Source organism: Nonomuraea sp. NPDC052116, assembly GCF_040680035.1.
Lineage (GTDB): Bacteria > Actinomycetota > Actinomycetes > Streptosporangiales > Streptosporangiaceae > Nonomuraea > Nonomuraea angiospora_A.
On sequence record NZ_JBFAWA010000016.1, the window covers coordinates 169,147 to 225,864 of the forward strand.

The following is a 56,718-nucleotide window of genomic DNA, read 5'->3' on the forward strand; positions in this document are numbered from 1 at the left end:
GCGCGGTCCCCGAGCCGACGGCGGTGCTCATGCGCGACAGGCTCGACGACATCGCGCCGCGCATGCCCGAGGCCCTCGCCGACCCCGCGAACTTCGGCATGGCCAAGAGCCTCTTCAGCTCCATCGGCCCCGAGTCGCTCGAGCAGGCGATCGCCATCCCCTCCGGCGAGGTGCCCGACCTGGGCGAGGCGCCCTGCGACTGTCCCGGGTGCACGCCGCTGCCCGCGGCCCGGCTGGCCGCGCGGGAGGACCTCGTCGCGGCGCTGGAGAGCGTGCCCCTGCTGGCCGAGGACCCGCTGCCCGACACCGGCGACCCGCTGGAGGGCTGGGCGGCGCGCGTCGCCGACCTGGTCGAGCGGCACGAGGGCCATTACGACCTCTTCGACATGCTCTACAGGCTCCAGGTGCGGGTGCCCGTCACCGTGATCGGCGACTACCTCGACGAGATCGCCGACGACGGCGAGGCCGACCTGGCCGGCACGCTCGACCGGCTGTCGTGGTGCGGCATGATCCAGGTCACGGACGACACCGCGGAGCTCACCCCGCTGGCCGTCTGGGGGCTGCGCGAGCACTACCTGTCGCTCGACCTCGACGCGCCCGAGGCCCCCGACCTGGCCGAGGCCGACGCGCTCGGGCTCATCGAAGGGCTGCTCGACGGCGTGCCCGCCGAGCTCGCCGAGCAGGACATCAGCCGCTGGCTGAGCGGCCGGGCCTCCGGCGAGGCCGCCGCCGAGCTGCTGACCGCCGCCTCCGGCGCGCCCGCCGTGGCCCGCGGCATCGCGATCACCATCGTCGACCGGCTGGGCGCCGAGGCCGAGAGCCAGGTCCGCGACCACCTCGACGACCAGGAGCTGCGCCCGCACGCCATCCACTGGCTGGCCGCCAGAGGGCTGCCCGCGCCCCAGCTCACCCAGGAGGAGCTGCTCTGGGTCAGCGTCGACATGCTGGCGCTCGCGATGCCCGCGGCCGAGGAGGATCCCGAGATCTTCGCCGAGAACATGGCCGCCTCGGGCCCGCCGGCCCATATGATCGAGGAGATGTGGCGGGTCGACCACCCCGACGTCGTCGAGGTCCTGGAGCTGCTGGGACGCTCCATCCCCGACGGCACGGTCGCGAAGGCGGCACGCAAGGCCGCCTTCAAAGCCCGGTCCCGCGCCATCCGTTGAGTACGCCCATGTGACTCCTGTGCAGTAAGTTTCGTGGGTGGCAAACAACGTCTTCGACCTCGCCGAGCTGCGCAAGCTGATCGATGAGCAGGCCGCCGTGCCCCCACGGCCTCCTGAGGAGACTCCCGTGGAGCACGAAGCGCTGACGTTCCCGCCGGTCCTGCTCGCGCCCGACGCCGAGCTGGCCGCGGCGGTGCCCGGGGTGCCGATCGTCGCCGACGCCATCAGGCTCACCACGTGGACGGGCACCCGCCAGGTCACCCCGCAGGGGCACCTGAGCGAGTCGGACGCCGAGGCCGCCGCCCGGGAGCTCGGCCTGCCCGCCGCCCGGCTGCGCCTGATCTGGATCGTCGCCGTCAACACGGGGCTGCTGCAGATCCTCGGCGGCCGCGTATCGCGAGGGCCGCTGTCGATGCAGCTCACGGTGGAGGCCATCCTGGAGTTCTGGGACGGCGTGGTCATGGACGTGCTCGACCGCGCCGACGAGGGCCTGACGGGCTCCGCCGTGGTCGACGGCCACCTGGCCGAGATGCTCGCCACGATCTACTCCGTGCGCTCCGGCGTCGCGACCGCCAACCTCGCCAGGGGCATCCTCCAGTCCCACGAGGTCGCCTGCGCGCCCGGCCCGGTCGAGATGCGCCGGCTGGCCGCCGCGCTGCCCGCCGAGCTGCTGGAGGCGCTGTCGCTGCTGACGTACTGCGGGCTCGTCGAGCAGACCGCGGCCGGGCGCACCGCGCTCACCCCGCTCGGCGTCTGGGCCATCCGCCGCGACCTGCTGCGCGAGGGCCACGACGCGCCGACGGCGGCCGAGGTGGAGGTGTTCGCCGACCTGTCGGCGGCCGAGCTGGTGGCGGAGCTGGTCAAGGGTTCGGCCACGCAGAGCGCCGTCGCCGGGTGGCTGGAGCGCCGCGAGCCGGAGTCCGCGGCCCGCGACCTGATCGAGATCGCCGCGTCCGGCACCGCCGGGCAGCGCGGCGCGGTCGGCGCCATCCTCGAGGAGCTGGGCCCGGAGGCCGAGGGGCCCGTCAGGCAGGCGCTCGGAGATCCGCTGATGCGCCGCTACGCCGCCTCCTGGCTGCACATCCGCGACCTCGAGGCGCCCACGCTCAGCCCCGAGGACCACACCTGGATCGCGGTCGACTCCCTGGCCGCCCTCATGCACCTGTCGGGCCCGGCCGCGGGCCGGCTCGACACGCCCGAGCCGGGTGAGGACCTGATCAAGCTGGTCGGCGAGATGACCGCGGTGGACCACCCCGACACGATCGCCGTGCTCGACATGCTGGCCTCCGCCCACGACGACCAGGCCGTGGTCAAGGCGGCGCGCAAGGCGGCGATGAAGGCGCGCTCCCTGGAGAGCACTAAACTGGGTTGATCCACAGACGAGAAACGGAGTAACCCCCTTGGCGATCCAGTCGATCCGGCTGTTCGGAGACCCGGTGCTGCGCACCCCGGCGGCCCCGGTCGTCGACTTCGACAAGGAGCTCCGCAAGCTGGTCAAAGACCTCACCGACACGATGATGGACGCGCCGGGCGCCGGCCTGGCGGCCCCGCAGATCGGGGTCGGGCTGCGGGTGTTCACCTACTACGTGGACGAGCAGCTCGGCCACGTGATCAACCCCGACCTCGACCTGTCCTCGGAGCTGGACGAGGAGGGCGAGGAGGGCTGCCTGTCCTTCCCCGGCCTGTCCTACCCGACGCCGCGCGCCATCCGCGCCGTCGCCAAGGGCTTCAACATGCACGGCGAGCCCGTCACGCTGGAGGGCACCGACCTGATGGCCCGCTGCTTCCAGCACGAGACCGATCACCTCGACGGCATCCTGTTCATCGACCGCATGGACCCCAAGCAGCGCAAGCTGGCCATGAAGGCCGTGCGCGAGGCCGAGTGGAGCGGCCTGTCCGCCCCTGTGATCAAGGTCTCGCCGCACGCCACCGGCGGAAGGGCGCTCTGAGAGCATGCGTCTCGTCTTCGCGGGCACGCCGGAGACGGCGCTGCCGTCGCTGCGCGCCCTGATCGACTCGCCGCGCCACGAGGTCGTCGCGGTCGTCACCCGCCCCGACGCCCAGTCCGGGCGCGGGCGCAAGGTCCACCCCTCGCCGGTGGCCGAGCTCGCGGAGGAGGCGGGCATCGAGGTGCTCCGCCCGGCCAAGGCCGGCGACCCGGAGTTCCTCGACCGGCTGCGCGCGCTGGAGCCCGACTGCTGCCCGGTGGTCGCGTACGGGGCCCTGCTGCCGCAGTCGGCGCTGGACATCCCCCGCCAAGGGTGGATCAACCTGCACTTCTCGATCCTGCCCGCCTGGCGCGGGGCCGCCCCCGTGCAGCACTCGATCCTGCACGGCGACGAGATCGGCGGGGCCACGACGTTCCAGATCGTCAAGGAGCTGGACGCCGGGCCCGTCTACGGCGTGGTGACCGAGGAGATCCGCCCGGACGACACCAGCGGGTCGCTGCTGGAGCGGCTGTCGGTGTCGGGGGCGGGGCTGCTGGCCGCCACCCTCGACGGCGTCGAGGACGGCACCCTGGAGGCCCGGCCGCAGCCCGCCGAAGGCGTGACCATCGCCCCCAAGATCACTGTGGTCGACGCCCGGATCGACTGGAGCAAGCCCGCCATGCACGTCGACCGCCGGATCCGGGCCTGCAGCCCGGCGCCCGGGGCGTGGAGCGAGTTCCGGGGGCAGCGGGTGAAGCTGGGGCCCGTGCGGATGGTGCCCGGCGAGCGGCTGCCCGAGGGCGAGATCGCCGCCTCCAAGGCGAGGGTGCTGGTCGGGACGGCCACCGACGCGGTGGAGCTGGGTGAGGTGCAGCCGCAGGGCAAGCGGCTCATGGGGGCCGTGGAGTGGGCCCGCGGGGTTCGCCCGGAGAGTAAAGAGATCTTCAAGTGATCCGGCTGGCCGGCGCACGAGGCGTGAGGGAAGTCTGAGGGGATGAGGACGAGGGGGGACCAGGGCGCCGGAGGCAGGGGCGGCGGGACGCGCAGGCCGCCGAGGCCGGCGCGCGACCACGCCCGCAACGCGGCCTTCGACGTCGTACGCGCGGTCGACGAGCGCGACGCGTACGCCAACCTGCTGCTGCCACGGCTCCTTCGCGATCGTGGCATCAGGGGGCGCGACGCCGCGCTGGCGACCGAGCTCGCCTACGGGACGCTGCGCGGGCTCGGCACCTACGACGCAGTCATCGAGATGTGCAGCGACCGCGTGCCCGACCCGGACGTGCGCGACGCGCTGCGGCTGGGCGCGCACCAGCTGCTGCGCATGCGCGTCCCGCCGCACGCGGCCGTCGGCACCACCGTCGATCTCGTACGCCTGCGCATCGGCGCCGGGGCGGCCAAGTTCGTCAACGCGGTGCTCCGCAAGATCGGCTCCAGGACGCTCGAGGAGTGGGTGCCCATCGTCGCGCCGGACCCGGCCGACGACCCGGTCGGCCATCTGGCGATCGCCTACGGTCACCCCCGCTGGATCGTCTCCGCCTTCCGCGACGCGCTCGGCGGGCCCGACGAGATGCCCGACCTGCTCGACGCCGACAACGCCCGCCCCCTGGTGACGCTGGTGGCGCGGCCGGGGCGCAGCTCGGTGGAGGAGCTCGAGGCCGTGGGCGCCCTCCCCGCCCGCTATTCGCCGTACGCGGCCTATCTGCGCGAGGGTGATCCCGGCCAGATCGAGGCCGTGGCCGAGACCCGCGCCGCCGTCCAGGACGAGGCCAGCCAGCTGGTGGCGCTCGCCCTGACCCGCGTCCCCCTGGAGGGGGACGGCGACGAGCTGTGGCTCGACATGTGCGCGGGCCCCGGCGGCAAGGCGGGCCTGCTCGACGCCATCGCCACCCATGGGGACCTCGCGGGGCTGAGCAAGGAGGCCAGGGACCGCGCCCACGCCCCGGCCGCCGGCACCGGCCCGACGGCCTTCCCCGGGGGCGCCCGGCTGGTGGCTGCCGACCTGCAGCAGCACCGGGCGCGGCTGGTCTGGCAGACGACCAGGGACGCGACCGTGCTCACGGCGGACGGCACCGAGCCAGCGTGGCGGCCCGGGGTGTTCGACCGCGTGATGCTCGACGCCCCCTGCACCGGTCTGGGGGCGCTGCGGCGGCGGCCGGAGGCGCGCTGGCGGCGGGATCCGCACGGGATCGCCGAGCTGGGCAAGCTGCAGCGGCGGCTGCTCGGCACCGCGCTGGACGCCGTCCGCCCCGGCGGTGTCGTCGCGTACGTCACGTGCTCCCCGCACCTGGCCGAGACCCGGGTCGTGGTCGGGGACGTGGTGGCGCGCCGGGACGACGTCGAACAGCTCGACGCCCGCGCCTACCTGCCCGAGGCCGACGACCTGGGAGACGGCCCGCACGTCCAGTTCTGGCCGCACCGGCACGGCACCGACGCCATGTTCCTGGCCCTGCTCCGCAGGCGTCCCCAGGCGTGATCCGATCGGCCCGCCGGACTGATGGGAGCAGGGCGCGGGCCGTTCACTAGAATTGCCGAATCATGGCCGTACAGATCTCGCCCAGCATCCTCGCCGCCGACTTCGCCAGGCTCGCCGACGAGGCCGCCGCCGTGCCCAATGCCGACTGGCTGCACGTCGACGTCATGGACTACCACTTCGTGCCCAACCTCACCATCGGGTTGCCCGTGGTCGAGGCGTTGCGCAAGGCGACCCCGACGCCGCTCGACTGCCACCTCATGATCGACGACCCCGACCGCTGGGCGCCGCAGTACGCGGAGGCCGGGGCGGGCAGCGTGACCATCCACGCCGAGGCGGCCAAGGGGCCGATCAGGACGCTGCGCGAGATCCGCTCGCTCGGCGCCAGGGCCGGTCTCGCGCTCAACCCGGCCACGCCCGTCGAGCCGTACGAAGACCTGCTGGCCGAGGTCGACATGCTGCTGCTGATGACCGTGGAGCCGGGGTTCGGCGGGCAGAAGTTCCTCGACGGGGTGCTGTCCAAGGTCCGGCGGGCGCGGCAGCTGATCGAGCGGCACGGCGGGCGGGTCTGGCTGCAGGTCGACGGGGGAGTCGACGCGGGCACGATCGAGCGGTGCGCGGACGCGGGCGCCGACGTGTTCGTGGCGGGCAGCGCCGTCTACGGCGCCTCCGACCCGAGCGCCGCCGTTGACGCTCTCAGGGCCGCCGCCACCCTCAAAAGCGCATAAATCACCCATCGCCTGGGTAACCATTCACTTATGGGCGACCATGGGATCTTCGGGCCCCGCTCGGTGACGTGGCGGGTGATGGGAGAGCCGATCCTGCTGGTGGGCGGCATCCGGGCGCTGCTGATGCAGGGCCTGCATCCGCGGGCGATGCGCGGGGTGCTGCAGAACTCCGCGCTCATGGATCCCCATGAGGCCTGGTCGCGGTTCGTGCGGACCACCGAGTTCGTACGCGTGCGTACGTACGGGACCGATGCCGAGGTCGAACGGGCGGGGCGGCGCGTCCGCAAGATCCACACCAACCTGACCGCCTACGACCCCGACACCGGCATCACCTTCCACCTGGACGAGCCGGACGCCCTGCGCTGGGTCCACGTCGGCGAGGTCGACTCCTACCTGTCGGTCGCGCGGCGGGCCGGGGTGCGGCTGACGGACGCCGAGGCCGACGCGTTCGTGGCCGAGTGGCGGCGGGCGGCCGAGGTGGTGGGGCTGAAGGCGGAGGACGTTCCGGGGTCGGTGGCCGAGTTGCGCGACTACATCGACGCCGCGCGGCCGGGGCTGCGGTTCGTCCCCGAGGCGGCCCACCCGCTGCGCCTGTCGCTGAACGCCCCGCTCCCGCGCATGCTGACCCCGCTCAAGCCCGCGCTGCCCGCGCTGACGCTGCTGTCGTTCGCCACGCTGCCGCGATGGGCGAGACGGCTGTACGGGCTGCCCGCCACCCCGGTCGGCGACCTGTGGGCCACGGCGACCCTGCGCACCCTGCACACCGGGATCGGCCTGGTCCCGGGGGACGTCCTCTACAGCCCCGCCGCCCGGCGGGCGCGCCGGCTCATGGCCGCTTGACCTAGCGCTTGGTCAAATATGCCGGGGCGGTCGCGCACGGCAATTCGGGCATGGCACACTGGTAGCCAAGAGAGCTAGCGTGCTCCGGGGTCGGTGTAATTCCGAACCGGCGGTTATAGTCCGCGACCCGGCCGATGCCATCGGCCGGTTGACCTGGTGAAATTCCGGGACCGACGGTTAAAGTCCGGATGGGAGGAAGCGCGCGAGGTGTCCGGTGTCCCAGCCGGGCGCCTGCCCTGACGCACAGCAGGATCAGGGCCGAAATCCCCCGGGGCCCGCCGTGGCTTGGAGCTACTGGCGAGTAGGAGTACCCCGGGTGGAGATACCCGCGCAGGACGCCGCGCACATGGCGCGCGCCGTCGAACTGGCCGGGCACGGACACGGCACCACCAGCCCCAACCCCGTCGTGGGCTGCGTCGTGCTCGACGCCGGCGGCCAGGTGGCGGGCGAGGGCTTCCACGCGTACGCGGGCGGGCCGCACGCCGAGGTCGTGGCGCTGGCGCAGGCGGGGGAGCGGGCGCGGGGCGGCACCGCGTACGTGACCCTTGAGCCCTGCGACCACACCGGCCGGACGGGGCCGTGCAGCCTGGCGCTGCTGGCGGCGGGGGTCGCGCGGGTGGTGATCGCGGTGCCGGACCCCAACCCCAAGGCGGCCGGCGGCGCTGCCCGGCTGCGGGCGCATGGGATCTCGGTGACGTCCGGGGTGCTTGGCGCCGAGGCGGAGCGGGGCAACGAGGAGTGGCTGACGTACGCGCGGCTCGGGCGCTCGCACGTGACCTGGAAGTTCGCGGCCACGCTCGACGGGCGGTCGGCGGCCGAGGACGGGACCAGCCAGTGGATCACCTCGCCGGAGGCCAGGGAGGACGTGCACCGGCTGCGGGCCGCCGCGGACGCGATCGTCGCCGGGATCGGCACCGTCCTCGCCGACGACCCCCACCTCACGGCCCGCCCCGGCCCCCTGAACGGTCCCGCGTCGGCCGGTCGCGGTTCGGAGACGCGTGTCGGCTGGGTGGCCCCCGTATCGGAGACGCGTCCCCGCGGCGGGGCGGGAGGCGGGGAAGCGGGTGGACGGCGGCCGTTGCGGGTCGTGGTCGACACCCGGGGCAGGACGCCGCAGGACGCCCGGGTACTCGACGACAGCGCCCCCACGCTCGTCGCCGTGGCCGAGGACGCCGGCACCGGGCTCAAGGCCGACCTCCTCCGCCTGCCCCGCGACGGCCGCGGTCTCGACCTCGAAGCCCTCCTCAAGGAGCTGGCCGCGCGCGAGGTCGTCAGCGTGTTCCTGGAGGGCGGCCCCACGCTCGCCGGGGAGTTCCTGCGGCGGGGCCTGGTGGATCGCGTGGTCGCGTACCTGGCCCCCGCGTTGCTCGGCTCTGGGCGGGCCGCGCTCGGTGCGGCCGGGGTGGGGACGATCGGCGAGATGCACCGCCTGACTTTTGACGAAATTTCCCCCATAGGGCCGGATGTGCGGTTGATCGCCCGGCCTGCCACCCAACCAGGCAGGGAGCAGTGATGTTCACCGGAATCATTGAGGAAAAGGGCGAAGTGGTGGCCATCGATCAGGAGGGCGGCGGGGCCGTGCTGTCGGTGCGCGGCCCGGTCGTCACCTCCGACGCCAAGCACGGCGACTCGATCGCGGTCAACGGCGTGTGCCTCACCGTCGTCGAGGTCGAGGACGGCGTGTTCACCGTGGACGTGATGAGGGAGTCGCTCGACCGCAGCTCCCTGGGCGGGCTGAAGCAGGGCTCCTCCGTGAACCTGGAGCGCGCCGTACGCGCCGACCAGCGCCTCGGCGGCCACATCGTGCAGGGCCACGTGGACGGCACCGCCGTGCTGCTGTCCAGGGAACCCGGCGAGAGCTGGGACGACGTGCGGTTCTCGCTCCCCGGGGCGCTGAGCCCGTACGTGGCGGAGAAGGGCTCGATCGCGATCGACGGAATCAGCCTGACGGTGACCACGGTTGACGACGACAGCTTCGGTGTGAGCCTCATCCCCACCACGCTCAAGCTCACGACCATGGGCGAGCGCCAGGTGGGCGACACCGTGAACATCGAGGTCGACGTGATCGCGAAGTATGTGGAAAGGCTGGTGGTCAGGCAGTGAACTGGGCCGACGCCGGATTCGATGTATTCGGCACCCATGTGCTCTGGACGGACCTGGTCGGCAACATCGCCGCCCTGTCGACGGTCCTGCTCGCCATGCGCAAGTCGATGTGGACCTGGCCGGTGCAGTTCGCCGGTTCGGTGCTGTTGTTCATCGCCTCGATCAACGCGCACATCACCGGCAACGCGCTCAAGCAGGCCCTGTTCGCGGGCCTGGCGGTCTACGGCTGGTGGGCGTGGCGGCGCGGCACGCAGGACGGCAGGCAGCTGCGCGTCCGCCCCGCCGCGTGGTGGGAGCGGTCGCTGCTGATCGGCGGGATGCTGCTGGGCACGGCCCTGGTCGGCGTGCTGTTCTTCGTCACCGGCCTGTCGTGGGGCGCGCAGGTGCCGCTGCCGAAGGGCGCTTTCCTGGTGGCCGCCGACGCCTACATCTTCGTCGGCAGCGCGATGGCCACCTGGGCGCAGGGCCGGGCGCTGGTGGACTTCTGGATCGTGTGGGTGGCCGTCGACCTGGTGGGCGTGCCGCTGGCGTTCAGCTCGGGGCTGGTGGTCTCCGGGTGGGTGTACGGGATCTTCTTCGTTCTGGTGGTGATCGGGTTCGTGAAGTGGCTGCGTGAATACCGGGCGGCCGAGGTCGGCGTGGCGGTGGCGCGATGAGCGACATCAAGCTGGACCCCATCGAGCGGGCCATCGACGACATCCGCAACGGCCGGCCCGTCGTCGTGGTCGACGACGAGAGCAGGGAGAACGAGGGCGACCTCATCTTCGCCGCGGCCAAGGCCACGGTGGACCTGTGCACGTTCACGATCAGGCACACCAGCGGGATGATCTGCGTGGCCATGGAGGGCAAGGAGCTCGACCGGCTCGGGCTGCCTCTCATGGTGGTGCACAACAAGGAGCGCATGCGCACGGCGTACACGATCACCGTGGACGCCCGCGACGGCGTGACCACGGGCATCTCCGCGGCCGACCGGGCGCAGACCATCCGCACGCTCGCCGACTCCGCGACCGAGCCCAACGAGCTGGTGCGCCCCGGGCACGTCTTCCCGCTGCGCTACCACGAGGGCGGCGTGCTGGCCAGGCGCGGCCACACCGAGGCGGCCGTGGACCTGGCCCGGCTCGCCGGCCTGTCGGCCGCGGGCGCGCTGGCCGAGGTGGTCAACGACGACGGCACCATGGCCAGGCTGCCCGAGCTGCGCCGCTTCGCCGACGAGCACGACCTGGCGCTGGTCTCCATCGAGGACCTCGTCGACTACCGCCGACGGGCCGAGAGCATGGTCACGCGGGTGGCCGAGACGCGGCTGCCGAACGCGTACGGGATGTGGCGGGTCTACGGCTACGCCAGCGCGCTCGACGGCGGCGAGCACGTCGCGCTCGTCTTCGGCGACCTGTCCGACGGCGAGAACATCCTGGTCCGGGCCCACTCCGAGTGCCTGACCGGCGACGTGTTCGGCTCGCTGCGCTGCGACTGCGGGGTGCAGCTCGGCAACGCCATGTCGGCCATCGCCCAGGAGGGCCGCGGCGTGGTCGTCTACCTGCGCGGCCACGAGGGCCGGGGCATCGGCCTGCTGGCCAAGCTCAAGGCGTACAGCCTGCAGGACAACGGCAGCGACACCGTCGACGCCAACGTGGAGCTGGGGCTGCCGGTGGACGCGCGGGAGTTCTCCAACGCGGGGCAGATCCTGGCCGACCTCGGCGTCAGGTCGGTGCGGCTGCTCACCAACAACCCGGCCAAGCTCAAGGGCATGGACGGGTACGGCATCAAGGTCCTCGGCCGCGAGCCCCTGCCCGTGGCCATGAACCCGCACAACGAGCGTTACCTCACGGCCAAGCGCGACCGCCTCGGCCATCACATCTCGGAGGCATCATGAGCGGCGAAGGCAGGCCGGGCGTCGCGGCGCCCGACGCCTCGGGGCTGAGCGTGGGGGTGGTGGCGGCCAGCTGGCACGCCAAGATCACCGATCAGCTGGTGGCGCGGGCTCTTCAGGCCTGCGACGACAGCGGCGCCACGGCGACCGTGGTGCGGGTGCCGGGATCGCTGGAGATCCCGGTGGTCGCCCAGGCGCTGGCCCGCCGCTGCGACGCGGTGGTGGCGCTGGGCGCGGTCATCAAGGGTGAGACCGCCCATTTCGACTACGTCTGCGACTCGGTGACCGCGGGCCTGACCCGGATCTCGCTGGACGAGGAGACGCCCGTCGGCAACGGCGTCCTCACCTGCGAGACCCTGGACCAGGCCCTCGACCGTTCGGGCCTGCCGGGCAGCAAGGAGGACAAGGGATACGAGTCGGCCGTCGCCGCGCTGGAGACCGCCCTCCTCCTGCGGGACCTCCACTAGCCTGCGGTAGGTTTCCTTCGTGCCCGAGCCGATCACTCCACCGCCCCTGCCCGTCACCTGGCGTCCCCGCAGACCGCGGATCGTCGCGTACGGCTCCGCAGTCGTGATCGTGCTCGGGTCGGTGATCATGGCGGTCTTCATCGCCGAGCCGTTCAAGCTGCCCGACCGGCTGGCGATCGTGGCGTTCGGGTGCGCGGTGGCGTTCGTGCTGCACATGCTGGGGCGGGTGCGGGTGGAGGCGGACGACGAGGGTGTCACCATCGTCAACGCCGCCCGCACCCACCGCTACTCGTGGCCGGAGATCCTGGAGGTCACGCTGCTGGTGGGCGACCCCTGGCCGAAGATCGACACCTCCGACGGGCGCACCATCGGGGCCATGGGCATCCAGGGCTCGGAGAAGGCCCGCGCCGTCCGGGCCACGGCCGAGCTGGAGGCCCTGATCCGGGAGCGCGGCGAGGCTCGCGAGAAGTAGCCGGTCGATGACCCCGTGTCATGGTCGGCGGGTGAATATCGCCGGACCGGGTGTCGACGTAGCCTGAAGGAGTGCTGCGGCGGACAATCAGGGCAATGGACATCGAGTCGCCGGCCAAGCTCATCGAGCTCCTCGACCGGCACGCCTACCTGGCCGACGAAGGGCTGGCCACGGCGGCCTTCCTGGCGCTGAGGATGGGCCGGCCGCTCTTCCTCGAAGGAGAGGCGGGAGTCGGCAAGACCGAGCTCGCCAAGACGCTGGCGACGCTGCTCAAGGCGCCGCTCATCAGACTCCAGTGCTACGAGGGGCTGGACGCGGCCCAGGCGCTGTACGACTGGGACTTCGCGCGCCAGCTGCTCCACCTGAAGGCCGCGGAGGCCGCGGGCGTCACCGACGTGGGCCGGCTGGAGGGGGAGATCTACGACAGGCGGTTCCTGATCGCGCGGCCCCTGCTCAAGGCCATCGAGACGCAGCCGAGCGTGCTGCTCGTGGACGAGATCGACCGGGCCGACGACGAGTTCGAGGCGTTCCTGCTCGAAGTGCTCTCCGACTTCACGATCTCCATCCCCGAGCTCGGGACCGTCAAGGCCACGAAGCCGCCGGTGGTCGTGGTCACCTCCAACAGGACGCGCGAGGTGCACGACGCGCTCAAGCGGCGCTGCCTCTACCACTGGCTCGAACACCCCAGCTTCGACCGCGAGGTCGCCATCCTGCTGCGCCGGCTGCCCGACTGCACCGAGACGCTGGCCGTGCAGGTGGCGCGGGCGGCCGAGCGGCTGCGGCAGGCGGACCTGGTCAAGCCGCCGGGCGTGGCCGAGACGCTCGACTGGACCGAGGCGCTGCTGACGCTGGGGGCCAAGGAGCTCGATCCCGCCCTGGCCGCGGCCACTCTGGGGGCGGCCCTGAAATACCGGGAGGACGTCTCGAACGTGCTCGGCAACGGGCTGCTGCCCCATGGATGAGCTGGTCGCCACGATGACGGCGTTCGCCAGGACGCTGCGTGCGGCCGGGGTCGCCGCCGACCACGAGCGGACCCAGAACATGCTCAGGGCGCTCGACCACCTCGACGTGGCCGACTCCGGCGAGGTCTACTGGGCCGGGCGGCTCACGCTCTGCGCCACGCCCGACGATCTGCCCCGTTACGACCGGTGCTTCGCCGCGTACTTCGGCGGGGTACGGGCGAGCGTGGCCCGTACGAGCACGACCAGCGTCACCAGGCACCTGGCGGCCGAGACGCGGGGTGAGACGGACGGCGGCGACGAGGGGACGGCGGCGCCCGCGACGGCGAGCCGGGCCGAGGTGCTGCGGCACCGCGACGTGGCCCGGCTGACCGAGGCCGAGCGGGCCGAGGTGCACCGGATGCTGGCCATGCTGAGGTGCGGCCGCGAGCGACGGCGCTCGCGCCGCTTCGAGGGCGCCCACCGGGGCGTGCTCGACCCGCGCCGCACCATCCGCGACGCGCTCAGGAAGGGCGACATCGCCCGGCTCCGGCACAAGAGGCACACCACCCGTCCGCGCACCGTCGTTCTGTTCGTGGACGTCAGCGGCTCGATGGCCCCGTACGCCGAGACCCTGCTGCGCTTCGCACACGCGCTGGTCAGGAGCGAGCCCCGGGCCACCAAGGTCTACTCGGTCGGCACCAGGCTCACCCCGATCACCGCCGAGCTGCGCCACCGCGACCCCGGCACCGCCCTGAACGAGGTCTCCAAGGCCATCCCCGACTGGAGCGGCGGGACCCGGCTGGGCGACGAGCTCAAGGAGTACCTGTCCCGCTACAGCGCGCGCGGGGTGACGGTCGTGATCGCCTCGGACGGGTGGGAGCGCGGCGACCCCGCTCTCCTGGGGGCGCAGATGGCCAGGCTGGCCAGGCAGGCGCATCGGGTGATCTGGGTCAACCCGCACAAGGGGTATGAGGACTACCAGCCTCTCACGGGCGGTATGCGGGCCGCCCTGCCGTACGTGGACGACCTGGTGGCCGGGCACAGCCTGGCCGCCTATGAGCGACTCAGCGAAAGGCTGGCCCATGCGTGACGTGCTGCCGGAGATCATGAGGTGGTGGAGGTCGGGGCTCAAGTTCGGGCTGGCGACGGTGGTGAGCACGTTCAGCAGCGCGCCCAGGCCGCCGGGCGCGGCCATGGCGGTGCGCGGCGACGAGGTGGTCGGCAGCGTGTCCGGCGGGTGCGTCGAGGGCGCGGTGTTCGAGCTGGCCGCCGAGGTCGACGAGGCCGTCCTGCAGCGGTACGGCGTGAGCGACGACGACGCGTTCGCGGTCGGGCTCACCTGCGGCGGCATCATCGACATCCTCGTCGAGCCGATCTCGATCGAGACCTTCCCCGAGCTGGGGGAGATCGCGATGTCCGTGGACGCGCACGAGCCGGTGGCCGTCGCCACCATCGTCTCCGGCCCCGGGCAGATCGGCGCCCGCCGGGTCATCTGGCCGGACCGCTCGTCCGGCACGCTCGGGCTCGACCGGCTCGACGAGGCCGTGGACGACGACGCGCGCGGCATGCTCGCCCAGGGCCTGACCGGCATCAGGCACTACGGCGGCGAGGGGGAGCGGCGCCTGGACGACCTGGCGGTGTTCGTGCAGTCGTTCGCGCCGCCGCCGCGCATGCTGGTGTTCGGGGCCATCGACTTCGCGGCGGCGGTGGCCAGGGTGGGCAAGTTCCTCGGCTACCACGTCACGGTCTGCGACGCGCGCCCGATCTTCGCCACCGCCAAGCGCTTCCCCGACGCCGACGAGGTCGTGGTCAAGTGGCCCCACGACTACCTGTCCTCCGTCCAGGTGGACCAGCGCACGGTGATCTGCGTGCTCACCCACGACCCCAAGTTCGACGTGCCGCTGCTGGAGGTGGCCCTGCGCACCGACGCCGGGTACGTGGGCGCCATGGGTTCGCGCCGCACCCACGAGGACCGGCTCGTCCGGCTGCGCGAGTCCGGGCTCACCGACGCCGAGCTGGCCAGGCTGCGCTCGCCCATCGGGCTCGACCTCGGCGCGCGCACCCCCGAGGAGACGGCCGTGTCGATCGCCGCCGAGCTGATCCAGCTCCGCTGGGGCGGCTCGGGCCGCCCGCTGTCCAGCACCGAGGGCCGCATCCACCACGAGGGCTCATGAGGAGCGCGAAGGTGGCCGGGCTGCTGCTGGCCGCGGGGGAGGGCGCCCGGCTGGGCACGCCCAAGGCGCTGGTCGAGTACGCGGGCGAGCGCCTGGTCGACCGCGGCGTGCGGCTGCTGGAGGAGGGCGGCTGCCACCCCGTCGTGGTCGTGCTCGGCGCGGCCACCGTGCAGGTGCGCGGCGCGGTGACCGTGCGCAACCCGGACTGGGCGTCCGGCATGGGCTCGTCCCTGCGGGTCGGGCTCGCCGCGCTGCCGCAGGAGGCCGAGTCCGTGGTGATCGCGCTGGTCGACCAGCCGTTCATCGGCCCGGGCGCGGTACGGGCGCTGATCGCCTCGGGCGCCGGGCTGGCGGTCGCCACCTACGAGGGGAGGCGCAGGAACCCGGTGCTGATCGCCCGCGAGCACTTCGCCGAGGTGGCGGAGCTGGCCGTGGGGGACGTGGGGGCGCGGCCGTTCATGAAGGCGCACCCCGAGCTGGTCACCGAGGTGCCGTGCGACGAGCACGGGAACCCGGCCGACATCGACACGCCTCAGGACCTGCGGCTGCTGGAGCCGCACCTAGAGCCGCAGTGAGGCGATGGCGGCGCGGTGGTCGCTGCCGGTCGCGGGGGCGACGCCCGCCTTGGTCGCCGTCATGCCCTTGAACAGGATGTGGTCGGGCCGGGTGATCGGGAACTCGGACGGCCAGGTGAACCCGAACCCGTCGCCCGCCACGGTCTGCGCGTCGTTCAGCGGCGGGGTCAGCCCTCGCATGCCGCGGTCGGTGGTGGCGGTGTTGAGGTCGCCGAGCAGCAGGATGCGCTTGCTCGGGTCGTCGTCGATGAGCCGGCGCGCGTGCGCGAGAGAGACGTCGCGCGAGGCGGTCTCCCCGGGGCGGGCCGAGGCCAGGTGCATGACGTAGACGGTCACCTTGCCCTTGGGGGTGGCGACCACCGCGCGCAGCGCCCGCGGCCAGCCCAGGCCGATGTCGAGCGGCTTGGGCTCGCTGATCGGGTAGCGGCTCCACAGGCCGACCGTGCTGACCGGATAGTGGTACTTGAACATCTTATTGAGCTGTTTGGCCGCGGGGCCGCCGCTGGTCAGCTCCTGGGCGGCCAGCAGGTCGAGGTCCTTGGCGATCATGCGGACGGCCTCGCCCGAGGCGTTGTTGGTCACGCCCACGTTGACCGTGCCGACGGCCAGGTCGCTCGGGCCGCCCGGCGGCGTGCGCAGCAGCGTGGAGCCGAACATCGCCGCCCACACCACCCCGGGCACCAGCGCCGCGATCACGGCCGCCCTGGAGCGTGCCAGCGCGGCGACCAGGAGCAACAGCGGGACGGTCACCCCCAGCCAGGGCAGCAGGCTCTCCATCACCGGTGTGAACCCGCCGAGCGCGGGAATCAGCTGGTGTCCGGCCATGGCCATGGCGACCACGGCGGACACGATGACGACCAGCCGACTCAGCACCTGATCCAGGCTAGTGGCTCCCTGCCCGCCACGCCGACGCGATAGCCTGTTCGCGTCGCAACGGAATATCATTCGGTTTCATCGGGAGCCCGGCATGCGCATCGGTATGGCACTCAACTACTCGGGCGGCTTCAAGGAGACGGTGGCCGAGCTGGCGGACTACGAGAAGGCCGGGCTCGACATCGTCTTCGTGGCCGAGGCCTACAGCTTCGACGCCGTCAGCCAGATGGGGTACATCGCGGCCAGGACCGAGCGGCTGGAGATCGCCTCCGGCATCCTGCCGATCTACTCCCGCACGCCGACGCTGCTGGCCATGACGGCCGCGGGCCTGGACTTCGTCTCCGACGGGCGCTTCACGCTCGGGCTCGGCGCGTCGGGGCCGCAGGTGATCGAGGGCTTCCACGGGGTGCCGTACACGGCGCCGCTCGGGCGTACCAGGGAGGTCATCGAGATCTGCCGCCAGGTGTGGCGGCGCGAGCGCCTGGTGCACGAGGGCAAGCACTACACGCTGCCGCTCCCGCCCGACCAGGGCACGGGCCTGGGCAAGGCGCTGAAGCTCATCAACCACCCGGTACGGCCCCGCATCCCGATCGTGATCGCCGCCATCGGGCCCAAGAACGTCGAGCTCGCCGCCGAGCTGGCCGAGGGCTGGGAGCCGATCTTCTACGTGCCCGAGAAGGCCGCCGACGTGTGGGGCCGGTCGCTGGCCGCCGGCAAGGAGAAGCGCGACCCCGAGCTGGGCGAGCTGGACGTGATCGCGCAGGCGTCCCTGGCGGTCGGCGACGACGTGGCCGGGCTGCTGGAGTTCGGGCGGCCGATGGCGGCCCTCTACATCGGCGGCATGGGCGCCAAGGGCCGCAACTTCTACAACGACCTGGCCAGGCGCTACGGCTACGAGAAGGAGGCCGAGCGGATCCAGGACCTCTACCTCGAGGGCAAGAAGGACGAGGCGGCCGCCCTGGTGCCCGGCGAGCTGCTGGAGAGCATGTCGCTGATCGGCAGCGAGGGGTTCGTGCGCGACCGCGTCCAGGCGATGAAGGAGTCCGGGGTGACCACGCTGAACGTGGCGCCGCTCGGCAGGACGCACGAGGAGCGGGTGCGGCTGATTGAGCTGATCAAGGACATTGTGGGGTGAGTCACACCTTTTAGCGGAATACGTCCGTTTTGACGGGTGTTGTGGGAGCTCGTGAGGTTCTCCCTGGTGTTCGTGTGGCTCGTCGAGCGGCTGCACATCGATCTGTGCCGGTTGCACGGATCGCTCTGTCGCTGAACCGCGTCAGCCTCGATCACCCCTTCCTCACCTGGCATGCCCGCTCGCGCGGCGGGCCGGCATGCCCTTTCCCCGGGAGCTCCCCCACCCATGAAGAGATTCTCCTTCTCCCTGCAACTGCTGGTCGGCCTCGCGGCCGGCATCGCGCTGGGCTTCGTCGCCAAGATCTGGGACGTGGCCTGGCTGGCCGAGACGCTGACCCGGATCGGGCAGATCTTCGTCCAGCTGCTCAAGCTCGCCGTGCCGCCCCTGGTCTTCACCGCCGTGCTGGTCAGCGTGGCCAACCTGCGCAACGTCAACGGCGCCGCCAGGCTCGCCTCCAAGACGCTGCTGTGGTTCCTCGTCACCGCGTTCGTCTCGGTGGCGCTCGCGATCGGCCTCGGCCTGCTCATCAACCCCGGCCAGGGTGTCACCCTCGACACCGCCGCCGCCAAGGCCGTGGACACCGAGGGCGCGGGCACCTGGCTCGACTTCGTCACCGGCATCCTGCCCACCAACATCGTCACCGCCTTCACCGAGGTGAAGGTCCTGCAGATCGTCTTCCTGGGGGTCGTGCTCGGCGCGGCGGCCCTGGCGGCCGGCGAGAAGGCCGAACCGTTCCTGAACCTCGCCCGCTCCGTCCTGGAGCTGGTCCAGAAGGCGCTGTGGTGGGTCATCCGCCTGGCTCCCCTCGGCACCGCGGGCCTGATCGGCAAGGCCGTGTCCACGTACGGGTGGGACCTGCTGGCGCCGCTGGCCAAGTTCAGCGCCGGGGTGTACATCGGCTGCTTCATCGTGCTGCTGGCCGTCTACCCGACGGTGCTGGCCGTGTGGGGCAAGGTCAACCCCGTCCAGTTCTTCCGCAACGCGTGGCCCGCGATCGAGCTGGCCTTCGTCTCCCGCTCGTCCGTCGGCACGCTGCCGCTGACGCAGCGGGTCACCGTCGAGCGCAACGGCGTGGACCGCGACTACGCCTCCTTCGCCGTGCCGTTCGGCGCCACCACCAAGATGGACGGGTGCGCCTCGGTCTACCCGGCGCTGGCCGCGATCTTCGTGGCCCAGGTGTTCGGCGTGCCCCTCGGGTTCGGCGACTACCTGCTGATCGCGTTCGTGTCGGTGGTCGGCTCGGCCGCCACGGCGGGCCTGACCGGCGCGACCGTCATGCTGACGCTCACGCTCAGCACGCTGGGGCTGCCCCTTGAGGGCGTCGGCCTGCTGCTGGCCATCGACCCGATCCTCGACATGATCCGCACCGCCACCAACGTCGCGGGGCAGCTCGTCGTCCCCGTCCTGGTGGCGCGCTCGGAGGGCCGTCTGGACGAGGCCGTCTTCAACGCGCCGCCGCAGTCGCTGGACGTCGCCGCGCCGGTGGGCCGCGTGCCGCAGCCCGCGGCGGCCTGACCTCGCCGCCCGGCCCGCCCCGTCATCCCGCCCCGTCATCCCGCCCCGTCATCCCGCCCCGTCATCCCGCCCGGCGGGATGATGGGGCGGCAGTGTCTGCGGGGCCCTATGGTGGTCGGAAATCCTGATTTTCGAGTAATTGGCGGGGATATGTCCGACGCGACGCCGTCCTTGGTCGCTGACCGGTATCGGCTTGACGAGCGCATCAGCAGCGGGCCGATGGGTGAGGTGTGGCGAGGGTACGACACGCGGGCCGACTGGGTCGTGGCCGTGAAGGTGCTCGGCGCCCGGGTGGCGGGGGGCGCGACCCGGGAGGTGCTCAGGCAGCACGCCCAGGCCGTGGCCCGGGTCATCCATCCGAACGTGGCCATGGTGCTGGACGTCGGCGACCACGACGGGGCGCCGTTCCTGGTGATGGAGTTCCTCACCGGCCCCAGCCTGGGCGAGGAGCTGGCCGCGCGCGGTCCGCTGCCGATCGTCGAGGTGTGCGACCTCATCGGGCAGGCCGCGGCCGGGCTCGACGCCGCGCACCGGGCCGGGGTCGTGCACGGGCACGTCGCCCCGCACAGCTTCCGGCTGGCCGGGAGCGGGGTGCTGAAGGTCGTCGGGTTCGGGATGGACGACCGGGTGCCGGGGGACCCGCGGTACGTGGCGCCCGAGCGGGCGGCGGGGCAGGAGGCCGCGGCCGCCGGGGACCTGTACGCGCTGGGGTGCGTCTGCTACGAGCTCCTGTGCGGCCGCCCGCCCTTCGGCGACGAGGCGGGGGATGATTCCGGCGGCGCTTCCGGGCGGGGTGTGCCCGCTCCGCCGAGCGCGTCGAGGTCCGAGGTGTCCGCGGAGCTGGATCGGCTCGTGCTGGCCATGATCGCCGAGGATCCCGCGCAGCGGCCCGGCAGCGGTGAGGCGATCCGGCGGGCGCTGGCCGCCATCGCGCGGCCGCGCGCCAACCCGGCCGCACCGCCCATGCCGCCCGGGTCTGGGCAGGCTCCCCCCGGGTCGCCTCTCCCTGGGGCGGCTCCCCCCGGGTCGCCTCTCCCTGGGGCGGCTCACCCCGGGTCGCTCCACCCTGGGGCGACTCCCGCCGGGTCGCCTCCGCCCGGGGCGGCCATGCCCGTGACGGGCGTTTCCTTCCGGGACGGCGGCGTGCCGGCCGGCGGGCCGGGCGGGACGTTCGGGGGCGACGGATCGACCGAGGTCTTCCAGGCCCCCGGGCACGGCGGGCCTCCTCCGAGGGCCGGTGACACCGCCGTCTACCAGGCGGGCGACCTCGAGCCCGCCCCGGCCTCGAACCGCAAGCTCATCCTCCAGCTCGGCGCCGCCGTGGTGGTCATCGCGGTGGTGACCGTCGTCATGGTGATGTGGGCGGGCGCGAGGAAGGAGGAGCCGCTGACGGCCTCCACCCCGACCGCCGAACCGAGCACGCTGCCGAGCACACTGCCGACCACGCTCCTCACCGAGGAGCCCACGCCGGACGCCACGCCCGGCCTGGTGAGCACCCTGGGACCGACCTCGCTGCGCGAGACGGTCCAGCCCAAGGCCACCCTGGGCGAGGCGATCCCGCCGGGCGGCTGGCGCAAGTGGCTGTCGGAGTTCGACAAGGCGCTGATGGCCCAGCAGGCCATGGGCGCGATCGACCCCAAGGTCGCCGGCAAGGCCCGCGACAAGATCAGGAAGGCGGCCAGGAAGTTCGAGGAGGGCCGCATCGACTCGGGGATCGACCAGATCGCCGGCGTCTACCACGACCTGAGGCGGGCGCAGGAGAAGGGCGACATGGGCGGAGCCGGGCCGGCGGCTCAGGTCCTGAACGACTGGCGGCTGCCCGACGACTAGGCGCTCCGGGCTGGCTCGGCCAGCTGGCGGGCGATAGTGACGCCAGGGTCGGAACACGTACATTGGCGCCATGAGCGTCGACTACGTGGCACGCCGGGCCCGCCTCGCCGGGTTGCTGCCCGCCCGTGAGGTGACCGCCCTGCTCGTCACCTCGCCCGTGAACGTCCGCTACCTCACCGGGCTGGTCAGCTCGAACGCCGCCGTCCTGGTCAGGGCGGACGGCACCGCGCTGCTGGCGACCGACAACCGCTACATCGAGGTGGCCCGGACGCTGGACGTGCCGTCGGTCGAGGCGTACGACGTGGAGAGCGCGCTGGCGGAGCCGGGGGCCGGGATCGAGGCGGCGTGGATGAGCGTGGCCACGTACCGGCGCCTGGGCGAGGGGCTGGTGCCGCTGGAGCCGGTGGTGGAGCTGCTGCGGGCGGTCAAGGACGACGGCGAGCTGGAGCTCCTCCGTACGGCCTGCGAGATCACCGACCAGGCATTTGCCGATATTTCGGGGAAAATCGTCCCGGGGATCACCGAGCGCGACCTCGCCCGCCTCCTCGACAACCGCATGACCGAGCTGGGCGCCGACAAGCCCGCGTTCGACACGATCGTGGCCGCCGGCGAGAACGGCGCGATCCCGCACCACGCCCCCTCCGGCAGGGAGTTGCGCGCCGGCGACCTGGTCACGATCGACTTCGGCGCCCGCTACCAGGGCTACCACGCCGACATGACCAGGACGGTCTGCCTGGGCCCGCCGACGGACTGGCAGCGCGAGATCTACGACCTGGTCGCCGAGGCGCAGCGGGCCGGCAGGCACGCGCTCGCGCCGGGCGCGGGGGCCAGGGAGGTGGACGCGGCGGCCCGTACCGTCATCGAGGACGCGGGGTACGGGAGCCGCTTCCGGCACGGGCTGGGACACGGAGTCGGCCTGGAGATCCACGAGGAGCCGTTCCTCGGCCCGTCGCGGACCGGTAGACTAGAGGATCGAGTTCCGATCACCGTCGAGCCCGGGGTCTATCTCCCGGGCCGGGGCGGGGTTCGCATCGAGGACACCCTGGTGACACGTGAGGGCGGGCCGGAACTTTTCACGAAGACGACCAAGGAGCTGCTCGTCCTTTAGAGCGGCCGCACGCGGGAGAAGAACGAGTGGCGACGACCAACGACCTCAAGAACGGCATGGTGCTGAAGCTCGAGGGCGGTGAGCTCTGGGCCGTGGTCGAGTTCCAGCACGTCAAGCCGGGCAAGGGTGGCGCGTTCGTGCGCACCAAGCTCAAGAACGTCCTCTCCGGCAAGGTCGTCGACAAGACCTTCAACGCCGGCGTGAAGGTCGACGTGGCCAACGTCGACAAGCGCGAGATGCAGTACTCGTACAAGGACGGCGACGACTTCGTGTTCATGGACACCGAGACCTACGACATGGTCAACGTGCCCAACAACACCGTCGGCACCGCCGCCAACTACATGCTGGAGAACACTCTGGCCACGGTCGCGTTCAACGAGGGCTCTGCCCTCTACGTCGACCTGCCCGCCGCGGTCGAGCTGACCATCGCCGAAACCGAGCCCGGCCTGCAGGGCGACCGCTCCACCGGCGGCACCAAGCCCGCCACGCTGGAGACCGGCGCCGAGATCAAGGTGCCGCTGTTCATCACCACCGGTGAGAAGGTCAAGGTCGACACCCGCAGCGGCGATTACCTCGGCCGGGCCTGAGGTGTCGGCACGCGGCAAAGCACGCCGGCGGGCGCTTGACATCCTCTTCGAGGCCGAGCTGCGCAGCGAGGATCCGCTGAAGATCCTCGCCGAACGCGTGGAGCGGCAGGAGCCCCCGGTGAACGAATACACCTCGACCATCGTCGAGGGCGTCGCCAGACACCACGCGCGCATCGACGAGCTGATCACCACCTACGCCGAGGGCTGGACCCTCGACCGGATGCCCGTCGTCGACCGCAACCTGCTGCGCGGGGGCACGTACGAGCTGCTCTGGATGCCCGGCGTGCCCGAGGGCGTGGTGATCAGCGAGTGGGTGCACCTGGCGGGTGAGCTGTCCACGGACGAGTCGCCGCAGTTCGTGAACGGGCTGCTGGCCCGCTTCAAGCAGCTCAAGCCAAGCCTCACCCTTTAGACACCGTCAAAAGGCCGAGTTCGGGGTACGTTCCAATGAAATAAGGCGTACCTTCCAAAAAACAAGGGGTACGTTCCCAAGTACACAACACGACGCCTGCCCGCACGGCTCGCCGAGACGAGGGCCGTGCGTCGTCACACGGCCGGGCGCCTATGCGCGCAAGCCTGACGTGTGGCCAGGGGGCGTGCGGACAAGTGGCGCGTCACCAGCCGCGACGCGCCCCTTGCCGCTCGCCCGGCGGTGCGTATCGTGTGGGCATGGTGATCGAGGACGACGTACGCCGGCTCGCCCTGGCGCTGCCCGGGACCGTCGAGAAGACCATGTATGGCACGCCCGCCTTCTACGTCCGCGGCAAGTGGTTCGCCCGGGTGCGTGAGGAGGGCGACGTGCTGGTGCTGCCGGTGGGCTCCGTGGAGGAGAAGGCGGGGCTGATCGCGGCCGAACCGGCCGCGTTCTTCACGACGCCGCACTACGACCGGTCCGCCGCCGTGCTGGTGCGGCTCGGGGCCGTGGACGCCGAGGAGATGGGCGAGCTGCTGACCGACGCGTGGCGGCTGCGGGCGCCCAAGCGGCCGGCCGCCGGCTTCGACGCCTGACCCCGCGACCTGGCCTCACGACCTGACCCCGCCGCTCGGACATCGGTGGCGATCATCGGCGGCGGCGCGCCCGGGGCGGCGTGCGCGACCCGGAGCGGGCGGTGCCGGTGACGGCGAGCGGGGGAGCGGCGCACGGCGTAGGCTGGGGCCCGACCGCGGAGAAGCGCAGTTCAAGATGTGCGTGATCGCGAGGGCCCGGAGCGCGGCCCGTCGCGAGGGGAGAGGGAGGCGAGCCGACGTTGCGTGCTGAAGGCGTCACGAGGACCCCGGCGGTGCGGACCGCCGTCGTCTGGGACGCGTTGCGGTCCGCGCTGGCCGAACGGACGGCGGCGACCGGCCGGGAGGGGCTCGACATCGTCGATGCCGGGGGCGGCACCGGCGGGTTCGCCGTGCCGCTGGCGGCGCTGGGTCACGCCGTGACCGTCGTGGATCCGAGCCCCGACTCGCTGGCCGCGCTCGAGCGCCGCGCCAAGGAGAAGGGCGTGCGCGTGCGGTCCCTGCAGGGCGACGCCGCCGACCTGGGCGAGCTGCTCAGCCGTGACAGCGCCGATCTGGTGCTCTGCCACAGTGTGCTCGAATACGTCGAAGACCCGATCAGCGCGCTGACCGCCGTCGCGGGCGTGCTGCGCAGGGGCGGCGCGGTGAGCGTGCTGACCGCCAACCCCGTCGGCAGCGCCATCCACCGGGCGCTCGCGGGCCAGTTCGACGAGGCGCGGGCCGTGCTCGACGACCCGCGGGGCACCTGGGGCGACCGCGACCCCACCCCGAGGCGCTTCGACGCCGAGACGCTCTCCGAGCTGCTGGCCGCGACCGGGTTCGCCGTCGGCGCCGTCCACGGCGTGCGGGTCTTCGCCGACCTGGTCCCGAGCAGGCTCGTCGACGGGGAGCCCGGCGCCGCCGAGGCGCTCGTCGCCCTCGAGCAGGTCGCCGCCACCCACCCCGTGCTGCGCGACATCGCTACTCAGCTGCACGTGCTCGCGCACAGGTCGTGAGGCGCCGGCACTGGGTATAGAACGCATGTTCGGATAGAATCGGCGGCGTGTCTCGCAAGCAGATCACCGGCATCGGCCCCGCTCCACGCACCGGGGCCGACGACAGCGGCTGCCCGATCCTGCACGTCGACATGGACGCCTTCTTCGCCAGCGTCGAGCTGCTCGAGCGTCCCGAGCTGCGCGGCCGCCCGGTGATCGTGGGCTCGCCCGCGGGGCGCGGCGTCGTGCTCAGCGCCACGTACGAGGCCAGGGCCCACGGCGTGCACTCCGCCATGCCGATGAGCAGGGCGCGCCGGCTCTGCCCGCAGGCCACGATCATCCCGCCCAGCCACGGCAAATACTCCGAGGTCTCCAAGGGCGTCATGGAGATCTTCCACACGATCACCCCGATGGTCGAGCCCATCGCGTCCGACGAGGCGTTCCTCGACGTCGGCGGCGCCAGGCGCCGGCTCGGCCCGCCCGCCGTCATCGCCGCCATGATCAGGGAGCAGGTCCTCGACCGCTACGGCATCACGTGCTCGGTCGGTGTGGCCAGCAGCAAGTTCGTGGCGAAGCTGGCCAGCAAGCAGTGCAAGCCCGACGGGCTGCTGGTGGTGCCCGCCGACCAGGTCGTCGACTTCCTCCACCCGCTGCCGGTCTCGGCGCTGTGGGGCGTCGGCGAGCGCACCGAGCAGTCGCTCGTACGCCTCGGCATCCGCACGGTCGGCGACCTGGCCAGGGTGCCGCCCGCCACCCTCCAGCGCGAGCTCGGGCAGGCCGTGGGCGGCCACCTGGCGGCGCTGGCCTGGGGTCGCGACGAGCGGGCGGTGAGCGCCCACGTGCCCGACAAGAGCATCGGCAACGAGGAGACGTTCGCGGCCGACGTGGACGATCCCGAGGTGATCAAGCGGGAGTTGCTGCGTCTTTCCGAGCGGGTGGCCGCCAGGATGCGTAAGGGCGGACACGTGGGAAGGACTGTAAGTGTGAAGCTCCGCCGCGCTGATTTCACGACGATCAACCGCTCGCGCACACTGCGCGAGGCGACCGACGTGGCCCAGGTGATCTATGCCACAGCCTGCGAGCTGTTCGAGGCGGCGGGCCTCCAGCGCGTGCGGCTGCGCCTGGTCGGCGTCAGGATGGAAAACCTGCGCCCCGCGGGCGAGGCCACCCACCAACTCGGCATCGGAGAGCGGGAGACCGGCTGGCGCGAGGCCGAACAGGCCATGGACAAGGCGATCCGGCGATTCGGTCCCGATGCGGTGCTCCCAGCATCGCTCGTACGTGGCAAGCTTGATGATGTAGAGACATGACGCAGATGTCCGGATTTTTATGGGGCATCGGTGTCGCGATTTTGGGGGAAGGGGGGCGAGATGGGCCACAATGGAGCCATGACGACACCTCCGGTTTGGTCTGCGTTGGACGTTTGCTTTCGCCTACGTCTACAGCCTCGTATTCTGGGGATAACCGACCGCGAGGTTCGGACACCCCGTGTCGTCCGTTGCCGTCTTCCCCGTCCTGGGGCTGTCCTTGGGAGGCGCCGTGCCGCTCTCTGAGCACGAGCAGCGCTTGCTCGACCAGATCGAGCAGGCCCTCTACGCCGAGGACCCGAAGTGGGCCAACACCGTAAGGATCAGTGACCCGCGCAGCCATTACAAGCGTCGTCTGATCAAGGCCTCCATCGGCTTTGCTCTCGGCGTCGTCATCATGATGGTCGGCGTGGTGATGAGTGGCAGTGCCCTGATCCCTCTCGGCGTCGGCGGTTTCGTGGTCATGCTCGCCGCGTGTCTGTGGGGCCTGTCCAGTTGGAAACGCATGAACGGGTTCGGTGACTCCGCGCCCGCCTCGGGCTCGGCCCCTCCTCCGGGCAAGCAGGCCCGTCGGCCGCGCCGGGGGACGTTCATGGAGCGCATGGAAGAGCGCTGGCGCCGGCGCAACGATGAGCGCTGACCGCTGACCTGCGGAGCCGCCCGGACACGCGTCCGGGCGGCCCTCGTGTGGGTGGTGGCCCTTCCGGGTCCCGTCGTGCGCTCGTCCGCCCAGGCGTCGACGTTCCCGCTGCCGAAAACGCGACCGGCCGTCCCCCTCGACGAGGGGGACGGCCGGTCGCGTGGGTCGGTCAGGAGCCCTTCTGGGCGGACGTCCGCCGCAGCCTGATGTTCTCCAGCAGGTCGAACCCGTCGAGCAGGCGCTCGCCCAGCCCCCGCAGCCGCCGCAGCGTGGACGGCGGCAGCAGCACCGCCCGCAGCCGGCGTCCGCGTGACACCGTGGCAGCCAGCGCCTGGCGCACCTGACGCAGGTCCTTGCGCAGCGGCCCGATCTGCCCCGGATCCCTGGCGAACAGCACCCGCTCCACCGCGGACGCGATGGCCGTGATGGCCGCCGCCGAGTCGGCGTCGAACTCGTACTGCTGGGTCAGCCGCCGTGCCAGCGCCCGCGGGGTCTCGCTGAGCTGGCGGGCCATGCCGTAGTCGTACAGCACGTCGTCCAGCTCCGCCCACGCGGCGGCGACCGACGGATGGCCGCCCCCCGGCTTCGACGCGATCCGGGCCGTCAGGTCGTCGGACGGCTCCGAGACCTTCCAGCCCAGAGCGCGCACGCGCCGGTTCCTGGTGATCAGACGCAGGCCCGCGGGGATCAGCAGCACCAGCAGCAGCGCCGCCGCGCCGATGCCGATCTGGCCGATCAGCGGCATCGAGTCGTCCGTCGGCAGCCCGCCGGTGGCGACCACGCCCTCGCGGTCCAGCTCGCGAGGGTTGCGCCGGGTCTGCGGGTCGACCGGCTCGTCAGCGGACGAACTCGTCGAACCCGGCGTCGGCGTCGACGCCTCCCCGGTCGCCTCCGGCCGGGGCTGGGTGTACTCGGGCACCCGCGCGCTGCCCTGGCCGGCCGAGCCTGCGGGAGTCGGCTCGAACGGCAGCCAGCCCACACCCTCGAAATACAGCTCGGGCCAGGAGTGGGAGTCGTTCGTGCCGACCTGCCACCGGTCGCCGACCTTCATGCCGCCCGTGTAACCGATGGCCACCCGCGACGGGATGCCCACCAGCCTGGCCAGCACCGCCATCGACGCGGCGAACTGCTCGCAGTAGCCGGCACGGTCGCGCAGCAGGAAGTCCCGCAGCGCCGAGTTGCCGTGCCCCTGCGTGCTCAGGGTGTAGGTGAAGTCGCCGCCGGTGAAGAACTGCTGCAGCTTCACCGCCGCCTCGTAGTCCGTCTTGGCGTTCGCGGTCAGCCTGGTCGCCAGCTCGGCGATCTCGGGCGGGAGGTTGTCCGGCAGCCTCAGGAAGCGGGGATCGACGCTGGGCCGGGTCCCGCTGACCGAGTCCAGCAGGTCCGGCGTCGGTTCCGGCTCGCTCGTGGTCACCTCGTACTCGACGCCGGCGGCCTCGTCGCGGGTGGAGAAGACCATGAGCGTGTCCACGTCCGCCCGCCAGTCGCCGTCGATCTGGATCTGTCTCGGCGGGTACGGCAGCGGCAGGAACTGCAGCTTCGCGATCTCGTCGCTGATCCGGATGTCCGTGGTCACGGTCTTGACCTTCGGCTCCGGGCCGAGGCCGGGCGGCGCCGGGAGGGGGCCGTTCTCTGTCCTGTTCTGCGGGGCCCCCTTGGGCTCCGTCATGCCGAACTGCTGGCCGTCGAACGTGTCGAGCGCGAAGATCCGCAGATAGCGGGGTTTGTCGTCGTTGTTGGCGTAGGTGAGGACCACGCGCCGTTCCGGCAGCTCCAGCTGGCCCTTCAGGTTCGCGATGGGGTTGGGGATGCTGATCGAGTTGCCCCGGCCCGAACCGCTGCCGCCCACGCCGAACGTGAAGAACGACACCGGCTCCATGGCCGGCAGCAGGGCGGGCACCAGCACCGCCAGCACGATCGCGGCGAACCCGATGCGCTTGCCCGACAGCCGCAGCCCGCTGGTGTCCGCCGAGGTGCGGGCCTCGGGCCGGGAGGACGTGGCGCGGGTCGTCCGCCGTACCAGCACCGCCCTGCCCCAGTGGCCCACCCGCTCGCGCCCGTCGGCGATCAGCAGGCCGATGAACCCGAGCGCGGCCAGGATGAACGCCGGCCAGCTGATCGGGTCGGGCAGGATCGTCGCCGGCACGGTGGCCAGCGCCAGCAGCGGCAGCCCGGCCAGCGCCGCCTTGCGCAGCCGCGCGGCCAGCAGGTCGACGGCGATCGCGATCAGCGCCACGCCGCCGGCGGTCAGCAGCGTGATGCCCTCGGTCGCCGGCACGGGCGCGGCGAAGCGCTGGATGTCGGTCCAGCCGACCCCCAGCAGCCTGCCCAGCTCCACCACCGACCCGCGGGTCGGCACCACCAGCGCCCACGCCTTGGCGGAGGCGAACGCCGCGGTCAGGTAGACCCACACCGCGAGCAGCGCGACCAGCGGCGCCGCCCACGCGGGCAGCGACAGGCGGCTGCTCAGCAGGCCCGCGGCCATCACGGCGAGCACGGCGCCCAGCGACGACCAGAACCAGGAGCCGCCCTGGAAGAGCGGGTAGAGCAGGAACGCCGCGGCGAACGCGGCCACGCCGGAGGCGGCGGTCAGCCTCATGCCGCGCCTCCCGCCGGGTTGAGCGCGTACCTGTCGCGGTTGGCGGCGTTCTGCCAGACGGAGGCGATCGAGGTGCCCGCGGGCAGGCGCACGATGCGCCAGCCGTATCCGGCCAGGACCGTCTGCACGGCCTGGTGGTTCTCGGCGGCCGCGCGGTCCCCGCCGTCCCACGTGCTCACGTCGAGCATCACCGCCACCGCGGTGATGCCGCTGTGCCTCAGCCTGGCCAGCTCTCTCGCCTCCTCAGGGTCGAGGTCGCCGAGCACGGCCACGATCAGCCCGTCGCCCCCGCCCTGGCGCAGGGCCGAGACGCCCATCTCCAGGGAGCGGGCCGGGCTGTGCCGTACCACGGCGAGGGTGTCGAGCAGCGACCAGCTCAGTCCGGTGTCGGTCAGGTGCTCGGCGCCCTGGTCGGTCACCAGCCGCAGGCCGAGGCCCTCGCGGGCGAGGTGCACGCCGATCGAGGCCGCGGCCGAGACCGCCACCTCGAACGACGAGCGCGGGCCCTCGCCGCGGTGCGCGTACCTGCGGGTGTCCAGCAGGAGCGCGCCGCGGCTCTGCCACTGCTGCTCCTCGCGGCGCACCATCAGCTCGCCGCGGCGGGCCGTCGAGCGCCAGTGCACCCGGCGCAGGTCGTCGCCCTGCCGGTACTCGCGTGGCGCCACGTCGTCGTCGCCGGCCGCGGCCACGCTCCTGGTACGGCTGTCGCCGCCGCCCGTCCACTCACCCGACAGCCGCACATGGGGGAGCGCCGCGACGTGCGGCGTCACCACGAGCGTGTCGCTGATCGTGAACGAGCGGGTCAGCTCGACGAGCCCGAACGGGTCGGCGATGCGGACCGACAGCGGGCCGATCGTGTAACGGCCGCGCAGGTCCGAGCGCACCCGGTAGTCGATCTCCCGCACGCCCCGCGACTCGACCCGGTCGAGCACGAACCGGGGCCGCACGCCCAGCGCGTAAGGAACGGTGTCCTCGATGAGCAGCAGGCCGGTCGGGAGCCTGGTGACGTTCTCCAGCCGGAGGGTCACGGTGGCCTCGCCGCCGACCTCCGCCCGCGGCGGGTCGAGGCGCCTGGCGCAGCTCAGCCGGTAGCGCGTGCGCGCCACCACCATGGCCGCCAGCAGCGGCAGCGCCGTCACCAGGACGCCGATCCTGAACAGGTCGTTCTCGCCCAGGATGACGGCCATCAGCAGCGCCGCGATGCCGGAGGCGAGGAACGACCTGCCCCTGGAGGTCAGCGCCCGCAGTCCGGCCCTCACGACGCCCTGGCCTCCGGCACCGGTACGCGCCTGAGCAGATCGGTCACCACCTGCTCGGGCAGGCGGCGCTGGCCCTGTGCCTCGACGCTGGGCAGCAGCCGGTGCGCCAGCACGGGGATGGCCAGGTCCTGGAGGTCGTCGGGGATGACGTAGTCGCGACCGGCCAGCGCGGCGTGCGCCCTGGCGGCCCGTACGAGCTGCAGCGTGGACCGGGGCGAGGCGCCCAGCCGCAGGTCGGGGGAGTGGCGGGTGGCCACGACGAGGTCGATGGCGTACTTCTTGACCGCCTGCGAGACGTAGACGCCGCGTACGGCCTCGATGAGGGCGCGCACCTCGGCCGTCGTCGCCACCGGCTCCAGTTTGTCCAGCGGCGAGGTCTGGCCGTGCACGTCGAGCATCTCCAGCTCGGCGTGCGGCTCGGGGTAGCCCATCGCGATGCGCGCGGTGAAACGGTCGCGCTGCGCCTCGGGAAGGGGATAGGTGCCTTCCATCTCGATGGGGTTCTGGGTGGCGATCACCATGAACGGCGTGTCCAGCTGGTACGTCTCGCCGTCCACCGTCACCTGCTGCTCTTCCATGCACTCCAGCAGCGCGGACTGCGTCTTCGGAGAGGCGCGGTTGATCTCGTCGCCGACCACGATGTTCGCGAACACCGGGCCGGGCTTGAACTCGAACTCCCGGGTCTGCTGGTTGTACGCGCTGACCCCGGTGATGTCACTGGGCAGCAGGTCGGGAGTGAACTGCACGCGGCGCACCGGACAGTCGATGGAGCGCGCCAGCGCCTTGGCCAGCATGGTCTTGCCGACCCCTGGAACGTCCTCGATCAGGAGGTGGCCCTCCGCGAGCAGGACGGTGAGCATGATGCGGACGGCGTCGCCCTTGCCCTCGATCACCGATTCGATGGCGTTCCGAATCCGATGCGCGGTGGAGACCAGCTCGTCGAGCTGGGGAGGGACATCATGGGTTACTGCCACCGGGCCTCCATGAGAGAAGTGCGACGGCTGTCCCGTAGGGTGCCTTTGCGGGAGCCATGCCATTCCTTTTCCATTGTGTGTACGACCCTACGACGCTGTGGGTTCTCGGGCGACATTTGTGGATATTCCAGGGAACACCGGTGATGTTCCTGTTCTTGTCGCATAGCAGTACGAATCCCGTGACACGACACCCCACCGGGCGCTCCACTTTCCTCCACCGCGGGCTTCCCGAACGAGCCGAGCCCCTATTTCCGCGGCCTTTTGAACCCTCGACACGCCCATGAGGGTTGACCGCCCGGTCACCCCCCTCCACCCCGCTCCATCGCTCTGACCTGCGGTAACGCAACGGAAACCGATGATGAAGACGGTTCGAATCAGTTGACGGTGGGGAGAAGTGGAGTATGGTGGTGCGCAGTGGAGGGCCCGGTGCACCAGCGCTGAGCGCTTCACGAGGCACGGGAGGTGGGTCCGGTGTTCCTCGGAACCCATCAACCGCGTCTGGACGACAAGGGACGGCTGTTCCTGCCGGCTAAGTACCGTGAGGAGCTGGCGGAGGGTCTTGTGATCACCAAAGGCCAGGAGCGATGCCTCTACGTCTTTCCCGTGGAGGAGTTCCAGCGCATTACCGAGGCTCTCAGCACCGCCCCGGTCACCGCCAAGGCGGTGCGCGACTACAGCCGCGTCTTCTTCGCCAGTGCGTCCGACGAGAAGCCAGACAAGCAAGGGCGCATCACGATCCCGCAGAGCCTGCGTCAGTACGCGGGTCTGGAGCGTGACTGCGTCGTCATCGGGGCCAACACCCGGCTGGAGATCTGGGACGCGCAGGCCTGGGACACCTATCTCAGCGCGCAGGAGCAGGCGTTCGCCGATCTGTCGGAGGAGGTGCTGCCAGGGATCTTGTAGTGACCACGGTCGATCCGTCGGTGTTGTCGTTCGGCGAGGTCTCCACCCGCAACCACTGCCGGTCAGCTGATGCACCTTCCCCGGTGTCAGATGACAGGCGTCCACGAAGAGGGTGCGGATGGGGACCTGGCCGGGCGGCGCCGGGTGGGGACTCAGAGGTGGCCGACGATCGATCTATACGCGTCATCCGCGGGCAAGGACGCGAGAGGGGGGTTGGAGATGCAGGACAACGCTGGCACGGGCGGTCACGTTCCGGTGATGCTCGAGCGCGTTCTGGAGCTGCTCGGGCCTTCGCTGTCCGGCAGCGAGCCGGTCGTCGTCGACGCCAACCTCGGCCTCGGTGGCCACTCGGAGGCCCTGCTCGCCGCCTATCCTTCACTCCATCTGATCGGGATCGACCGCGACCCTTTCGCGATCGACTTCTCGACCCGCCGGCTGAGCCCGTACGCGGACCGGATCACCCTGGTCCACGCCTCCTCCGGTGACCTGGCCGAGGTGCTCGCCCGCGCGGGGCGCACCACGGTCAACGGAGCCCTGTTCGACCTGGGGGTCTCCTCGCCGCAGCTCGACGAGGCGGAGCGCGGGTTCGCCTATTCCTACGACGCGCCGCTCGACATGCGGATGGACACCGACCAGGAGCTGACGGCGGAGCTGGTGGTCAACACCTACTCCGCCCCGGAGCTGATCCGCATCCTGCGCGATTACGGAGAAGAACGATTCGCTCCGCGTGTCGCGGGCCTGATCATCAAGGAACGGGCCAAAGAGGCCATAACCTCGACTAAGCGGCTTGCGGACATCGTGCGTGAGGCGATTCCCGCCGCGACCCGGCGCACCGGGGGAAACCCCGCCAAGAGGACTTTCCAAGCGCTGCGCATCGAGGTGAACGCGGAGCTGTCCGCCCTGGAGGCGGCGTTGCCCGCGGCACTCGACGCGCTGGCGCTGGGTGGGCGAGTCGTCGTGCTCTCGTACCACTCGCTCGAGGACCGGCTCACCAAGCAGGCCCTCACGGCGCGAACCAGGGACACCAGCCCCCCCGGGCTGCCCGTCCCCCTGCCGGCTCACCAGCCGAGGTTCCGCCTCCTGACGAGGGGAGCCGAGCTCCCAAGCGAAGAAGAGCTCGCCCGCAACCCGCGGGCGGCCTCGGCCCGGCTACGGGCGGCAGAGAGGATCCGTGTTGACGACTGAGCAGGAGACCGGCCGGGGAGCGCCCGTCCGCCGCGCGACCCCCAAGACGGGTACGCGCCGGCTCGGGGCGCCGCACCAGTCCAAGCCGCGGCCCCGTCCTGACGTCGAGAGCAAGCTGTCGGCGGCCGAGCGGGCGCGCCTCGACCTCGACGGCAAGCGGCCCGGCGCCGAGCGGGAGCGCGCCGACGGCGCCACCCGCGTGCGCCCGGGCACCCGTACCGGTGCCGGCACCGCCGGCAAGCGGATCGCCTCGGTGAGCGCGCAGATCAGGCGGCCGATGGCGCGGCGCCGGCCCGCGCGCAGCCAGCGCGCGCCGTTCGTGCTGCTCGTCGTCGGGCTGCTCTGCGGCGGCCTGGTGAGCCTGCTGCTGCTCAACACCATGCTGGCCAAGGACGCCATCACCGACGCCGACCTGCGCGACGAGATCGCGGTGGCGCGTCAGGAGAAGGAGAAGATCGAGCTGGAATACCAGCTCAAGACGCAGCCCGACGTCCTCGCCACGATGGCCGAGAAGGAGGGCGAGCAGCGCAACTGGAAGAACGTCGACAGCTGGAGCGGCGCCGACGGCCTGAGCGGTCAGGCGGACAGGGAACGGTGAGCAACTCAGGCGGCAGGGGGCAGGGACCCGGCCGCGGCGCTGGCGGCGCCGGCTCTCAAGGAGGGCCCGGCGCCGCTCGTCGTACGCCGGGAGGTCCGGGACGGGCGGGGCGGCAGGGCGGCTCCGCACGTTCTGATGGGGGCCGTTCCGACGGGTCGGGCCGCCCGGCGTCGCCGGAGAACCCGCCGCGCCAGCCGCGCAAGCGCCCGCCGGACCCGCTCGACCTGCCGTTCGGCCCGGGCGACCCGCCACGGGGCCGTCCGCCGCGCGAGTCCGGCGACGAACCGCGCGGCCGTTCCCGCCGCGACGACGCCGACCGCGCCGACCCGGGTGAGACCGGCCGTCCCCGCTCCGGCGGCAGCCGCCAGAGCGGCCCCGACCGTGCCCGCCGCGACGGCACCCGCCAGAGCGGCCCGGACCGCGGCCGTTCGGGCGGCTCGGGCGGTTCGGGCGGTTCGGGGCGCGGCCGCTCGCGCGGCGATGCCGCGGACGGCACCCGCAGGCGCCCGCGCGACGAGGACGACCGCCCGAGGGGTGGCGCCGGGCGCGGCCGTGATGAGGACGACCGCCCCAGGAGTGGCGCGGGGCGCAGCCGTGATGACGACGACCGGCCGAGGAACAGCGCGGGGCGGGGCCGTGACGACGGTGACCGGCCCAGGGGGCGTGCTCCCCAGGGGCGCGACGAGGCCGACCGGCTCCGCGGGCGCGTCCAGGGAGGCGACGAGCGAGCCCGAGGCCGGCAGGAGGACGACGCGCCGCGCCGCGGCCGGCAGGAGGACGACCTCCGGAGCCGGGCCAGGGAGGACGGCGCGCTGCGGCGTCCCCAGGCGGGCGGCCCGAGGCCGCAGGCCGCCAGGCCGGAGGCGGCACGGAGCAGCGAGCGGGTGGCGGCGCGCCGCGGCGGGGAGGTGCCCCCGCCCCGAGGGCCGCGCCGGCCGCCGCCGCGCCCGCCCAGGCCGCCGCTGGTGCTGCGGCTGGGCAATCCGCGCAGGCGCATCAACATCGGCCTGATCGGCATGACGTTCGTGCTGTCGATCTTCGCCGGGCGGCTGATCCAGATGCAGGGCCTCGACTCCAAGGTGTACGAGGCCGCGGCGGTGGGCCAGCGCACGCACACCGAGCAGATCCCCGCCGAGCGCGGCTCGATCACCGACATCAACGGCCACGGCCTGGCCATCACCGTCGAGGCGCGCGAGCTGTCCGTCGACCCGTCCAAGGTCACCCCCCAGACCCGGGCCAAGTGGGCCGCCCTCCTGGCCCAGCAGCTCGGCAAGAGCGAGCAGGAGATCTCCGCCAAGCTGGCCAGGACCGACACCCGCTACCAGCGTCTGGCCACGGACGTCGACCCGGTCGTGGCCACCCGCCTGCAGCAGGCCGGCGTGCCCGCGCTGGCGGCGAAGAAGACCTACCGCAGGCTCTACCCGGCGGGCGACCTGGCGGGGAGCCTCATCGGGTTCGTCGGCGACGAGGGCGCCGGGCTGGGCGGCATCGAGCAGGCCAGGAACACCCTGCTGGCCGGCCAGGACGGCGAGCAGCGCGTCGAGACGGGCCGCGACGGCCTGCGCATCCCGATGACCAGCAGCCAGCACACCGCCCCCGTCAACGGCCAGGACGTGCGGCTGACGATCGACCGCGACATCCAGTGGGCCGCCCAGGAGTCGATCGCCGAGCAGGTCGAGAAGGCCGGCGCCGACAGCGGCACCGTGATCGTCATGGACGTGCAGAGCGCCCAGATCATCGCCATGGCCAACGCCCCCGAGCTCGACCTGAACAACTGGCGCAAGGCCCCCGCGTCCGCGTACGTCAACAAGGCCGCCGCCGACGTGTTCGAGCCCGGCAGCACCAACAAGGTGATCACGGCCGCCGCCGCGATCGAGGGCGGCGCGGTGACGCCCGACACGGTGTTCCAGGTCCCCGACCGGATCAAGTGCGCGGACCAGGTGCTGCGCGACGCGCACCCGCACAAGGCCGAGTCGATGACGTTCCGCCAGGCCGTGGCCGAGTCCAGCAACGTGGCCACGATCATGGCCGCCCGCAAGGTCGGCAGCGAGCGCCTCTTCCGGATGCTGAAGGCGTTCGGGTTCGGCACGCGGCCGGGCGGCGGCGTGCCGAGCGCGGAGGCCGGGCTGCTGCCCGACTACAAGAACTGGTCGGGCAGCCAGAGCTGCACCGTCGCCTACGGGCAGGGCGTTTCGGTGACCGCGCTGCAGATGGCCAGCGTCTACCAGACCATCGCCAACGGCGGCGTCAAGATCGAGCCGCGGATCGTGGCCGGCACGACGGACACGTCCGGCAGGTTCGTTTCCGCTCCCGCAGGTAAGCAGACCAGGGTGGTGAGCGCGACGACTGCCAAGGAGATCACGACGATGCTGGAGACCGCGGTGAGCGCGGAGGGCACGGGAGAGCTCGCGGCCATCCCCGGCTACCGGGTGGCGGGCAAGACGGGCACGGCCAACCGCTACGATGCGAAGCTCGGCCGGTACGAGGGCTATACGGCCTCGTTCGTCGGGTTCGCGCCCGCCGACAAGCCCCGGCTGGTGGTGCTGTCGGTGCTGCAGAACCCGAAGAACGGCCACTTCGGCGGGCAGTTGGCGGCCCCCGTGTTCAAGGATGTGATGACGTTCGCCATCAAGAGCAAGAAGATTCCTCCCACAGGCTCCGCCGCGCCGCCGGTGCGGATGCGCGCGGGACAGTGACCAGGGAAGGTACGCTCTCGCCGTGCGTCCCCCGTCGTCTATGCGTCCTACGACCAGCCCGCCCCGCCCGCTGACCGGGCTCGCGACCATGCTCGACGCCGACTCAGGCACGTCGCGGTCGCCTCATGCCGCCCTGACCGGCGTCACCATCGACTCCCGCGACGTCAGTCGCGGAGATCTCTACGTGGCGTTGCCCGGCAAACAGGCCCACGGAGCCGCCTTCGCCGCCGAGGCGATGGCGAAGGGGGCGGTGGCGGTGCTCACCGACCGCGCCGGCCGCGACGAGGCCGTCGCGACCGGGCTGCCGGTGCTGATCGTGCCCGACCCGCGCGCCCTGCTCGGGCAGATCTCCTCCTGGGTGTACGGGCAGCCGGCCCACGACATCCAGATCCTCGGAGTCACCGGCACCAGTGGCAAGTCCACCACCACGTTCATGATCGAGGCCGGCCTGCGGGCGGCCGGGCACCGGGCCGGCCTGGTGGGCGGCGTCGAGATCCGCGCCGGCGAGGCGCGTTTCCGGCCCACGCTCACCACGCCCGAGGCGCCGCAGCTGCACGGCCTGTTCGCCCTGATGCGCGAGGAAGGCGTCAGCGCGGCCGTCATGGAGGTCTCCAGCCACGCCCTGGCGCTCGGCAGGGTCGACGGGATCTTCTACGACGTCGCCCTGTTCACCAACCTCTCCCAGGACCACCTCGACTTCCACAAGGACTTCGAGGACTACTTCGCGACCAAGGTGCGGCTGTTCCAGCCGGAGCTGAGCCGGGTCGGCGTGACCAACATCGACGACCGCTACGGGCGGGAGCTGCTCGACCTGGCGAAGGTGCCGATGACCACGTACTCGGCGCTGGGCGACCCGGAGGCCGAGTGGCGGGCGCTGGACGCCCGGCTGGGCGCCGACGGCAGCGCGTTCAGGGTCGTGGGGCCCGGCGGGGTCGAGGCGGACGCGCAGATCGCGCTGCCGGGGCCGTTCAACGTCGCCAACGCGCTCGGCTCCATCGTCACGCTCGTCGAGGCCGGGGTGCCGCTGCACACCGCCGTGCACGGCGTGGGCACGCTCACCGGGGTTCCCGGGCGCATGCAGCGGATCACGGCTGCGGGAGACGAGTTCCAGGCCGTCGTGGACTACTCCCACAAGCCCGGCGCCGTGGAGTCGGTGCTGCGCTCGCTGCGGTCCGTCACGGCGGGCACGCTGACGATCGTGCTCGGCTGCGGCGGCGACCGCGACAAGGGCAAACGGCCCGTCATGGGCGAGCTCGCCGCCCAGCTGGCGGATGTGGCCATTTTCACGAGCGACAATCCGCGCTCGGAGGATCCGCTGGCCATTCTCGTGACGATGATGGAGGGAGCGCTCCGCGTTCCGCAGCACGACCGCGCTCATGTGATCATTGAGCCCGACCGCGCGGCCGCCATCGGCCTGGCGATCGCCCGGGCCGGGCAAGGCGACGTGATCGTCGTGGCCGGCAAGGGTCATGAGCAGGGTCAGTACATTTCAGGCGAAGTGATCCCCTTCGACGACCGTGAGGTGGTCGCGGAGGCGATCGCCGCACGCGAGGAAAGCACGGAAAGCAGGAAGCACTGATGATCCCCTTGCCTCTGGCCAGGATCGCCGAGATAACCTCGGGCGCCCTGACGGGCATGGCCGATCCCCGCGCGGTCGTCCGCGGGCCCGTCGTGATCGACTCGCGGGCCGTAGAACCGGGATCGCTGTTCGTGGCCATCAAGGGCGCGCGCGTCGACGGCCACGACTACGCCGCGCAGGCGATCAGGGCCGGAGCCGTCGCCGTGCTGGCCACCAGGCCGGTCGAGGGACCCGCGGTGATCGTGCCCGACGCCGCCGCCGCGCTGGCCGAGCTGGCCACCGCCCAGGCGGCCGCGCTGCCCAAGGTCACCGTGATCGGCGTGACCGGCTCGGCGGGCAAGACCAGCACCAAGGACCTGCTGGCGCGGCTCACCGCCCGCGTCGGGCCCACGATCGCCCCCGTCGGCAGCTTCAACAACGAGCTCGGACACCCGCTGACCGTGCTGCGGGCCGACCTCGACACCCGCTTCATGGTGCTGGAGCTGGCCGCGCGCAACATCGGCCACATCAAGGACCTGACCCGCATCGCGCCGCCGGAGATCGGCGTGGTGCTCAACGTCGGCACCGCGCACCTCGGCGTCTTCGGCGGTAAGGAGGCCATCGCCAAGGCCAAGGGCGAGCTGGTCGAGGCGCTGCCGCGCACCGGCGTGGCCGTCCTGAACGCCGACGACCCGCTGGTGCGGGCCATGGCCTCGCGCACGGACGCGCGGGTCACGTTCTTCGGCCGGGGCGAGTCGGCCTCGATCCGCGCAGAGAGTGTCACGGTCGACGCCCGCGGGCGGGCCTCCTTCACGCTGCGCACGCCTTCGGGGTCCGCGCCCGTGTCGCTCCAGCTGTACGGGGAGCACGCCGTCGACAACGCCCTGGCCGCCGCCGCGGCCGGTTACGAGCTGGGCCTGCCGGTGGCGACCATCGCCGCCGAGCTGTCGCAGGCCACGCCGCTCAGCCGGTGGCGGATGGAGGTCACGGACCGGGCCGACGGGGTGACGGTCGTCAACGACGCGTACAACGCCAATCCCGACTCGATGCGGGCGGCGTTCGCGGCGTTCGAGGTGTTGGGCCGGGGACGGCGGCGCTTCGCCGTCATCGCGGCGCTGCGCGAGCTGGGCGAGGAGGGCCCCGTGCTCAACGCGGAGCTGGGCCGGCTGGCCGGCGGCTCCGGTCTGGCCGGGCTCATCGTGGCCGGCCCCGACGCGGGCCCGGTGCTGGAGGGGGCCTCCGCCGCCGCGGCGGAGGCGCAGGCGGCCGCTCAGGCGGCCCTGGACGCCCAGGCGGCGGCCCACGCCGCGGCCGGGGTCCCGCAGGCGCCCGTCCCCCACCAGGAGGCGCCTCAGGGCTGGCACGGGCCTTCCCCCGACCAGGGCTGGCACGGGCCCGCTCAGGACCAGGGCTGGCATGGACCGGCTCAGGACCAGGGCCGGCACGGGCCGTCCCCCGAGCAGGGGGCCCCGCAACCCGGCTGGCAGGCGCCGGACGCCGGTGGCGTGCCGCCGCAGGGATGGCAGGCTCCTCCGGCGGGTGGACCCGTGCCCGGGCAGCCGCCGGTGGGCGGGCCTCCCATGGGCGCGGCTCCCTTCGGCGGCGTGCCCGCCGGGCCGCCCGCGGGCGGGCCTCACCTGGGCGGGCCGGTGGCCGGGGCGCCGCCCGGTGGCGGGGCCGCGTATCCTGCGCAGGCGATGCGAATTGTGCACGTGCCCGATGCCGAGGCGGCCGCGGCCGAGCTGGCCGGATGGCTGCGGCCGGGTGACGCGGTGCTGGTGAAGGGACCGAGAGCCATGGGTCTGGAACGGACGGCCGAGCTCGTGCTCGGAGGTGCCGCTCAGTGACCGAAATCATCATCGCCGGTGCGGTGGGCCTGATCCTCTCGATGCTGGGCACCCCGCTGGCGATCCGGCTGTTGTCGCGGCGCGGCTACGGCCAGGAGATCCGTGAGGACGGCGTGCAGGCCCACCTCGGCAAGCGGGGCACCCCCACGATGGGCGGCATCGTGTTCGTGCTGGCCTCGCTGCTCGCCTACGGCGCCTCCCACCTGGCCACCTTCGCCCCGCCCACCGTGTCGGGCATGCTGGTGCTGTTCCTGATGACGGGGCTCGGCGCGGTCGGGTTCCTCGACGACTTCATCAAGATCTACAAGCAGCGCAGCCTCGGCCTCCGCAGCGGCGCCAAGGCGCTCGGCCAGCTCGTCGTCGGCGCGGTCTTCGCGTTCCTGGTGGTCCGCCAGCCGAACATCTACGGCATCACCCCCGCCGAGACCCGGGTGTCGTTCCTGCGGGACATCGGCCCGTCGATCGGCATCGTCGGGTTCACGATCTGGGTGCTCTTCATGATCGTCGGGTTCTCCAACGCGGTGAACCTCACCGACGGTCTCGACGGTCTGGCCAGCGGCGCGACCGGCGTCGTGCTGGCCGCGTACGTGCTGATCGGCAACTGGCAGCTGCGCAACAACTGCATCGACCAGCTCGGCCCCAACTGCTACTGGGTGCGCGACCCGCTCGACCTGGCCGTGGTGGCCGCGGCCGTGCTCGGGGCGCTGATCGGGTTCCTGTGGTGGAACGCCCCGCCCGCCCGCATCTTCATGGGCGACACCGGCTCGCTGGCCCTGGGCGGCGTGCTGGCCGGCCTGGCCATCGCCACCCGCACCCAGCTCCTGCTGATCATCCTGGCCGGCCTGTGCGTGATCATCACCCTGTCGGTCATCATCCAGGTCGGGTTCTTCAAGATGACCGGGAAACGGGTGTTCAGGATGGCGCCGTTGCAGCACCACTTCGAGCTGAAGGGCTGGGCCGAGACCACGATCGTGGTCAGGTTCTGGCTGGTCGCGATGCTCTGCTCGGCCCTCGGGCTCGGGCTGTTCTACGTCGAGTGGATGCCCAAGCCATGAGTGTCACGTGCGTGGCCGGGCTCGGCGTGTCCGGCACCGCCGTGGCGCGGGTGCTGGCCGAGCGCGGCGAGCGCGTCGTGGTCGTGGAGGCGGTGGAGGGCGAGCGCCAGCTCGCCGCCGCCGCCGAGCTGGCCGCGGCGGGCGTGGAGACCCGCTTCGGCGCGATGGAGATCCCGGAGGGCGTGACCCGCCTGGTCACCACCGGCTGGGCGCCGCACCACCCGCTGATCGCCGCCGCGCTCGAGGCGGGCGTCGAGGTCGTGGGGGAGGTGGAGCTGGCCTGGCGGCTGCGCCCGGCGCAGGCGGCCCCGTGGCTCGCGCTGACCGGCACCAACGGCAAGACCACCGCCGTACGCATGCTGACCTCCATCCTGCTGGCCGCCGGGCACAAGGCCCTGGCCGTCGGGAACGTGGGCGTCCCCGTGGTGCGGGCCGTCGCCGAGCCGTACGACGCGCTGGCCGTCGAGCTGTCCAGCTTCCAGCTCCACTGGTCCAGCACGCTGGCCCCGCACGCCGCGGCCATCCTCAACGTGGCCCCCGACCACCTCGACTGGCACGGCTCCATGGAGGAGTACGCCGCCGCCAAGGGCCGCATCTTCGAGCGGGCCGCGCACGTGATCTACAACGCCGACGATCCCGAGGCCACGAGGCTGGCCGCGCCCTATCCGGGAGCGGTCGGGTTCACGCTGCGGGTGCCCAGGCGCGGCGAGATCGGCGTCGTGGAGGACCTGCTGGTCGACCGGGCGTTCGTGGCCGATCCCGTGGAGGCGGCCGAGGAGCTGGCGACACTGGAGGACGTACGGCCCTTCGCGCCGCACAACGTGGCCAACGCGCTGGCCGCCGCCGCCCTGGCCCGCTCGCTCGGCGTACCGTCGGAGGCGGTGCGCCAGGGGCTGCGCGACTTCGTGCCCGACCCCCACCGCCTCGCCCACGTCGACCGGGTCGGCGAGGTCGACTACATCGACGACTCCAAGGCGACCAACCCGCACGCCGCCGCCGCGGCGCTGGCCTCGTACCCGTCGATCGTGTGGGTCGCGGGCGGGCAGCTCAAGGGCGCGGACGTCGACGACCTGGTACGCCAGGCGGCCCCCAGACTGCGCGGAGCGGTGCTGCTCGGGGCAGATCGGGACAGGATCGCCGAAGCCATCGCGCGACACGCGCCGAATGTCCCCGTCGTGGACATCGCTGATCGGGACACTGGTGCGATGGAAAGAGTCGTCACCGAAGCCGCCCGGCTGGCCTCGCCCGGGGACACCGTGCTGCTCTCCCCGGCGGGGGCCTCGCTCGACATGTTCGCCAACTACCCGGCGCGGGGGGAGGCCTTCGCGCGCGCCGTACGCGAGCTGAGGCTGCGACGTGAGCGCGAACGCTGAGGAGCCGCGCGCCGTCGAGGGGCCGGGCGGCTGGGCGCGGGAGCAGCTCGGGTCGCTGAAGGAGCTGCTCGACAAGCCGCTGACGACGTACTACCTGATCATCATGTGCAGCGCGCTGCTGCTCGCGCTCGGCCTGATGATGGTGCTGTCGGCCTCCAGCGTCGAGGCGCTGCAGAAGACCGGCAGCCCGTTCTCGTGGTTCTTCAAGCAGTCGCTGTCGGCCGCGGTGGGCCTGCCGGTGATGTGGGCCTGCTCACGGCTGCCGGCCAAGTTCTTCCGCTGGGCCGGCTACCCCATGATGGCGCTGTCGATCCTGGCGCTGGTCATGGTGCTGTTCATCGGCTCGTCCGAGCTGGGCGCGCAGCGGTGGATCTACATCGGCCCGTTCACCCTCCAGCCGTCCGAGCCGGCCAAGCTCGGGCTCGTGCTGTGGGGGGCCGACCTGCTCGCCAGGCGGGCGCGGCAGGGCCGCATCGAGTGGCGGCAGCTGCTGATCCCGCTCATGCCCGGCACCGCGATCCTGGCCGTCATGGTCATGCTCGGCCGCGACCTGGGCACCACGCTGGTGCTGTTCATGATCTTCCTGGCGCTGCTGTGGGTGGTGGGGGCGCCGATCAAGCTGTTCGGCGGCATCCTGTCGCTGGCGGTGCTCGCCGCGGTCATCATGATCAAGGTGGAACCGTACCGGATGGCGCGCATCGGGGCCTACCTCAACCCGTGGGCCGACGCGCAGAACGCCGGATACCAGGCCGTGCAGGGCCAGATCGCGATGGGCTCGGGCAGCTGGTTCGGGCTCGGACTCGGCGCGAGCCGCCAGAAGTGGAACTGGCTGCCCCACGGCGAGAGCGACTTCATCTTCGCCATCCTCGGCGAGGAGCTCGGGCTGATGGGCACGCTGATGGTGGTGGCGCTGTTCGGGCTGCTCGGGTACGCCGGGCTGCGCGTCGCCGTCCGCGTCAACGACCCCTTCACCAGGCTCGCCGCCGCCGCCATGGTGGCCTGGATCGTCGGGCAGGCGACCGTCAACATGGGCGCCGTGCTCAGCGTCCTGCCGATCACCGGCATCCCCCTGCCGCTGGTCTCGTACGGCGGCTCCTCGTTGCTGCCCACGCTCGCCGCGCTCGGCATGCTGCTGTCGTTCGCCAAACGCGAGCCTGGCGCGAGGGAGGCCTTGAAGGCTCGTGGCCCCGGACCGGCCGCCCGGGCCCTAAGCTGGCTTGGCCTGGGGGGTACGACCAAAGGCCGAGCGACACGTTAGGGAGTGACCGAGATGAGGGTGGTCCTCGCCGGTGGTGGGACGGCCGGGCACATCGAGCCCGCGCTCGCCCTTGCGGACGCGCTGCGCCATCTTGACCGGAGCGTCGGCATCACCTGCATGGGCACCGAGCGCGGTTTGGAGACGAGGCTGGTGCCCGCCAGGGGCTACGAGCTGGCGCTGGTGCCGGCCGTGCCGCTGCCAAGGGCGATCACTCCGAGCCTGCTCACCGTGCCGGGCCGGCTGGCCGGGGCGATCAACGCCGCGGCCGGCATACTCGACCGGGTCCAGGCCGACGTCCTCGTGGGCTTCGGCGGCTACGTCGCGACCCCCGCCTACCTGGCGGCCAAGCGGCGCGGCGTGCCGATCGTCGTGCACGAGGCCAATCCGCGCCCAGGCCTGGCCAACCGGCTGGGCGCCCGGCTCACCGAGCACGTCTTCACCGGCTTCCCCGAGGCCGCGATGCCCAAGGCCGAATACATCGGCACCCCGCTGCGCCGCGAGATCGTCACGCTCGACCGGCTGTCGGCGGGCGACAAGGCGCGCTCCTGGTTCGGGCTGGAGAACGACCGGCCGACGCTGCTGGTCTTCGGCGGCTCGCAGGGCGCCAGGTCGCTCAACCAGGCCGCGCTCGCCGCCGCGCCCGTGCTGCGCAGCGCGGGCGTGCAGGTGCTCCACGTGCTCGGCCCGAACAACGCCGTCGACCGCGAGCCGCCGCCGGGCGACCCGCAGTACGTGCTGCTGCCCTACGTCGACCGCATGGACGTCGCCTACGCGGCCGCGGACTTCGCGCTGTGCCGCGCCGGCGCGCTGTCGTGCGCGGAGCTGACCGCGGTGGGGCTGCCGGCCGCGTACGTGCCGCTGCCGCACGGCAACGGCGAGCAGGCCATCAACGCCGGGCGCATCGCCCGGGGCGGCGGCGGCCTGATGGTCGACGACGCCCAACTGACACCCGAATGGATCATCCACAACGTGCTGCCCATCCTCCGTGACCCCGAGCGGGTCGCGGCCATGTCGGAGGCCGCCTCCAGACTTGGCCGGAAGGACGCCGATATCATGCTTGCCCGGAAAGTGTTGGAGATAGCCCGATGAGTCTCGTCAAGCTGGTCGATCCCATTGCCGTAGCGGATCTGGGGCGGGTGCACTTCATCGGCATCGGCGGCGCGGGCATGTCGGGCATCGCCCGCATCCTCCTCAAGCGCGGCGTACGGGTGTCCGGCAGCGACGCGCGCAGCTCCGAGCTGATCACCGAGCTCCGCGAGCTGGGCGCCACGGTCCACATCGGCCACGCCGCCTCGCACATCAAGGACGTCGACACCGTGGTCGTCTCCACCGCCATCCGCGACTCCAACCCCGAGCTGGGCGAGGCGCTCAAGCAGGGGCTGCGGATCATCCCGCGGGCCGCCGCGCTGGCCTCCGTCATGGCCGGGCGCACCGCCGTGGCCATCGCGGGCACCCACGGCAAGACCACCACCAGCTCGATGCTGACCGTGGCCCTGCAGAAGTGCGGCGCCGACCCGTCCTACTGCGTGGGCGGGCAGCTCGTCACCACCGGGCTCGGCGCCGACGAGGGGCAGGGCCAGGTGTTCGTGGCCGAGGCCGACGAGAGCGACGGCTCCTTTCTCATGCTCGCGCCCGACATCGCGGTGGTGACCAACGTCGAGGCCGACCACCTCGACAACTACGGCGACCCGGGGGCCGTGCACGCCAGCTTCGCCCGCTTCGCCGAGCGGGTGGGCTCGCTGCTGATCGCGTGCGCCGACGACCCGGGCGCCGCCGAGCTGGCGCACCGGGCGCGCGAGCGGGGGCTGCGGGTCAAGACGTACGGGGTCGAGGGCGAGGACTACCGCGTGAGCGGGATCAGGCCCGACGGGTTCGGCACGGTCTTCGGCATCGAGGGCAGGGGCGAGGTCCGGCTGGCCGTCCCCGGGGCGCACAACGCGCTCAACGCCACCGCGGTGATCGCCGTGGCCGACGAGCTGGGGCTGCCCTTCGAGGAGATCAGAGAGGGGCTGGGGGCCTTCACGGGGGCCAAGCGGCGCTTCGAGGCCAAGGGCGAGGCCGGCGGCATCGCGGTCTTCGACAGCTACGCCCACCACCCGACCGAGCTCACCGCCGACCTGAAGGCCGCCCGCGACGTGGTCGCCTCCTACTCCGGCCACGGCCGGGTCATCGCGATCTTCCAGCCGCACCTCTACTCGCGCACCCGGTTCTTCGCCGACGAGTTCGGCGCGGCGCTCGCGCTGGCCGACGAGGCCATCGTGCTCGACGTCTACGGGGCCCGCGAGGATCCGGAGCCGGGCGTCTCGGGCGCGATGGTGGCCGGGAAGGTGCCGCTGCCTCCGGAGCGGGTCGCGTACGCGCCCGACCGGGCCCTGGTGCCCGCGATGGTGGCCGAGCGGGCGCGGCCCGGCGACATCGTGCTCACCATGGGCGCGGGCGACGTCACGGAGCTCGGCCCCCAGATCGTGGCCCGCCTCTCCTGACACCCCTGCGGGCTGACGGCGCGCGAGCACCGACGGGAGCGCGGTGCGTCCCGTTGGGGGGCGTTTGGGCGTGGCGCGCGGTGCCGTGCGGCGCGTCGGCGTAGGTTCTGTGCCGACGCCCGGGGGCCGGAAACCCCGGGGCCGACATGGGGAGGGCGATGAAGGCGAGGACCGCGTTCCTGGGGCTGCTGACGGCGGGAGTGGTGGGCACGGCCGCCTGGCTGGTGTTCTTCTCACCCGTGCTGGGCGTGCGCTCGATCGAGATCGTGGGAAATCTCACAGTGCCGAGCGAGCGCATCAAACAGCAGGCCGGCGTGCCGGACCTCCATCCCCTCGCCACCGTCAACCTCGCCGACGTCGAGACCCGCGTGCTGGGCATCAGACAGCTCGCCAAGGCGAAGGTGGACCGGATCTGGCCGGGCACGCTCAAGATCGAAGTGGTCGAGCGCGAGCCCGTCGCCGCGATCCCCGCGGGCGGCAAGGTGGCGATCGTCGACAAGCAGGGCGTGGTGATCGAGGTCAGGTCCGCGGCGCCGCCCATGCTGCCGGTGCTCAAGGTCGACAACCCCGCCGTCGGCGACCCGGCCATGATGGCGGCGCTGCAGGTCATCCAGGCGGTCCCGGGCGTGCTGGCGCCCAAGGTCCGGGAGGTCCGCGCGGGCACGGCCGAGGGCGTGACCCTGCTGCTGTCCGACGGGCGCACCGTCATCTGGGGCGGCGCCGACCGTCCCAAGGAGAAGGCGCGCATTATTACATCGCTGCTCAAACGAGAAAAAGCCACGGTGTACGACGTCAGCTCCCCGGACGTGGTGACGCTGAAGTGATCAAGACTGGGCAAGTGCGCGGCAACGGCATCGCCCAGCTTGTGCGAGGTGGGGGTCGCGGCGTGAGAGCCTTAAGTCGTACGTCGGGCCAGGAGCCCCCGACCAGGCGCGACTTCGGAGCGAAACGGACAGCCCGCGACACGCCGGACGTGCTTGCGGCGCGGTTAGTTGACCCGCCAGGTAGGGGACTCCTACTGTCCGTATCAATCCTCAGGTTGACATAAATCTAAATCTCAACCTGAGGTTGAGAGTTACCCGAAGTGACAAAAAGCGGAGACAATCCGCACCGAAATGGCAAGTCAACGAGCGGAAAGGCCCCTCGTCGTGGCAGCACCGCAGAACTACCTCGCGGTCATCAAGGTCGTCGGCATCGGCGGCGGCGGAGTCAACGCCGTCAACCGGATGATCGAGGAGGGACTCAAGGGCGTCGAGTTCATCGCGATAAACACCGACGCCCAGGCGCTGCTGATGAGTGACGCCGATGTGAAACTCGACGTGGGCCGTGAGCTCACGCGCGGACTGGGCGCGGGCGCCAACCCCGACGTGGGGCGCAAGGCGGCCGAGGACCACCGCGAGGAGATCGAGGAGGTCCTCAAGGGGGCCGACATGGTCTTCGTCACGGCCGGCGAGGGTGGTGGCACCGGCACGGGCGGCGCGCCCGTCGTGGCCAACATCGCCCGGTCGCTCGGCGCGCTCACCATCGGCGTCGTGACCCGGCCGTTCAGCTTCGAGGGACGGCGCAGGGCCATGCAGGCCGAGGCCGGCATCGAGACGCTGCGCGACGAGGTCGACACGCTGATCGTGATCCCCAACGACCGCCTGCTGTCGATCTCCGACCGGCAGGTGAGCGTGCTGGACGCGTTCAAGGCGGCGGACCAGGTGCTGCTGTCCGGTGTCCAGGGCATCACCGACCTGATCACCACCCCTGGTCTGATCAACCTCGACTTCGCCGACGTCAAGTCGGTCATGTCGGGCGCCGGTTCCGCCCTCATGGGCATCGGCCACGCCCGCGGCGACGACCGTTCGGTGGCGGCGGCGGAGATGGCGGTCTCCAGCCCGCTGCTGGAGGCCAGCATCGACGGCGCCCACGGCGTGCTGCTGTCGATCGCGGGCGGCTCCGACCTCGGTCTGTTCGAGATCAACGAGGCCGCGCAGCTCGTGTCCATGGCGGCCGCGCCGGACGCCAACATCATCTTCGGTACGGTCATCGACGACGCGCTCGGCGACGAGGTCCGCGTGACGGTGATCGCGGCCGGGTTCGACGACGTGCCGCCTCCGGTGGAGAAGCCGCTGCCCCGGCCGGCGAGCCGTCCCGCCGCCCCGCCGGCCGCGCCGCCCGTGTCGTCGCCTGTGCGGCCGAGCGTCGCGTCCCCCAGTGTGAAGTCGGAGCAGCCCGGGCTGCGCCCTGAGCCGCGTGCTGAGGTGCGTCCGGAGCCGCGTACGGACTTCCGGCCCGAGCCGCGTACGGACTTCCGTCCGGAGCCGCGGGCCGAGTTCAGGGCCGATCCCCGGCCGGAGCCGCGCGCGGAGTTCAGGGCGGATCCCCGCCCGGAGCCCCGTCCCGAGCCGCCGCGCCCGGAGCCGGTGCGTCCGGTGGAGTCGGCGCAGATCCCCGGGTCCGTCGACGACGAGCCGCTGGCCGACGAGCCGTCCGGCCCCGTCTCCATCCCCCGGCCCACGCCCGAGCCCGCCAACCCGCCCACGCCCATCACCTCCCGCATGTCGGAGCCCGCCAAACGTCCTCGGGTGGTCTTCGAGGAACAGGAAGAGGAGCTCGACGTCCCCGACTTCCTCAAATAGCCCGGTAGCCTGACGCCGCTCTCCGGCAGGGATCCGGGAGCGGCGCCGTCGTGCGCTGGGCGTACCGCACGGGCGTGTAGTGAAAGGGAGGGCCACGTGAGAAGGGACGAGATCGCGGCCGGGCTCGCCGAGGTCGACACGCGCATCGCGGCGGCCTGCCGCGCGGTGGGTCGTGACCGGGGCGAGGTCACGCTGATCGCCGTCACCAAGACCCGCCCGGCCGAGGACGTGCGCATCCTGGCGGAGTTGGGGGTGCGCGACGTCGGCGAGAACCGGGACCAGGAGGCCGCGCCCAAGGCGCACGAGCTTGCGGACCTGCCGCTGACCTGGCATTTCGTCGGCCAGCTGCAGACGAACAAGGTCCGCTCGGTCGTCGCGTACGCCGACGTGATCCACTCCGTCGACCGGCTCCGGCTGGTGGAGGCGATCAGCAAGGAGGCGGTCCGCCAGGGCCGCAGGGTCGGCTGCCTCATCCAGGTCGCGCTCGACGACGACCCCGAAAGGGGCGGCGCCCGCGCCGCGGACGTGCCGGAGCTGGCCGACGAGGTGGCGCTGGCCGAAGGTCTGTGGCTGGGCGGCATCATGGCCGTGGCGCCGCTGGGGGAGGAGCCCGCCAAGGCGTTCGCCAGGTTGCGTGACGTGGCCACGCGCCTGGAGGAGCAGCACCCGCGCGCCACGATGATTTCGGCCGGTATGAGCGAGGACCTCGCGGAAGCCATCGCGTACGGCGCGACACACGTGCGGGTCGGTACGGCGTTGCTCGGTCGTCGCAAGCCCTTCGTCAGGTAATGTCCCCTCAAGTGGGTCTTCAGGCCCATGACCAAGTAGAGGTCGATCAGCGGTGAGCTCCAAGGGGGTACGGCTACCGCCTCGGGATCCGGCGACGGGCTCGAGCGAGTGCGACCGTGAGCAGGAGGACGACGTAGCGATGGCCGGCGCGATGCGCAAGATGGCGGTCTACCTCGGTCTCGTGGAGGACGACCGCTACGAGAGGTACGAAACCTACCCGGACGACTACGCCTACGAGGACGAGGTGCAGCGGCCCGGCGACGAGCGGCCCGTAGCGGTCCAGGAACGCGACGAGGAGCCCGAGGCGGGGGTGCCCGCGCCCAGGCCCGCCACGACGATCCTGGAGCGCCGCACGACGGATCTGGCCCGCATCACGACACTCCACCCCCGGACGTACAACGAGGCGCGTACCATCGGAGAGCACTTCCGAGACGGCACCCCGGTCATCATGAACCTGACGGAGATGGTTGACAGCGACGCCAAGCGTCTAGTCGATTTCGCGGCAGGTCTGGTCTTTGGCCTACATGGCAGCATTGAACGTGTTACCAACAAGGTGTTCCTGTTGTCCCCTGCCAATGTCGAGGTGACCGCCGAGGACAAGGCCCGAATCGCGGAACGCGGGTTCTTCAATCAGAGTTAGAGTCTCTGTATGTCTATCGCACCCAACCGGGTCTCGCCGAGACCGGGAGGGCACATCGGGAGTGGAGGCGCGGCCGGGCCGTGGGGATCGTAAGCCAGATCTTGGTCGTAGTCCTGTCTCTCTACCTGGTGCTGCTCATCGGCAGAATGATCTTCGAGACGGTCCAGGCTTTCGCCCGTCAGTGGCGCCCCTCCGGCATCGTCCTGGTGCTGGCCGAAGCCACTTACACCGCAACTGACCCACCTCTCAAGTTCCTCCGCCGTTTCATTCCCCCGCTCCGGTTGGGTACGGTGGCCTTTGACCTAAGCTTCACTGTCCTGTTCATCGCCGTGCTGCTGCTGATCCAGATCGTGGGGATGCTGCGATGACGGGGGCGGTGTGGCGCAGGTCGTGATCCAACTCGTGTCCGCGCTGAAGTGATTCGGGTTACCGTCCCTCCGGACAGACTCCAAAGCGCGCCAAGGAGACCAAAAAAATGCCGCTGACGCCCGCTGATGTGCGGAACAAGCAGTTCAGTACCACCCGGCTGCGGCCGGGCTACGACGAGGAAGAGGTCGACGCCTTCCTCGACGAGGTGGAGGCTGAGCTCGACCGTCTGATCCAAGAGAACGAAGAGCTCCGCGCCAAGCTGGCCGAGTGCCTGCGGGGGAAGGTGCCGGGCGGCATGAACATGCCCATGGCCTCCGCCCCGGTCCAGGAGCAGCCCAAGCCCGAGATGATGGCTCCGCCGCCCCAGCCGGAGCCCATGCGCGCCCCCGAGCCGCCGCCTGTGCAGCAGCCGGTCCCCGTCATGAACATGCCTCCCGCCGAGGACAACATGGACACGGCGGCCCGCGTGCTCGCCCTCGCCCAGCAGACCGCCGACCAGGCGATCTCCGACGCCCGCCGGGAGGCGGACGAGACGGTCACCCGCGCCCGCCGCGAGGCCGACGAGATCCTCACCAAGGCACGCCGCCAGGCCGAGCAGGTCATCGGCGACGCCCGCGCCCGCGCCGAGACGCTCGAGCGTGACGCGCAGGAGCGCCACCGCCAGGCGATGGGCTCGCTGGTGCAGACCCGCGACGAGCTCGAGCGCAAGGTCGAGGAGCTGCGCAGCTTCGAGCGCGAATACCGCAGCAGGCTCAAGCTCTACCTGGAAAACCAGCTCGCCGAGCTCAACGTCTCCGCTGAGGGCAGCGGTGGGTTCCCGGTGATGTCCGGTGGTCCGGCGGGTCAGGCTCCCGCGATGTCGCACGCCGTGTCGCAGGGCCAGCCGCCGCTTCCCGGTGGTCCCAGCCCGTTCGGCGGCGAGGCTCCCCAGGGTGTCTTCCCCGGCGGTGACGGTCCCCACAACGACCGCCGGTAAAGTAGCGGGTCACTAGGACCTGTCACTCGAAAGAGCCCCCTGTGATCCTTATCAGTGCTGGTTTGGTGCTCGCGGCGGTCGTGTTGCTGATCGCGGGCTTCGTACTGGCTAAGCCGTTCCTGATCATGTGGTCCATCGTGGTCAGCGTGCTGTCCGCGCTGTTCCTCGTGATCGGGGCGTTCCTGCGGCGAAACGAGCTTTTTCCCGGTGGTGGGCAGGCCGCTGCGCCGGCCACCCCCCCGAAGGGGCTCATGCCGCCGGGCCCCGGCTCGCCGTACAGCCAGACCGGCCCCATGGGTCACCAGCCCCCACCGCGACCCCACCCGCATCCGCAGACACCGCAGCGGACGGCGACCGTTCCCGCCGCCGCACCCCGCCGCCCCGCGGCGAGCGGCATCTCGCCGGATGCGATCGTGTTGGTGATCCCCGGACGCAAGCGCTACCACGTGTCCGGCTGCCGACAGCTGAGCGGCCGGGACAACGAGGAGCTCACGTACGAGGAGGCACGCGAGGAGGGCTTCACGCCCTGCACGGCGTGCCTGCCTGACGCCGCGCTCGGCGGACGGCAGCTGCCGCCTGCCGCCGACCCCGAGCCCGTCGTCGCCCCCGGCGCCGCCGTCACGGCGGCGAGCCGGGCGGAAGACTCCACGGAGACCCGCGACGTACGTCCGCCGGTCGCCCCGCCGAAGCCTGCCGCGAAGGCTTCCACCCCCGACCCGGAGCCCGCCTCCCGCGAGGAAGGCGCCACCGCGTGGTTCGGCCGCCCGTCCACCTCCTCCGCCGCCGAATCGGATGACGATCAGGCGGACGCGGAGACTTCATATTTCCGGCCGCCGCCTTCCGCGCGCAGGCCCGGCTCGCCCTCCGCCCCTCCGGAAGGTCCCGCCACGGGAGCCCCCGGCAAGGCCGGAGCACCCGCGGCCAAGCCTTCGCAGCGCACCGGCTCGCCGGAACAGCCCGGCGCCAAGCCCGGCCGTCCCACGGACACACCCCGTCCGTCCGGCACCAAGCCCGGCCAGCCCGGCCAGTCCGGCCAGTCCACCGGCTCGCCCGAGCAGCTCGGCACCAAGCCCGGCCGACCTGGCGACAAGCCTGGGCAGACCGGCGGCCCGTCGCCGAAGCCGGGATCGACTGGCGCCCGTCCGGGACACCCCGCCGGTGGGCCCTCTTCGAAGGCGACCGACGAGGACGATTCCGCAGGGCCCGCCACGGCACCGCAGCCGCGCGTGACCTCTTCCGGGACGCCGGTCCGCCCTGGACCCTCGGGTGGGGCCTCCGGGCCGTCACAGCGTCCTTCTGGGGCCGCCAAGACGCCTGCCACGGCGGGGGAGAGCGCGACGGTGCCGGAGCGGCCCGCGTCCTCCGCCGAGTCGGAGGCCAAGCCCAAGGGCCCGCTGCCCCCAGGCCCCGGCACGAGCGCCGCACGCCCTTCCGGCACGGGCTCGGCCACCAAGCCTTCGACAACGGAGAAGTCCGGCCCTGACCGCCCGTCAGCCCCTGACCGTCCGTCGGCCTCCGATCGGCCGTCCGCCTCTGACCGTCCGTCCGCGTCTGGGCGGCCCTCTGCGGCGAGTGGCCCGGCAAAGGCGGGCACGTCCGGCGGCGCGAGCCCGAAACCCGGGACCTCCGGCACCGGCGGGCCTGCCGGCTCGGGGGCGAAGTCCGGCACGCCCGGCACGGCGACGGGTTCGACGCCCGGATCCGCCGGCTCGGGCTCCAAGGACGACGCCACTTCCACCAAGCCAGATGTCTTCAAGGGCGAGGGGAGCGGCTCGACGCCCAAGCCCGGGACCCCGGCCAAGACCACCAAGCCTGAGGCCTCCGGCTCGGCCAAGGCCGATGCCACGTCCAGCGGCTCCTCGGGTGGCGCTGAGGGCAAGGACGAGCGTTCCGGCACGGTGAAGGTCATCATCGGCACCCGCCGCTACCACAGCACCGCGTGCCCGTTGATCAGGGGCGCGGGGGAGTCGGGCGTGGAGACGATGACGCTCGCCGCGGCGGAGGCGGCCGGGCTGACGAGCTGCTCGGTGTGCCAGCACGACCGCGAGACGGTCAGCTGAGAGCCCGCCTCCCACCTGGCCGAGCACGGCCGCAGGCGAATCGCTCGTGTCCTCGGGAGCGCCGCAGTACTCCTTCGTCCGACGGCGCGAGCTCGGGGTCACGCGGGCACTCGGTGAACGCGGCATCGACGGGGACGACGCGCAGATGCTGATCCACGTCGAGGCCACCGAGCAGGACGGCCATCTCGCGGCGCGGCAGGCGCTGACACTGCGGCCCCGGCCGGACGGCGTCATCATCGACAACCCGCGCCAGGTGATGGCTTCCGCCGGGGCCGCGGCCGACCTCGGTGTGTTCCCGGCCGCACCGCCGTCACCCGCCGCCACCGCTCCGTCACCGCCGTTATCGGCTACGACCTCCGCGCCAATGCGGAGTTCATGATTCCCCGGGTCATCGATCGGTCTCGGCGACATCTCGGCGCAGGAGATCGACGTGATCCGGAACGCGGCCCCCGGCGAGGGGCTGCCGGCGGTCCAGGAGCAGGGTTTCGCCCTTACCCCGCGAGAATCCTGCGGCCACGCGGCATCGACGGCTTGATGGTGCCGCTGTAGGGCGGAGCGGTCTTCTTGACGCCGCTGTCGGCGGCGGCCCATCCGATCATCCCCGGGCGGCGTGTCGGACGTTGGAGTTCCTCCTCGGTGTGGCGCTGACGCCTTCACGAGCTGTGGCCGGTCCGTACCGCGTCCGGCGCAAACCGCCCTCACCTGCGCCGACGCCTCCTGCAAGGCGCTCCCGGAAGGGTCATCGGCCGGGTCGGGCACTCGTGTAAGCGCGGCGCCGATGGTTCGAATCGCTTCCGTGCTCCGTGCGCGGAATAGTCCACTACTCCGTGGTACCGTGTACTGGTACTCGGTAGCACCGAGTACCAAGGGAAGGCGGAAGAGGACCCACGATGGACGGCCTGACAGAGATGCTGAAGGGCACGCTTGAGGGCTGCGTGCTGGAAATCATCGGCAGCGAGGAGACCTACGGGTACGCCATCACGCGTCGGCTGAACGAACTGGGCTTCGCCGACGTCGTCGAGGGGACGGTTTACACCATCCTGTTGCGGCTGGAGAAGAACGGGCTCGTCCAGGTGACGAAACGACCGTCCGGGCTGGGCCCGCCGCGCAAGTTCTATGAGCTCAACGAGGCGGGGCGCGAAGAACTCGCGACGTTCTGGGCGAAATGGGAGTACATCACATCGCGGATCGACAAGCTCAAGGAGGGCGGGAGATGAACTTCTGGGAGGCCATGACAGGCAGCGATCTCACCAGGGAATGGAAGGCGTTCGAAGCTCGGGCCGAGGCATTGCCGGCCGACTACCGGGCGGCGTGGGAAGAGATCAAGGGTCATCTTTTTCCCTACGGGGACTTCACGGGTCGAAACCTGATGCCGATTCTCGACGGTGCTCTGGGGCTGCTCGAAGAGACGGCGGCCGATGGGCGGAGCATTCACGAGGTGCTGGGGGACGACATCGGGGGCTTCTGCGCGGCGCTGGCCGGCGGAGAAGGGGCCCGGAGCTATCGCGACCGGTGGCGCGAGCAGTTGAACAGGAACGTCGCAAGGAAATTGGGCCGGCTAGGAGGCTGACGTGGGCATCCAAGACATCATCGAGGGCAAGAAGCAGTGGCGGGCGCACATGGCGCGGGTCAAGGCGCTCCCGCCGGACTACCAGATCGTCTACAAGGAGATTCAGAAGTACTTCTTCAAGGTAGGACCGACCGACTTGCTTGACGGTCCCCTGCTCTCAGGGATCGTCGACTTCTTCGAGGAGGGCGTCGCGGCCGGCAAGGGAGTGCTGGAACTCATCGGCGACGACGTCGCCGCCTTCTGCGACGACCTGATCAAGGACTCGCGTACCTTCGCGGACATCTATCAGGAGTCCATCAGCGGAGAACCCGGCGGCACGGCCGAGAGGTAGCACCTGTCGACCCGGCTTTGAACACGAGCTGCCCGGTCGGTGCCTCGGTCATCTTCGATCTGAACGCCAGCCCCTCACCGGCGCGGCCCGTCGATGTCTCCACCGGCTCCTGCGGGGCCATTAATGAACACGGTGCCATCCTTCGCAAGGACGCCCCGGCTGCGGGTCCCGCGCGGACAGCGCTCTGCGTGCCTGTGACGGCGCCCGTCCGGGTGGGCGATGCGATCCCGCTTGGGTGGCGCGGGGCGCGATGGGGCTGTGCTTCGCGGAGGGCGCCGGGGGCGTGCTTCGGGGGAGGGCGGTGGGCCGTGAGGAGGCGGCCCACCGGACAGGGGGCGGGGCGTGAGGGGCGTCCCAGCACGGGGGTGGGCGGCGGTGGGGCGGGTTGTGAGGGCGCCCCACCGCCATCGTGCGTGTCAGGCGCGGCGGAGGTGGAAGGTCAGGGACAGGTCCTCGTCCGTGTGGGACGGGAGGTCCGTCGCCGTTCCTTCCGTGACCGTCGTCGCCAGGACCTCCTCCGCCACCACGTGCCCCTCGGTGCGCAGGGCCGTGGCGAGCTCAGGGGAGGACGTGGTCCACCACAGGTCGATGCGGTCCGTGATCGACAGGCCGGTCGACTTGCGGGCGTCCTGGACCAGGCGGATGACCTCGCGCAGGAGACCGGCGCGACGCAGCTCGTCGGTGAGCTCCAGGTCCAGGGCCACCGTCTCGCCCGTGCCGGTGCCGATGGCGCCCGTCTCCACCGCCCAGCCCGAGCGGGGCTGCTCGTTGACGATCACGTCGTCCGGGCCGAGCATGATCTCGCCCAGCTCGTCCGCCTCCACCATGACCGTGGATCCCGAGCGGAGGGCCCGGGCCACGCGGGT

Annotated in this window: 55 protein-coding genes and 1 riboswitch (2 of these 56 cut by a window edge); of the genes, 50 read left to right on the top strand and 5 right to left on the bottom strand. The window is 71.9% G+C overall.

Going from position 1 to position 56,718, the window contains the following annotated elements; genetic code table 11:
• The 17 genes from AB0L65_RS29380 to AB0L65_RS29460 all read left to right on the top strand — a co-directional run.
• A protein-coding gene (locus tag AB0L65_RS29380; protein ID WP_364251435.1) for a hypothetical protein crosses the window boundary here: on the top strand, window positions 1-1,166 show its 3' portion. It extends 268 nt beyond the left edge of the window; the window shows 1,166 of its 1,434 coding nt (coding positions 269-1,434); its start codon lies off the left edge, out of view; the stop codon is at window positions 1,164-1,166.
• 37 nt (window positions 1,167-1,203) lie between these two features.
• Window positions 1,204-2,538, top strand: a complete 1,335-nt coding sequence (locus tag AB0L65_RS29385) for a hypothetical protein (RefSeq protein WP_364251438.1) — start codon at window positions 1,204-1,206, stop codon at window positions 2,536-2,538.
• A gap of 28 nt (window positions 2,539-2,566) precedes the next feature.
• Complete coding sequence (gene def / locus AB0L65_RS29390; RefSeq protein WP_350729109.1) at window positions 2,567-3,115, top strand: peptide deformylase; 549 nt, start codon at window positions 2,567-2,569, stop codon at window positions 3,113-3,115.
• Window positions 3,116-3,119: 4 nt separating this feature from the next.
• Complete coding sequence (gene fmt, locus AB0L65_RS29395; protein ID WP_364251441.1) at window positions 3,120-4,046, top strand: methionyl-tRNA formyltransferase; 927 nt, start codon at window positions 3,120-3,122, stop codon at window positions 4,044-4,046.
• 42 nt (window positions 4,047-4,088) lie between these two features.
• Complete coding sequence (locus tag AB0L65_RS29400) at window positions 4,089-5,567, top strand: transcription antitermination factor NusB (RefSeq protein ID WP_364251444.1); 1,479 nt, start codon at window positions 4,089-4,091, stop codon at window positions 5,565-5,567.
• A gap of 62 nt (window positions 5,568-5,629) precedes the next feature.
• On the top strand, window positions 5,630-6,292 hold the full coding sequence (rpe, locus tag AB0L65_RS29405) for a ribulose-phosphate 3-epimerase (protein WP_355191686.1): 663 nt from the start codon (window positions 5,630-5,632) through the stop codon (window positions 6,290-6,292).
• 30 nt (window positions 6,293-6,322) lie between these two features.
• The gene (locus tag AB0L65_RS29410) at window positions 6,323-7,132 is read left to right on the top strand and encodes an oxygenase MpaB family protein (protein ID WP_364251446.1); all 810 of its coding nucleotides are present in this window, start codon (window positions 6,323-6,325) and stop codon (window positions 7,130-7,132) included.
• A 75-nt stretch (window positions 7,133-7,207) separates the two neighbouring features.
• Window positions 7,208-7,338, top strand: a riboswitch (FMN riboswitch).
• Window positions 7,339-7,448: 110 nt separating this feature from the next.
• Window positions 7,449-8,645, top strand: coding sequence for a bifunctional diaminohydroxyphosphoribosylaminopyrimidine deaminase/5-amino-6-(5-phosphoribosylamino)uracil reductase RibD (ribD, locus tag AB0L65_RS29415; RefSeq protein WP_364251448.1), 1,197 nt, complete (start codon window positions 7,449-7,451; stop codon window positions 8,643-8,645).
• Window positions 8,645-9,235, top strand: coding sequence for a riboflavin synthase (locus tag AB0L65_RS29420; RefSeq protein ID WP_364251451.1), 591 nt, complete (start codon window positions 8,645-8,647; stop codon window positions 9,233-9,235). The genes ribD and AB0L65_RS29420 overlap by 1 nt, the downstream gene beginning before the upstream one ends.
• Entirely contained in the window at window positions 9,232-9,891 is a 660-nt protein-coding gene (locus tag AB0L65_RS29425; RefSeq protein ID WP_364251454.1) for a nicotinamide mononucleotide transporter family protein, read from the top strand. Before AB0L65_RS29420 ends, AB0L65_RS29425 begins: the two co-directional genes overlap by 4 nt.
• Window positions 9,888-11,105: a bifunctional 3,4-dihydroxy-2-butanone-4-phosphate synthase/GTP cyclohydrolase II gene (locus tag AB0L65_RS29430; RefSeq protein ID WP_350729124.1), complete on the top strand. Its 1,218-nt coding sequence runs from the start codon at window positions 9,888-9,890 to the stop codon at window positions 11,103-11,105. Before AB0L65_RS29425 ends, AB0L65_RS29430 begins: the two co-directional genes overlap by 4 nt.
• Window positions 11,102-11,569 carry a 6,7-dimethyl-8-ribityllumazine synthase gene (ribH, locus tag AB0L65_RS29435; protein WP_192792225.1) on the top strand — a complete coding sequence of 156 codons (468 nt, stop codon included), beginning with the start codon at window positions 11,102-11,104 and terminating at the stop codon, window positions 11,567-11,569. The genes AB0L65_RS29430 and ribH overlap by 4 nt, the downstream gene beginning before the upstream one ends.
• A 19-nt stretch (window positions 11,570-11,588) precedes the next feature.
• Window positions 11,589-12,041, top strand: coding sequence for a PH domain-containing protein (locus AB0L65_RS29440; RefSeq protein WP_364251457.1), 453 nt, complete (start codon window positions 11,589-11,591; stop codon window positions 12,039-12,041).
• A gap of 95 nt (window positions 12,042-12,136) precedes the next feature.
• Complete coding sequence (locus AB0L65_RS29445) at window positions 12,137-13,003, top strand: MoxR family ATPase (RefSeq protein WP_357728785.1); 867 nt, start codon at window positions 12,137-12,139, stop codon at window positions 13,001-13,003.
• Complete coding sequence (locus AB0L65_RS29450) at window positions 12,996-14,072, top strand: VWA domain-containing protein (RefSeq protein WP_364251460.1); 1,077 nt, start codon at window positions 12,996-12,998, stop codon at window positions 14,070-14,072. Before AB0L65_RS29445 ends, AB0L65_RS29450 begins: the two co-directional genes overlap by 8 nt.
• Window positions 14,065-15,156: an XdhC/CoxI family protein gene (locus AB0L65_RS29455; protein WP_364251629.1), complete on the top strand. Its 1,092-nt coding sequence runs from the start codon at window positions 14,065-14,067 to the stop codon at window positions 15,154-15,156. The genes AB0L65_RS29450 and AB0L65_RS29455 overlap by 8 nt, the downstream gene beginning before the upstream one ends.
• Window positions 15,153-15,731: a nucleotidyltransferase family protein gene (locus AB0L65_RS29460; RefSeq protein ID WP_364251463.1), complete on the top strand. Its 579-nt coding sequence runs from the start codon at window positions 15,153-15,155 to the stop codon at window positions 15,729-15,731. The genes AB0L65_RS29455 and AB0L65_RS29460 overlap by 4 nt, the downstream gene beginning before the upstream one ends.
• On the opposite strand, the gene AB0L65_RS29465 is transcribed toward AB0L65_RS29460, so the two are convergent.
• The gene (locus AB0L65_RS29465) at window positions 15,717-16,604 is read right to left on the bottom strand and encodes an endonuclease/exonuclease/phosphatase family protein (RefSeq protein ID WP_364251466.1); all 888 of its coding nucleotides are present in this window, start codon (window positions 16,602-16,604) and stop codon (window positions 15,717-15,719) included. The genes AB0L65_RS29460 and AB0L65_RS29465 overlap by 15 nt on opposite strands.
• 94 nt (window positions 16,605-16,698) lie before the next feature.
• Here AB0L65_RS29465 and AB0L65_RS29470 point away from each other — a divergent pair, with 94 nt between their 5' ends.
• The 11 genes from AB0L65_RS29470 (at window position 16,699) to AB0L65_RS29520 (ending at window position 26,705) form a co-directional block, all read left to right on the top strand.
• On the top strand, window positions 16,699-17,739 hold the full coding sequence (locus tag AB0L65_RS29470; protein WP_364251468.1) for an LLM class F420-dependent oxidoreductase: 1,041 nt from the start codon (window positions 16,699-16,701) through the stop codon (window positions 17,737-17,739).
• Window positions 17,740-17,811: 72 nt separating this feature from the next.
• On the top strand, window positions 17,812-17,874 hold the full coding sequence (locus tag AB0L65_RS29475) for a putative leader peptide (RefSeq protein ID WP_350729229.1): 63 nt from the start codon (window positions 17,812-17,814) through the stop codon (window positions 17,872-17,874).
• Window positions 17,875-17,964: 90 nt separating this feature from the next.
• Window positions 17,965-19,254, top strand: a complete 1,290-nt coding sequence (locus AB0L65_RS29480) for a dicarboxylate/amino acid:cation symporter (RefSeq protein ID WP_364251471.1) — start codon at window positions 17,965-17,967, stop codon at window positions 19,252-19,254.
• A gap of 150 nt (window positions 19,255-19,404) precedes the next feature.
• Window positions 19,405-21,084, top strand: coding sequence for a protein kinase (locus AB0L65_RS29485; RefSeq protein ID WP_364251474.1), 1,680 nt, complete (start codon window positions 19,405-19,407; stop codon window positions 21,082-21,084).
• 70 nt (window positions 21,085-21,154) lie between these two features.
• Window positions 21,155-22,192 (top strand): aminopeptidase P family protein, encoded by a 1,038-nt coding sequence (locus AB0L65_RS29490; protein WP_364251477.1) that lies wholly within the window; start codon window positions 21,155-21,157, stop codon window positions 22,190-22,192.
• A gap of 26 nt (window positions 22,193-22,218) precedes the next feature.
• Window positions 22,219-22,779 (top strand): elongation factor P, encoded by a 561-nt coding sequence (efp, locus tag AB0L65_RS29495; protein WP_350729143.1) that lies wholly within the window; start codon window positions 22,219-22,221, stop codon window positions 22,777-22,779.
• Window position 22,780: 1 nt separating this feature from the next.
• Window positions 22,781-23,191: a transcription antitermination factor NusB gene (gene nusB, locus AB0L65_RS29500; RefSeq protein WP_364251480.1), complete on the top strand. Its 411-nt coding sequence runs from the start codon at window positions 22,781-22,783 to the stop codon at window positions 23,189-23,191.
• A 257-nt stretch (window positions 23,192-23,448) separates the two neighbouring features.
• On the top strand, window positions 23,449-23,787 hold the full coding sequence (locus tag AB0L65_RS29505) for an MmcQ/YjbR family DNA-binding protein (protein ID WP_364251483.1): 339 nt from the start codon (window positions 23,449-23,451) through the stop codon (window positions 23,785-23,787).
• 239 nt (window positions 23,788-24,026) lie between these two features.
• Window positions 24,027-24,779, top strand: a complete 753-nt coding sequence (locus AB0L65_RS29510; protein ID WP_363963671.1) for a methyltransferase domain-containing protein — start codon at window positions 24,027-24,029, stop codon at window positions 24,777-24,779.
• 47 nt (window positions 24,780-24,826) lie between these two features.
• Window positions 24,827-26,068, top strand: coding sequence for a DNA polymerase IV (gene dinB, locus AB0L65_RS29515; protein WP_350729150.1), 1,242 nt, complete (start codon window positions 24,827-24,829; stop codon window positions 26,066-26,068).
• A 229-nt stretch (window positions 26,069-26,297) separates the two neighbouring features.
• A complete protein-coding gene (locus AB0L65_RS29520) occupies window positions 26,298-26,705 on the top strand; it encodes a DUF3040 domain-containing protein (protein ID WP_350729151.1) in 408 nt (135 codons plus the stop codon).
• Between the two features lie 169 nt (window positions 26,706-26,874).
• Here AB0L65_RS29520 and AB0L65_RS29525 read toward each other — a convergent pair whose 3' ends face one another.
• Genes AB0L65_RS29525 through AB0L65_RS29535 form a run of 3 tightly spaced genes read right to left on the bottom strand, consistent with a single transcriptional unit; the run spans window position 26,875 to window position 31,537 of the window.
• Window positions 26,875-29,304 carry a DUF3488 and transglutaminase-like domain-containing protein gene (locus AB0L65_RS29525; protein ID WP_364251486.1) on the bottom strand — a complete coding sequence of 810 codons (2,430 nt, stop codon included), beginning with the start codon at window positions 29,302-29,304 and terminating at the stop codon, window positions 26,875-26,877.
• Complete coding sequence (locus AB0L65_RS29530) at window positions 29,301-30,563, bottom strand: DUF58 domain-containing protein (RefSeq protein WP_350729155.1); 1,263 nt, start codon at window positions 30,561-30,563, stop codon at window positions 29,301-29,303. Before AB0L65_RS29530 ends, AB0L65_RS29525 begins: the two co-directional genes overlap by 4 nt.
• A complete protein-coding gene (locus AB0L65_RS29535) occupies window positions 30,560-31,537 on the bottom strand; it encodes a MoxR family ATPase (RefSeq protein ID WP_364251489.1) in 978 nt (325 codons plus the stop codon). The genes AB0L65_RS29530 and AB0L65_RS29535 overlap by 4 nt, the downstream gene beginning before the upstream one ends.
• Before the next feature lie 471 nt (window positions 31,538-32,008).
• Between AB0L65_RS29535 and mraZ the strand changes: the two genes are divergently transcribed.
• The 22 genes from mraZ (at window position 32,009) to AB0L65_RS29645 (ending at window position 55,852) form a co-directional block, all read left to right on the top strand.
• Complete coding sequence (gene mraZ, locus AB0L65_RS29540; protein WP_090930667.1) at window positions 32,009-32,440, top strand: division/cell wall cluster transcriptional repressor MraZ; 432 nt, start codon at window positions 32,009-32,011, stop codon at window positions 32,438-32,440.
• A 219-nt stretch (window positions 32,441-32,659) separates the two neighbouring features.
• The gene (gene rsmH / locus AB0L65_RS29545; protein ID WP_364251492.1) at window positions 32,660-33,625 is read left to right on the top strand and encodes a 16S rRNA (cytosine(1402)-N(4))-methyltransferase RsmH; all 966 of its coding nucleotides are present in this window, start codon (window positions 32,660-32,662) and stop codon (window positions 33,623-33,625) included.
• Complete coding sequence (locus AB0L65_RS29550; protein WP_364251495.1) at window positions 33,615-34,223, top strand: hypothetical protein; 609 nt, start codon at window positions 33,615-33,617, stop codon at window positions 34,221-34,223. Before rsmH ends, AB0L65_RS29550 begins: the two co-directional genes overlap by 11 nt.
• On the top strand, window positions 34,220-36,919 hold the full coding sequence (locus tag AB0L65_RS29555) for a penicillin-binding transpeptidase domain-containing protein (protein WP_364251498.1): 2,700 nt from the start codon (window positions 34,220-34,222) through the stop codon (window positions 36,917-36,919). Before AB0L65_RS29550 ends, AB0L65_RS29555 begins: the two co-directional genes overlap by 4 nt.
• A gap of 40 nt (window positions 36,920-36,959) precedes the next feature.
• Window positions 36,960-38,498 carry a UDP-N-acetylmuramoyl-L-alanyl-D-glutamate--2,6-diaminopimelate ligase gene (locus AB0L65_RS29560; protein ID WP_364251501.1) on the top strand — a complete coding sequence of 513 codons (1,539 nt, stop codon included), beginning with the start codon at window positions 36,960-36,962 and terminating at the stop codon, window positions 38,496-38,498.
• Entirely contained in the window at window positions 38,498-40,324 is a 1,827-nt protein-coding gene (gene murF, locus AB0L65_RS29565; protein WP_364251504.1) for a UDP-N-acetylmuramoyl-tripeptide--D-alanyl-D-alanine ligase, read from the top strand. Before AB0L65_RS29560 ends, murF begins: the two co-directional genes overlap by 1 nt.
• Entirely contained in the window at window positions 40,321-41,379 is a 1,059-nt protein-coding gene (mraY, locus tag AB0L65_RS29570; RefSeq protein WP_364251507.1) for a phospho-N-acetylmuramoyl-pentapeptide-transferase, read from the top strand. Before murF ends, mraY begins: the two co-directional genes overlap by 4 nt.
• The gene (gene murD, locus AB0L65_RS29575; protein ID WP_350729167.1) at window positions 41,376-42,752 is read left to right on the top strand and encodes a UDP-N-acetylmuramoyl-L-alanine--D-glutamate ligase; all 1,377 of its coding nucleotides are present in this window, start codon (window positions 41,376-41,378) and stop codon (window positions 42,750-42,752) included. Before mraY ends, murD begins: the two co-directional genes overlap by 4 nt.
• Complete coding sequence (ftsW, locus tag AB0L65_RS29580) at window positions 42,736-44,010, top strand: putative lipid II flippase FtsW (protein ID WP_364251511.1); 1,275 nt, start codon at window positions 42,736-42,738, stop codon at window positions 44,008-44,010. The genes murD and ftsW overlap by 17 nt, the downstream gene beginning before the upstream one ends.
• A gap of 12 nt (window positions 44,011-44,022) precedes the next feature.
• Window positions 44,023-45,099, top strand: coding sequence for an undecaprenyldiphospho-muramoylpentapeptide beta-N-acetylglucosaminyltransferase (gene murG, locus AB0L65_RS29585; RefSeq protein WP_364251514.1), 1,077 nt, complete (start codon window positions 44,023-44,025; stop codon window positions 45,097-45,099).
• Complete coding sequence (gene murC, locus AB0L65_RS29590; protein ID WP_364251517.1) at window positions 45,096-46,493, top strand: UDP-N-acetylmuramate--L-alanine ligase; 1,398 nt, start codon at window positions 45,096-45,098, stop codon at window positions 46,491-46,493. Before murG ends, murC begins: the two co-directional genes overlap by 4 nt.
• A 158-nt stretch (window positions 46,494-46,651) precedes the next feature.
• A complete protein-coding gene (locus AB0L65_RS29595) occupies window positions 46,652-47,317 on the top strand; it encodes an FtsQ-type POTRA domain-containing protein (protein ID WP_364251520.1) in 666 nt (221 codons plus the stop codon).
• Between the two features lie 324 nt (window positions 47,318-47,641).
• Window positions 47,642-49,117: a cell division protein FtsZ gene (gene ftsZ / locus AB0L65_RS29600; protein WP_364251523.1), complete on the top strand. Its 1,476-nt coding sequence runs from the start codon at window positions 47,642-47,644 to the stop codon at window positions 49,115-49,117.
• A 96-nt stretch (window positions 49,118-49,213) separates the two neighbouring features.
• The gene (locus AB0L65_RS29605; protein WP_364251526.1) at window positions 49,214-49,906 is read left to right on the top strand and encodes a YggS family pyridoxal phosphate-dependent enzyme; all 693 of its coding nucleotides are present in this window, start codon (window positions 49,214-49,216) and stop codon (window positions 49,904-49,906) included.
• A gap of 139 nt (window positions 49,907-50,045) precedes the next feature.
• Window positions 50,046-50,546: a cell division protein SepF gene (gene sepF / locus AB0L65_RS29610; protein ID WP_350729179.1), complete on the top strand. Its 501-nt coding sequence runs from the start codon at window positions 50,046-50,048 to the stop codon at window positions 50,544-50,546.
• Window positions 50,547-50,626: 80 nt separating this feature from the next.
• The gene (locus AB0L65_RS29615; RefSeq protein WP_350729181.1) at window positions 50,627-50,914 is read left to right on the top strand and encodes a YggT family protein; all 288 of its coding nucleotides are present in this window, start codon (window positions 50,627-50,629) and stop codon (window positions 50,912-50,914) included.
• 107 nt (window positions 50,915-51,021) lie between these two features.
• A complete protein-coding gene (locus AB0L65_RS29620) occupies window positions 51,022-51,891 on the top strand; it encodes a DivIVA domain-containing protein (protein ID WP_350729183.1) in 870 nt (289 codons plus the stop codon).
• Between the two features lie 41 nt (window positions 51,892-51,932).
• Entirely contained in the window at window positions 51,933-53,951 is a 2,019-nt protein-coding gene (locus tag AB0L65_RS29625) for a hypothetical protein (RefSeq protein ID WP_364251529.1), read from the top strand.
• 46 nt (window positions 53,952-53,997) lie between these two features.
• Complete coding sequence (locus tag AB0L65_RS29630; RefSeq protein WP_364251532.1) at window positions 53,998-54,330, top strand: hypothetical protein; 333 nt, start codon at window positions 53,998-54,000, stop codon at window positions 54,328-54,330.
• Window positions 54,331-54,841: 511 nt separating this feature from the next.
• Window positions 54,842-55,168 (top strand): PadR family transcriptional regulator, encoded by a 327-nt coding sequence (locus tag AB0L65_RS29635; RefSeq protein ID WP_363963697.1) that lies wholly within the window; start codon window positions 54,842-54,844, stop codon window positions 55,166-55,168.
• The gene (locus AB0L65_RS29640) at window positions 55,165-55,521 is read left to right on the top strand and encodes a DUF1048 domain-containing protein (RefSeq protein ID WP_364251535.1); all 357 of its coding nucleotides are present in this window, start codon (window positions 55,165-55,167) and stop codon (window positions 55,519-55,521) included. The genes AB0L65_RS29635 and AB0L65_RS29640 overlap by 4 nt, the downstream gene beginning before the upstream one ends.
• Before the next feature lies 1 nt (window position 55,522).
• A complete protein-coding gene (locus tag AB0L65_RS29645) occupies window positions 55,523-55,852 on the top strand; it encodes a DUF1048 domain-containing protein (RefSeq protein ID WP_364251538.1) in 330 nt (109 codons plus the stop codon).
• Window positions 55,853-56,268: 416 nt separating this feature from the next.
• Here AB0L65_RS29645 and ileS read toward each other — a convergent pair whose 3' ends face one another.
• On the bottom strand, window positions 56,269-56,718 hold the end of the coding sequence (gene ileS, locus AB0L65_RS29650) for an isoleucine--tRNA ligase (RefSeq protein ID WP_364251541.1). It continues 2,697 nt past the right edge of the window; only the last 450 of its 3,147 coding nucleotides appear in the window; its start codon lies off the right edge, out of view; its stop codon occupies window positions 56,269-56,271.

What these genes read in the sequence shown, in the direction of transcription:
- AB0L65_RS29400 (WP_364251444.1), top strand. Translation starts at nt 4,089, where the DNA reads ATGAGGACGAGGGGGGACCAGGGCGCCGGAGGCAGGGGCGGCGGGACG.
- murC (WP_364251517.1), top strand. Translation starts at nt 45,096, where the DNA reads ATGAGTCTCGTCAAGCTGGTCGATCCCATTGCCGTAGCGGATCTGGGG.
- AB0L65_RS29490 (WP_364251477.1), top strand. Translation starts at nt 21,155, where the DNA reads ATGAGCGTCGACTACGTGGCACGCCGGGCCCGCCTCGCCGGGTTGCTG.
- AB0L65_RS29445 (WP_357728785.1), top strand. Translation starts at nt 12,137, where the DNA reads ATGGACATCGAGTCGCCGGCCAAGCTCATCGAGCTCCTCGACCGGCAC.
- AB0L65_RS29470 (WP_364251468.1), top strand. Translation starts at nt 16,699, where the DNA reads ATGCGCATCGGTATGGCACTCAACTACTCGGGCGGCTTCAAGGAGACG.
- AB0L65_RS29455 (WP_364251629.1), top strand. Translation starts at nt 14,065, where the DNA reads ATGCGTGACGTGCTGCCGGAGATCATGAGGTGGTGGAGGTCGGGGCTC.
- AB0L65_RS29620 (WP_350729183.1), top strand. Translation starts at nt 51,022, where the DNA reads ATGCCGCTGACGCCCGCTGATGTGCGGAACAAGCAGTTCAGTACCACC.
- AB0L65_RS29635 (WP_363963697.1), top strand. Translation starts at nt 54,842, where the DNA reads ATGGACGGCCTGACAGAGATGCTGAAGGGCACGCTTGAGGGCTGCGTG.
- AB0L65_RS29460 (WP_364251463.1), top strand. Translation starts at nt 15,153, where the DNA reads ATGAGGAGCGCGAAGGTGGCCGGGCTGCTGCTGGCCGCGGGGGAGGGC.
- AB0L65_RS29420 (WP_364251451.1), top strand. Translation starts at nt 8,645, where the DNA reads ATGTTCACCGGAATCATTGAGGAAAAGGGCGAAGTGGTGGCCATCGAT.
- AB0L65_RS29525 (WP_364251486.1), bottom strand. Translation starts at nt 29,304, where the DNA reads ATGAGGCTGACCGCCGCCTCCGGCGTGGCCGCGTTCGCCGCGGCGTTC.
- AB0L65_RS29450 (WP_364251460.1), top strand. Translation starts at nt 12,996, where the DNA reads ATGGATGAGCTGGTCGCCACGATGACGGCGTTCGCCAGGACGCTGCGT.
- AB0L65_RS29480 (WP_364251471.1), top strand. Translation starts at nt 17,965, where the DNA reads ATGAAGAGATTCTCCTTCTCCCTGCAACTGCTGGTCGGCCTCGCGGCC.
- murF (WP_364251504.1), top strand. Translation starts at nt 38,498, where the DNA reads ATGATCCCCTTGCCTCTGGCCAGGATCGCCGAGATAACCTCGGGCGCC.
- ribH (WP_192792225.1), top strand. Translation starts at nt 11,102, where the DNA reads ATGAGCGGCGAAGGCAGGCCGGGCGTCGCGGCGCCCGACGCCTCGGGG.
- AB0L65_RS29560 (WP_364251501.1), top strand. Translation starts at nt 36,960, where the DNA reads ATGCGTCCTACGACCAGCCCGCCCCGCCCGCTGACCGGGCTCGCGACC.
- murD (WP_350729167.1), top strand. Translation starts at nt 41,376, where the DNA reads ATGAGTGTCACGTGCGTGGCCGGGCTCGGCGTGTCCGGCACCGCCGTG.
- rpe (WP_355191686.1), top strand. Translation starts at nt 5,630, where the DNA reads ATGGCCGTACAGATCTCGCCCAGCATCCTCGCCGCCGACTTCGCCAGG.
- sepF (WP_350729179.1), top strand. Translation starts at nt 50,046, where the DNA reads ATGGCCGGCGCGATGCGCAAGATGGCGGTCTACCTCGGTCTCGTGGAG.
- AB0L65_RS29485 (WP_364251474.1), top strand. Translation starts at nt 19,405, where the DNA reads ATGTCCGACGCGACGCCGTCCTTGGTCGCTGACCGGTATCGGCTTGAC.
- AB0L65_RS29640 (WP_364251535.1), top strand. Translation starts at nt 55,165, where the DNA reads ATGAACTTCTGGGAGGCCATGACAGGCAGCGATCTCACCAGGGAATGG.
- AB0L65_RS29595 (WP_364251520.1), top strand. Translation starts at nt 46,652, where the DNA reads ATGAAGGCGAGGACCGCGTTCCTGGGGCTGCTGACGGCGGGAGTGGTG.
- AB0L65_RS29430 (WP_350729124.1), top strand. Translation starts at nt 9,888, where the DNA reads ATGAGCGACATCAAGCTGGACCCCATCGAGCGGGCCATCGACGACATC.
- murG (WP_364251514.1), top strand. Translation starts at nt 44,023, where the DNA reads ATGAGGGTGGTCCTCGCCGGTGGTGGGACGGCCGGGCACATCGAGCCC.
- AB0L65_RS29505 (WP_364251483.1), top strand. Translation starts at nt 23,449, where the DNA reads ATGGTGATCGAGGACGACGTACGCCGGCTCGCCCTGGCGCTGCCCGGG.
- rsmH (WP_364251492.1), top strand. Translation starts at nt 32,660, where the DNA reads ATGCAGGACAACGCTGGCACGGGCGGTCACGTTCCGGTGATGCTCGAG.
- AB0L65_RS29410 (WP_364251446.1), top strand. Translation starts at nt 6,323, where the DNA reads ATGGGCGACCATGGGATCTTCGGGCCCCGCTCGGTGACGTGGCGGGTG.
- fmt (WP_364251441.1), top strand. Translation starts at nt 3,120, where the DNA reads ATGCGTCTCGTCTTCGCGGGCACGCCGGAGACGGCGCTGCCGTCGCTG.